Source organism: Paenibacillus sp. P4_A7 (assembly GCF_056402455.1).
On the sequence record NZ_JBFUHJ010000020.1, the window covers coordinates 1 to 41,553 of the forward strand.

Consider the following 41,553-nt stretch of genomic DNA (forward strand, 5'->3'; position numbering starts at 1 on the left):
CAGCCGTACTATCTCCGAAGAAAGCAATCGGGAACTTGCTTCCTTGCAGCCACTCCGTCCATGCATCGTTAAAAGTGAATATTTTTCGCGGTATCCGTGTAACATTTGATTCATTGAGTGGATTTGCGCGCAAAGCTGCACCTCCTTGGACGATTAATGGCAAGTTTGGTTGGGCTCATTAGGTTCTATTTAAACTTTATATCCTCATAATACCCCTTGAATTCTATATACTGTTGCATGTTATTAGAAGACAATAAAGTATCATTAATTTTAAAATTGTTAAACAAAATTCCCCGTACATTATGGCTATCGTCAACACCAGATATTAGAGATTTTCGCGGAAGCTTACCGCGGTAGAAAATGTTATGAAAAGAGATGTTGCTTACAGAGCCCTGTGAAATTCCAGGAGCCATCTCATCTGTCTTGATCTGAAAAAGCATAGAGTCCTCTGGAGCTTCAAACTCATCGATATGAATATTTTTAAAAGCAATATTGCTTATTTTGTTTTCTCCTGTTGCCCAGATTTGAATCGCACCGTTATATTTATTCAGATCCCATACACCTCGCTGATTCAAGATATAAATATTCTCAAAGTTAACCTTATCGATAGTGGCGTTTGGCGTGTCACCCAAGCCTAGTAATATAGGACGAGCATTATCTGCCCAGAAAATGGAGTCCTTCACCGTTATATTTGAGCTCTCTCCATAATGATAAATTACAAAGTTATCGTCCGTTGTTCTTATAAATACGCCTGATACAAGGGCGTTTTTGCTGCCTGAGAGGTGTATGCCATCGGCATTAACCATTGAACCGAAGAAATTAATGTTTTTGATCGACGTTTGGTCAGTAAAGTTCATAACAACCGACCACATAGGATAATCGATCAGTGTTATACCTTCCACCGTTGAATTTGAGCCTTTGGTAATCCATATCGCTCCGCTTCGCCCCTCAGCGTAATTTCTAGGCCGCAATAGATCACCCCCATACATAATACCGCGGCCCCTAATTGTGATATTGCTCTGGTCATCTGCAGAAATTGACCCTTTAACAACCGAACCTGGCGCCAAATAAACAGTTGTACCGCTCTGACTTATATAAAAAGCTTCTCCCGCATGCCAATTGCCATAGCCGGTAGATGACATATATGGAGTGGATTCATTGCCATCAACCATATTTAAGTAGCCGGGGAAAGCCCCTCTTACCGCTTTGCCCTTTGCAATATTCGTTGAATCGCCCCCTTTTTCATAGAGCCTGAATTCGCTTGCTATAGATGTCATTACATAATGACTTGATCCTGTATTTCCCAATAGGACAAGCTTTACAAACCTTGCCTTAACGTTATTTAAAATATCGGTGACTGTTCCTTCCGTTTTGTTCTCGTAGCCATCGTATATTTGTACATACGGGTCGTCTTCTTTTTCCTTGGCCTCGATAATAAAACGTTGCGGTCCTTTTGCAAACCATTGGGAGTTTGTTGGCAGCTGCATTAAATCAAACTTTTCCAGTTGAACTGTATCCTTAAGGTCAAGCTCAACCCACATACCCTTAGGCAGCTCGTGCTCGCCTGGCGTAAAATAATACGTATTTTTCCCGTCTGGTAAATAAAGAGGGACAGGATCACCGGGATTTACTACATAAACGTTCGCGTCATCCTGTGAAGGAGCATTGCTTTCAGGCGTGTTTGAAATAATGTGCAAATTGCCCTCACTCCAGCTGCCATTCACCATAATAGTTGGCTTTAATGGAGCCTTGCTATTTTGTTTAAGCGAGAAGAATAACGTGTTTCCCCCTCTTTTACTAGCATCTATTCCATAAGCTGAAGGACGTATTTCATAATCGTTTATTTCACCTACATTATAGGTTACCTTAAACTCAACTGTACCCGTAAAGTCAACGTTTACCATAGCTGCATTCGTAGGTACGTCCTGCTCCTTCTGCTCGCCGTTTTTTACGTTATATACGTAAAGCCCCTTCCAATCTTTCTTCCCTTTCTCGCGTATCCATACTGAGAAGCTATTATTTTTTTCTTTCCATTCGGGAGTTTCCCAAGTAACGATTTTTGAGGAGATCTTCTTGTCTCCCAGGTTCACAGCATGTGCCTCCACATTACCTAATAAGGCTGCCATCAAAAATAACACAAGCAGTAACTTCATCTTCATCACTCACCATTCCTCTCAATTTCATGTATAGTTCAGTTGAATTGTATAAATCGTTCGTCAGTTTATCCTTTCACGCTGCCCAGCACGATACCCTTCATGAAATATTTTTGCAAAAAAGGATAGAGAACGAGAACAGGCAGTGCAGCCAGAAAAATTTGCGAAGCTTTAGTTGTACGGTCGGATACTTCCGCTAGTGCTTTCATATCGTCCGCGGTCAGGTTTCCCCCAGCAGTAAATAGCTCCGTACTTACAACAAGTGTCTGCAGATAGGTCTGCAGCGGATAATTCGTCGGCGAGTTCATATAGATCAAGCCATCGAACCAGGAATTCCATTGACCTACGCATGTAAACAGTAGAATTGTCGCCAGTGCAGGCATCGATATCGGAACCATCATTTTCCACAACAGCTGCCAGTGTGTACAGCCGTCAACAAGTGCAGCCTCCTGAATTTCCTTTGGTGTACCACGAAAGAAATTGAGCAGCAGCACAATGTTAAACACCGCTACAGCACCTGGAAGTACAAGTGCCCAGACAGTATCGAGCATATGGTAATTTCGAATGACCATGTAAGTAGGAATTAATCCCCCGCTAAACAGGATTGTCACAAAGAAAAACCACACATAGAAGGTTCGCATGGGAAAGTCCGTTCGTTCCTTTGACAGCGGATAAGCGGAAATAATGACTACCAATAAGCTGATGATCGTTCCGAGGACAACCCGCTGAATTGAGACTAGAAGCGATTGTAAAAATTCCGGTTTGGACAGCGCGTACTTGTAGGAGCTCAGCGTAAAATCAATCGGCCACAGCTTAACCGCCCCCGCCGTTGCCGCCGAGCTTGAGCTAAAGGACAGAGCCAGTATGTTTATGAGAGGAAGCAAGCAAACAACGGCTAAGGCAATCAGAAATACATTATTGCAAATAAGAAAAGCTCTTCGTCCAAGTGATTCATTGAAGTCCATAACTGCCTCTCCTTTCCTTAAAAAATACGGTAACCGGCTAATCGATATGCCAGCCAGTACGATGCTCCTACAAAAATCAAAGAGATCACCGACTTGAACAGGCCGACAGCTGTCGCAACCGCATATTGGGCATCAATAAGGCCAAGCCGGTAGACGAAGGTGTCCAGAATATCCCCTGTCCGATAGACAAGAGGGTTATACAGATTGAACACTTGGTCGAAGCCTGCATTCAACACTCCGCCGAGGCCCAGTGTCGCCAGCAGTACAATGATCGGAAGCATGCCCGGCAGTGTCACATGGATTGTCTGCTTCCATCTGCCCGCCCCATCCATTATGGCTGCTTCGTATATGGTCGGATTAATGCTGGTAAGTGCAGCCAGATAAACAATTGTGCCAAACCCGAATTCCTTCCACACGTCCGTAACGACCAGTACATAAGGAAATAGCTTATCATTGCCGAGAAAAAATAACGGTTTCATTCCAATCCAGCTCATCACCTCATTCAGCAGTCCATGTGAAGGTGAGAGAATATCGATCAGAATCCCGCCCAGAATGACCCACGAAAGGAAATGTGGCAAATAAACAAGCGTCTGTACCGTTCTCTTAATAGATGATTTCCGCACTTCATTAAGCAGCAAAGCCGTCACAATCGGTGCAATTTGACCAAAGATTATTTTCAGAAATGCAATAAAAATCGTGTTCCATAACACCTGCCCAATTCCAGGCATCTGGAGCATAAATTCGAAATTATCCCATCCCACCCATTTGGATTCGAAGAAGCCTTTTGCGGGAATGAAATTCTGAAAGGCAATGACGATTCCTGCCATCGGGATATAATGAAACATAATCAACAATACGATTCCGGGCACCAACATCAGATGCAGGGGGAGATGCTTCTTCCAAGTTCTTCTTTTGACGGTCGCCGCTTGCATCGTCACCATTCCTTTCCATGCTCGCGGAATAAGGAAGCAAGCAAATCGAGCCTGCTTCCTCTCCATTCTCAAGCTATTGTTTAGCCTTATACCATTCATTGACCTCAGCCGTAATCGCATCCCCGCCAAACTTCTTCCAATCGGCAACAAACTTATCGAATTCACCTATATCCGCTTGGCCCATGATAATCTTCGTGAACACTTCCAGCTTCATCTTATCCAGTGTGCTTTTCTTGGCCGTCATCGTAGGCGTACTCGGTCCCGAATATTCGTCTACCAGATACTTGTTATCCTTCACATAGTCGCTGACTACATTCATGCCGCCTCCAGGTCCAGCCCATTTATAGGAAGACCAGGCCTGCCCTTCCTCGTTGCTGTCTGTAAATTTCCCCGACAACCACAGCTGGTAGAGATCGTAATGATGCTTTACATCGGCAATCGGATTATCCACATAATTCCCGGTATCAACCGATGCCTGAACGCCCCGGTGAATATTAATCAACTCCAGCGGATCACTTATGATGACAGCTGCAAATGACGCTACATTAATTTCTTTATTTTCTCCGCCGTACCAATAAGCGTCCAGTCGTCCTTCCGGACCATACTGCTTCTCTACCGCAAAATTAAGCAGCTTCACGAGCGCCTCCGGATGCTTGAAACCTTTGCGAACGACATAATAGTTCCCGACCGGAATGCCGCCTGAAGTGCTGGCTGGCTGGTCGTCAAAGGAAATCAGCGGATACGGCTTCCAATCCGACTTTTCCTTTTTGTAGTGATCGGTCAACGGCCACCACACGGCGCCCTCGCCTGAGTAGAACATGCCCGTTTTGTTGGCGGCAATCAGCTCGTAAGCCTTAGCCTGATCCTTAACCGCAAACTCCGGATCGATTAGACCTGCTTTGAACATATCCTGCAGTTTCTGCAGCGCCGGCTTGAGTCCCGGCTGTATATCCCCGTAGACTAGCTGGCCGGAGTCATCCTTGACCCAGCGGCCCGGATAAGCATGGAAGCTTTCGAAGAAGCCCATCAAGGAATTCAAATCCTTATTGATTCCACCCAGTCCTATTGTGTCCTTCTGGTTGTTGCCATCAGGATCTTGATTGGCGAAGACCTCGGCGATTTTATATACGTCCTCCATCGTCTTAGGCTCTGACAAGTTAAGCTTCTTTAGCCAATCCTGTCTGATCCACAGCATCTGCGCCCCGGTACCCGTGAAGGTAACACCAGGCAGTGCAAGCAATTTGCCTTCGAAGGTTGAGGCCTTCATTCCGTTGCCGCCATCATTGGAAATGACCTGCTTCGTTTTATCTGAGGCATATTTCTCGAATACTTCCGTCATGTCCTCGACCATATCGGCATCGACCAGGCGCTTCAGCTCATTAGCCGATACCGTTAAAATATCCGGAATATCACCGGATGCAATGGTGACATTCATTTTTTGCTGCCACTGGGTCTGCGGAACACTCCAATTATTAATTAGCTTAATGCCAAGCTCCTCTTCATAGGAGCGGTACCAGATATTGTTGTCTATGCTGTCTCCCTTCTCGAACTTGATGGATGGCGGCAACGACCTTACGGTCGTCACTTCAATCGCAGGCTCATATTTGCCGAGCGGATCAGAATCCGCCGGGTTTTGGTTTTCTCCCGTATTCTCTGTTCCCTTGCTGTCTCCTATGTTTGCAGTGTTTTCTTTCTTGCCATTGCTCCCATTAGCTCCGTTATTCGTATTGCTGCCGCATGCTGTCATAAAGAGAAGCATTACCGCTGCGGCGAAAATCAAAATTCGCTTCAGACTCGTGTGTTGCATGTTCAATCCTCCTTTATTTTGTAAACGCTATCACTTGCTTGAATCAAGTATAAGCCCGTTACATGGACTTACGTAACAGGCCAATTCTTTACCTCTGCTTATCTATTTTTTACCTTTTTGCAGAAACTTGCCAAGTATGACCAAGTATTATTTTTCTTCGAGCGCTCGGTAATCCTGAGGTGTATGACCACTTGCTTTCTTGAAGAACCGTGTAAAATGGGGTGGTGAAATAAAGCCCAGCGCAGCACTGATTTCATGAATTTTCAGCTCCGGTTGAAGCAGCATCCGCATGGCTTCCTTCAGCTTCGTCTCATGGATATAAGCAAGCAAATTCGTGCCCGTCACCTTTTTGAAAGCTCTAGATAAATAAGATGGGTTCCATTGTACAACTTCTGATAAACGCACCAAAGAGAGATCTTCACCCAAATGGTCGTGAATATAAGCCTTCACAAGATCAATTGTCTGATCGCGGCGTTCCGTCTGATCCTTCTGCTGCAGCTCAAAGATTGTGATCGCCAGCCGATAATAATAGTCCATCCATGACTCCGGATCAAGTTGAACACCTGAAGGTTGCATTATAACTGACAAATCGGTGCGAGCCGATAGACGCTCCTGCAGATTGAACCGATGGATATGGCGCAAGAAAACGAGAGAAAGCGCAGAGTAAACCGATTCGAGTCCCATAGATTCGACTGTGAAACGCTTCCAGGCGGCATCGAAGGCTTCCGTTTGGCCGTTGGCCAAATACTCGCCCAACAGATCCGTTTTGCGCAGCATCTTCGTCCGATAGAGCTCCGTCTCATCGAATTCGACCTGAACAACCCCATTCCGTTCGCCGGATTGACGATGATATTCATGCTCCAGCATAGCCCAGCGGTCGGCGATATCTTCCCACTCGCAAGGCGACCTGTCCAGCAGACAAAATAGCGAAATATCAAAGGATTGCAGACAGGCAGCCTCAGCGTTCTCCGCATATTCCCGGACAGCTAATAAAATGCCATTCCATGAAGCAGACTCTTCAAGCTGCTCATCAAGATGGCTGGCTACCGGTTGTACGAACCAGACCATTGTATCCTTGTCGACAAATATATATTTCATATGCAAGTGAGAATAACCGTACTGCTCCTCGATCACCTTCATCCCTGCATGCAGCTGCGCCTTTCCGGCCTGCCGCACACCGAAATCCACACTCAGCAGCTTGCCCATCATAAGGAAGACTGGACGTTTCGGATCCAGTGGAATGCGCAGCTCCTCAAATTGGTTGGACCTATTCAGCATGTCAGACGTTTCGCAATACAGCAATTCACTTAACAGCTCATTTTGCAGCAACGGCAGCGTTTGTTCCATTTGCTGCATCACTTTGGCCATAAGTCCTTCAATCTGCTGTTCTCCGGCTATATCCTCCGCAAGCTTGCCGATCGTCTCCAAAATCGTCTCATGACCTTCCGTCTTAAGCAGATAGCTGGTATTGTCATAATGAATAGCCTCATACACATAATCAAATTCGCTATGCCCCGTCAGAAAGACAACCTTGCTCCTGGGCCACAGACGGCGAATATGCTTATGGAGCTCCAATCCTCCTAGAACGGGCATCCGAATATCGGTCATTACAATGTCGAACTTTCCCCTCCTTAACCATTCGAGTGCCGTCTTCCCTGAATAGGCCTTGTATAATTCGAACTCGGACGGAAAACGTTCCTGCAGAAGTGTGTAAAGTCCATCCGCAATATCGGGCTCATCATCAACAATTAACAACCGAAGCATACTCCTTGTCCCCTTTCCATATGGCCAACCGCACTTCCAATCCTCCTAGATGGCTTCGCCCCACGCCTATTCCGCCTCTATCCCCGTATTTCAAGCGCAACCGTCGATGAATATTCAGAAGGCCGGTCGTTTCAATCGTGCTTTCATCCGTTCTCAACAGCTGCTCTAGCGTCTCCAGTCGTTCCTGATCCAAGAATGGGCCATTGTCTTCCACTCGAATAAGCAGACAATCTTCCTCCTCCTCGAAAACGATAGATAGAAGTCCGCCTTCCTCCATATGGTCAAACACATGTTCGAAAGCGTTTTCAATTAATGGCTGAAGTATAAGTCGCGGTACCATCACCTCTCGGTAAGAGGCCGGCACCTCACCGCACTGGGCCTTCATTCGCAGTCGAAAGCGCCTTCCCTGAATTTCCGCATAGATCGTCGCGTGTTTGGCCTCTTCGTAAAGCGGAGCCTCATCTGAGGAATTGCGGGTAATATACCGTAAATAACTGCCCATCTGCGAAGCGAACTGCTTGGCACTGTCATGATCCTCTACCGCAATCATGTTATATAGGGTGAAATAGCTGTTATATAGAAAATGCGGATTAATTTGCGACTGAAGCTGCTTGAGCTCAGCTCGTTGAACTAATATTTTGTGCGTATATACCTGTTCAATCAGTTCCCTCATATAGCGAGACATTTTATTAAAGCCCTGGTGTAAATAACCAAACTCACTTCGGCTATTCTCGGTGACCGTTACGTCCAGCTCGCCCTTTTCCATCTTCCTGAACGCCCGCAGAAGTGCCAGCAGCGGCCGATGGATCATTCGGTACAGGGAAAGACAGAGCACAATCATAAAGACGAGAAACACCGCTATTAATACCCAGAACAGCTGCTGGTAACGATGTATATTGTTAAACAGATGTTTCTCAGGCACGTAATGAATAAGCGAGAAACCGAGCAGCTGCGAGAAACGGGAGGATACAAGCACCCGGTCATCTCCCTGCCCCACGCTGCTTATATTCTCGTATGCATTAGGCACACCCGATTTATATTGATCAATGTACCGGTCTAAATATGGATTCTCGAAATGATGAGTGCGTATCATAAACTCGCCGTTAGGATCGCTTAGAACGGAGCCGCTGTTCTCACTGCTTTCTAGGGCGGAAAGTGACTTGCTCAGCTCATCCGGAGAAAGCTCTACTATAATGGAATACAGCGCATTTTCACCTTCATACAGCCCCCGTACCTCATGAACGAGTACGATATACGGAATATGGTCAAGGAAATATATCGCTTTTCCCGGACTCTTACTGGCAAGCTCGCTGGTAGCATTGAATTGTTCCTGCAGCATCGCGCCCGTTCCCTGCATAGCAGATATCGTGCGGTTGATGGAGGGAATATGAACGGACACATCCGAAATATATAAGCTGCTGTTTTTCAGTGCAAACAGCCTATCCTGCACTATAAGAATGGCCTGGCTTTTGTCGTATTTGTTCATATAGTCGGGAATAACCGCCAGCTTGTTCAGAGACTCGTCGTTAATCAATTCAAACTGCAGCAGTTGAATCCGTTCGACTTCCTTCTCCATCGTACGTATATTCGCTTCAACCCGAGAMTCCATTGAATTAGATATCTCCCGACGAAGCGACTCCCTCCCTCCAGAATAGAAGTTATTCCCGATCAAGATAATCGGTATCAGCATCAAAGCTAGCAATAAGGCGAAGCGAAACAACAGCGAGCTCTTCATCCTTCCAAGACCTGTACGGATAAATACCACCTCCATTTTCACCAAGATTCCCATGAATAGGAATCTTAGGATCGTTTTTACACCTTCCTATTATTTATAAAATTACTCTCAAAAGCAACAAAAACAATAGTTTCATCGTAAGTCATTGTCTATTTGTCTTAAAGTTTGACATCACCCACCAACTCCCCCCAAATCCCTCTCTCCCCTACTCCCACAAGGCATCTCAGCCTCACTTCCCCCTCTCAACCCAAATCTCTCTGAACGCCATGTTTGACTGAAAACCGAGCTAAATCATCGAGAAAAGCCCCCATCAAAAACACAAATCGAACCGTAAAAGTTTGACTGTAGGCAGGCGGAAGAGCAGGAATAAACATGGGGATTAGGTTTGAAAGTGAAAAGCAAGACATGGAATGAGTCAGAGATTAAATCGAGAAAATGCCTGGGCCGGCAAGGGATTAGCGGGATATTGATCGAGAAAAAGATCGAGGAAGAGATCGGATTGAAAAAGAAAAAGCCGAGTGAAATCAGGAGGAAATACCTGAAATCAGTTCGGCTTGTAGTCGTACCTTAATGCAATTAAAGTTTGACGTAAGAACAGGGAAAAAAGTTTGGGGAAAGGCAGGGGTTAGGAAAGTGCCGAGGAAAGAAGATTGGAATAGCTTTTGAACCGGATAAAAGCGAGAGTGAAAGCCTGAGAAGTGCTTGTGTGATGCGGATTGCAGTGGCTCTATATGCCGGAGGAAATGCCTGAGAAAAGGATTGAAATGGCATGTGAGGCTTCTTGGAATGGATTCCTGGGTAAAAGAAAAGCCGAGCAATCTCAGGGGTAAATGCCTGAAAATCGGTCGGCTTGCGTCAAACTTTAAGTGGTGAGTGGTGAACTTTGAGTGATATTGGTAGACTTTTATTTTGGTCTACAAACAACTGTCAACAGAAAATAAAGTATTAGACTCAGTGTCTTTATTCCATGCGGCTTTTCGAATTGTCATAATAGTAATTCCCCTCACTATTCTCGACCACGAATGATTGTTACGATTTCTTTCGGATCGCCCCATGGTGTTGAATAGGTCGGCTGGTTGATGTAACGTTTCATCGTCATTTGCAAGCAAATTCCTGCACCAGGAGGAAGCTTAACTTTGAACCATTTGCCGTCTGCTGGCACGGTTTCCTGTATAAGTCCATCCTGACTCACAACTGTGGCTGTCTCGAACTGATGCTCACCGAATGTTCCTGCTTGAATAATAACTTGCTTGTCTGCAAACAAATCGATGTTAACTAAACGCAAAGTTACAGAATTGCCATCCAACGCTTCGACTAGCGCGGCTACACCATCTGGTAATCCTGGCCGCTCGGCATGCGCGTCGAAGTAGCGTACGCGACCGTGTTGCAAACCACCATGTGAAGTGTGCATTGGCGTGCCGAGCGTCAATTGTAGCAACCCTTCAAAGTATACCGGACACATTTCCTGCCATTTGTGAATGCTGGATAAGGCACCTAGACTGAATCCGTCAGATTTCCAATTTTCTGGATCCCCTTCTTCTGAACGCATTTTCTGCAATTGGCGGGATATCAATTTGAAATTCGCTTCCAAAATCTGTTCCGGATATTGAGGACTTTTCCCTCGCATATAATGGAACCATTGCACGGTGTTGCCGTTATAATGTTTGGTACCTTTGCCCGTTTTTGGATTTCCTCCAGAATATTCTGGCACATCAATGTCTAGATCATACTGATGCTTATCAATCCGATCTACACGAGTTGCGTCTTCCTCTGCCATCGACACCGTCCATAGATGAATCGGATATAGAGGGTTCGGCAGGTGATAAGCGGTCCAACCACTGTCGAAATGTTTGTTCGGTGTTACCCATTTTCCATTTTCCTCACGACCCAGTGCCCAATTCTGATCAAGCTGCTCGCGCGCTAACTGCAATTGGTTCAAATCTCCACTTAGAAGTACTGCGTTCATTGAAGCATTGACAATCGGTTCAATGATCGTTAGGAATCCATGCGGCCAGCGCCATCCATAATAGCCCCCCCACCATTTCCCATCGTTATACTCTCCGATTTCTCCAGAAAGACCAATGTTATCAGGAATAATTCCACCGTTCTGTGTCGCCCGTTCCTTCCATGCTTGCACGTAATCGATAACCCAATCTTTCAACTTTTCGTCGCCAGAGTACATATATGCATGGGTGATCAGCCCCGTTGCGTTCAAATTAAGCGGCACATCGCCCTTTGACATCCGTTCGTTCATTAGACGAATAATATGTTGATATACCTCATCGTCCGACCAAGCGCATTTACCGCTAGCAAAATCTACACCAGGAATATCTTCATAAGGTGCCAAATAGTCATCAAGAATCCCACGATGCGTAGACCAGTCTTCTTCAGACATTTCGTGGCGAGGCCCTTTGCTACCCGTAATCGGGGAACGAATTAACTTTTTCTCCGAGTCGTAGTTTTGCGCCTCTAGATCTTCACCGGTATACAGGTTTGCAAATCGCTGCGCACGCTGGACACTTTTCGTATCAAAAGGGTCTGCTAGTCCAAGGAAATAAAAGAATAAATAACCTTCCCCATGATGCATCCAATCATAGTAGGCGTCGAAATCACGATAAATTTGCCCGTATTCCGTCCACTGCCATGTTATGCCTTCCCAGATGTGAAGTGCCATCTCGCGTAGCTCTTCATCTCCACCTAGTGCATATAACAAAGCAAGATACATAAACCCCTCATATGGATCATCCGAACCATCCATCCCCGGCCAATCGCTGCGCCAGATCAGCGTTCCATCTGGACGAACATACTTCTGGACAAACTCCTTCGCTGCTTGGTTCAGCGTGTCGAACAGCTGACGCTGCATCAGCGCCCACTGTGGTGGGGTCCATGTTTCCTGCGCCGTAACAGAAGCCATTACCGATATATTGCTTTCCAATCCCATCTCGTCATGCCTCCCCTAAGTCACTTATCCCTTTATCCAATAAATTTACCACCGTCAACAGGAATCTCCGCGCCGTTTATCCATGCTGACCGTTTGCTCGCAAGAAAAGAGATAACGTCMGCAATCTGTTCTGGAGTCCCCAAAAATTTCTCATTACGTTTAATTTCCTCCATTTGTTCCGGCGTGTGATTTGTAATTTTAAACCACTCATTCAGCAAAGGTGTATCTGTCCCACCCGGCATAATCGCATTCACCCTAATATTCGCCTCACGCAAATCAAGCGATAACCCTCTTGTCATATGGTTAAGAGCCGCTTTCATCGCATCATAGACAATGTTTTGCGGAGAATTAACAAGCCGATTAATCGAGCTTACATTAATAACAACGCCCTCGCCGCTACGTTTCAACCAAGGAATCGCTTCCTGTATGAGGAAGAAAGGAGCTTTGACATTTACCGTAAACAGAGAATCCCAATCTTCATGTTCGATGTTCTCAATCGGTTTGTTACAGACAAGCGCCGCATTATTGACAAGGATATCGAGCGAACCCCAATGGCTAATTGTTTGTTCAATAATCTGCTTAGGTGCATCCGGAAGAGACAGATTTTGACGCACGAACATGGCTTCTCCGCCGCTCGCACAGATTTCTTCTACCGTAAGACGTCCTCGCTCTTCATTCATGCCATGAATGGTTACCTTTACACCGTGTCGCGCCAGCTCAAGAGCTGCCGCTTTGCCGATACCACTGTTTGATCCCGTCAAAAGAGCAACTTTGCCTCGTAAATCTTCCATATCTATCACCACTTTATATATATTTTCATTGAAATAGAGTTACTCCGCAGTGCAATGAACTCTATCGTAGTATAAAAAACTTCAAGTCCACCTATCCCATTGGGATAAGCAGACCTGAATGGTTTGATTGTAAAAAATATTATTTCGAAGCTTTCCAAGCATCAATTTGTTTTTGCTCTTCTTGAATGATTTTGTCACTACCAGCTTTTTTCAACTTGTCGATAAATTCTGGAAGAACTTTTTCAGGGTCAACAGAGCCTGTTTCTAGCAATGGAACATATTGAGCCGTTACCGTTGCGATTTGAGCGATTTCTGTTTTCACTGGTGTTGGGTCGAAGCTGAAGCCTAGTAATACAGATTGAACTGCGCTATTGTTAAGTTCAATTGTCTCTTCCCAAATTCCAGGTTTTTGTCCAGCACGGTAGTATCCGTTAAACTGATTTCCGAACTCCCAATCTGAATTCGGATCATAGCCAGCATCCTTAATAGCTTCAACCGTTTGCTCATCGACTTTCTTATAATGTTTGCCTTCAATACCATGAGCAACTAAATTATAAAGCGTTTTGTCTTTATAGAGCATGTTCAAGAACATCATCGCTCTTTCTGGGTTTTTAGATGTTTTGCTGATTCCAGTCATCGTAGCAATAATTCCTGATGTTGAAAGAACGGGTTGAGACACGCCTATCATCAGCACCTCTTTACCTGTTAAAGCCGAAATTTCAGAGTCACCGCCTGGTTTCACTGTACCACCGTTAATAACAACAACTTTTGCCGCTTTACGGTCAGGAGCGCCATCGATCAATGTTGCCGCATCTTTTCTGAAAAATCCTTTTCCGTTCCAATCTCTCATCATTGTGACAAATTCTTTATATTCCGGTGATTCGAATTGGTTAAGAACTTTTAGATTGGTATCGTCAAACTTCACTGCCCCTGGAACATTACGTCCCGCAAATTCATCAAATCCATAATGAAGGATATTATTCCCAAATACGCCGACTTTGCCATTCTCCATAGGAATAAGATTAGGCTCGCCAGCTTTTACTTTTTCCAAGAAAGGTGTTAGATCTTTCCAGCCTGTTATAGCGGCAGCGTCTAAACCGTATTTATCAGCAATCTCTTTCATTGGGAAAATAGCATCCGTTCTTGCCCATATTTGATAGTTTGGAACGGCAAATATTTCTCCGTTTACTTTAGCAGCTTCCCATCCACCTTGTGGTAAAGCTTCCATAATATCTAGTGCATATTTAGCTAAAAGACCATCTAAAGGAAGAAACGCTCCCTTATTCACGTTTTGATAGTAATCGTTTGCCCAGTTTGAAGTAAACGCAAGATCGTACTCTTCGCTAGCAGCATTGACTAATTGCATTTTCTGACCAATGCTGCCAAAATCGACCGCTTTCAAATGAATATTAACATTTAGCGTATCTTTCAAATATTCATTGATCGCCTGTTCAACTGAAGCTACATCTGCTTGCGGATTACCACCAAAGTACCAAGTTAAATCAACATTGTCTAACTTAGCAGCTTCACCTGGTGCACCTTCGTTTGTTGCCTTTGATGCTGGTGTAGCCGTAGGCGAACCAGCTCCCTTATTGCCATTGTTACCACAGCCTGACAAAAGAAGCGACACTGAAAGAATACCGGTAAGAGCAATGGAAAATACTTTTGATGATCTCTTTTTCATGAATAATAACCTCCCTATAATATTTTTTTCTATATTGCATCGGCAATGCCGATAACAACCATCCGAATGTAAGCGCATTACCCTTTTATTGCACCTACCGTCAATCCTTTAACAAAATATTTTTGGAAAAATGGAAATACGAACAATATAGGTCCTGCTGCAAGCATAGCGATGGCCATACGCGCGGTTTCATTCGGCATCTGACTAATATCGATGGAGATATTCCCCGTCTGCAATGATGTTGATAAAAACTGAATATTATTCATAATTCGATAGAGCATATACTGCAATGGAACTAGATTCTGGTTATCAATATACAATAGTGCCAAATACCAATCGTTCCAGTAAATGAATGCAATGAATAAGGCAAGTGTCGCAATGGCTGGTTTGGAAATAGGTAACACGATCGTATAGAAGGTTTTCCATTCTCCTGCCCCGTCAATTTTTGCCGATTCGATTAACGCTAACGGAATATCAGACAAGAAGCCTTTCATAAGTAACACATGCCATGGCATGATCACATAAGGTAATATCAAAGCAAGTAACGAGTCATCGATATTCAAATAACTTTTAATAAGAATGTACCAAGGCACTAATCCACCACTAAAAAGYAGTGTGAAAAATACGAAAAATGACAGCTGCTTCGAACCACGAAAATCTTTGCGCGACAATGTGTAAGCAAGCTTTGCAGTAATAAGAAGGCTGAGCGCTGTTCCTAATACCGTTGTTGCAATCGAGACCAGATATCCATTAATTAACGCCTTCGGACTTTTAAGTAAATACTCGTAGGCGTGCGTAGAGAACGTTCTCGGGATAAGTTCATAGCCATATTTAGCCAAGTCCGATTCGGTTGAGAACGATATGGAAATGACATAAACAAGTGGGATAATACAAAACAAAGATAGCACGATAAACCAAAAATGAATGAACCCTTTTATTAAATTAGATTTTTTCTGTATCGTCATCATAATTCTCCTATCTCTTTAGAAGATTGCATTTTCCTTATTGAACCTGCGAACGATAAGATTAACACTCACAACAAGTACAAACCCTACAATCGATTGATACAAGCCAACTGCTGTTGCCATTCCGGTATCACCTGACACACGCAAGGCACGGAATACATAAGTATCAATTACGTCCGTCGTACTATACAATGCCCCTGAATCTGCAGGCAGGAAATAGAATAATCCAAAGTCTGAATAAAAAATACGCCCGATCTGTAAGAGCACAATTAGAGTAATTAGCGGCGTAAGTAACGGTAGCGATATACTGCGAATTTGCTGCATTTTGGTAGCGCCATCAATTGATGCTGCTTCAAAAAATGTTTTATCAATAGCCAATAATCCTGTATAAAATATTAGCGTCGAATACCCTACACTTTTCCATAAAAAAGCTAAGCTTAATATAGTAGGCCAATACTTCGATTCAAAGTACCAACTAATACCCTCAAAACCAAACTTCTCGAGTAAATTATTGATCACGCCCAGCTCGGAATTAAGCAAAGCATACGTCACATAGCTAACCGTTACCCATGATAAAAAGTATGGGAAAAATAAAGTGGTCTGATATACCTTTACCGCTTTACGACTTAGTTCAAATAATAAAAGAGCAAGGATCACCGATGCCGCATTCGTGAGTGCAATAAAGGTAAAGTTTAATACTATGGTGTTACGAGTTACTTCCAAAGCTGCATCCGAATTAAAGAAAAATTTGAAATTGTCAAAACCAACCCATTCGCTTCCCCATATACCTTTAGTAAAATTCAAATCTTTAAATGCAAGCACCAATCCAAACATTGGTAAGTAGTAGAAGACGAAGACAAATAATAGCCCGGGTATTGCTAGCGAAATTAAACCTTTGTTACGAAGAGTTTCTCGCCAAAAACTGTTCGATTTCTTTGTATTCGTTTGTATCGGCTTTCCAACTTTCTTCAGGACAGCGTCATCAGACGTATGTTGCATAAAGCATGCCTCCCTAATTTCATTCTGTTAACTCTCTCCTGCTCATAACGAAACCTTACTATATCTGGCGACATAAATATTGTGTAAATGCAGTCATTTGCTACAATTCTGACTGTAAAAAAAGGAATACACTGTACTTTTCGGAAAAGTACAGTGTATTCCAAGCCATATTCCTACTATGCTGATGTAACTTATTCGACATCGAGTCAATCTTGGTTTTGTAGTTGCTTCACACTTTTACTTAAAATATACTCTTTCGGGGTAGCTCCGAATTTTTTCTTAAATAACTTATAAAAATAGCTTTCATTTTCAACGCCGATTTTGGCTAATATTTCTTTCATATTTAGCCCGGAGTTTTCCAACCATTCTACTGCTTTATTGAGCCTGACTTCATTAATATAATCAGCAACAGACATATTCATCCTAGAGTTGAACTGTTTGCTAGCTAATTTAGGTGAAATAGTTAGCTTATCAGCGACATATTGCAGACATAATTCAGAATCAGAATAATTCGCCTCGATCAGCTCCTTCATCGTTTCCACTACAATGGACTGTTTCTCATCCTCTACGTTTTCCGTTTTAGAAATAATATCCACAAATAATTGCACGATAGAATCGTGAAGTTCAGTTAACGTTTCTAATTCGAATAAGCGCTTCGTAATCAAGTTGAAATTCACACGGACTGGCTCCACCTTTACTCGGCTAATTTCCTCAACAGCAGATTTCATCATGTTAACCAAACTCATAACCGATAAAAGCGCATTGTTGTAGTTTAGGGCAGAAATTTCCTGAAAAATTGAAGAAAGCACATCTTTTGCAATAGGAAGACTTCCGCTTTTCAATGCATCAGCGAGCTTCTTCTCAAGTGTTACGGAATATCCAAGCTTCGGATTATCCGCATTTTGCCTAATCCTATCACTAGTCAAAATACAGGCGTTTCCATATATTAATCGATATAAGGAATTATTCAATGTCTCGTAATGCTGCACGGATAGATCAGTGTAGCTTTCTACAGGATCACTAATACATACGGAAATGGAAAGGTGGTAAAATTTCATAATATTGGTTTGAGCTTGTTTCCAGCGATTCATTATTTCAACAGTTGAATTTGTATTCACAATAAATGCGATATAATCATTTTTCATTTCCACTACTTCACATGGAAAATTGACACCGATACATTCCAATGAAATATTTTCGATTCCAAATAAATATAGCGCTTGATCTCTTGAATTGTACTTCTCCTTAAATTGGCTGTAACCGTCGATCTTTACAATACATAATAGACATGCTTCTGTCGGATCTAACTTAATATTCAAATCCGCTCGGGCTTGTTCGAAATTTTCTAACGACACGGAATGGCTATCTACAAGCAATTTCCTTAAGAAATAAGCTTTCATTACTTCCATAGAAGTATTATTTCTTTGTTTATAATGATGTACTGTTTCCATTGCATCTTGGAAAACTTCATTGAGGTAAGAAAATTCATCCTTTCCCTGTGCAAGTTGACGCTCGTCATCGACAGTACCGAATTGTCTGACCATTCGATCAATCGGTTTATAGAACCTACGCGACAACAATACGGAGATAATGAATGCAATCAACAAAAATCCAGCAGTGATTAAGAGGTAAGTAAATTTCAATGCGTTGATTTCCTTGAACACCTCATCGTAAGGCTGCGCTTTTACTAATGTCCAATTCATATTATCGATATAGGCATAAGTAATGAGATACTTCTTACCTGTAATATCACTTGTGAAAAAACCAGTCGTTTCTTTATCGCCTGCTTTTCCTGCTGTTTGTTCACTTACATATTTCGCTTTTAGATCAGATAGAAATGGATCTCCATCCAAGCTGTCACCTACTAACTCACCGTTTCCATCCAATATTATTATTTTTTCTTTTTTTGTGAAGTTTGAATTATTAATGGTCTCGATATTTTTTAATATCCAATTTGTACTAGCGTTAACGATTAATGCACCGCTAGGAAGATTATTATCATCTTTAAAGTCGTACATAAAATAGGTGACTACGCTTTCATATCTTTTTTTGTCTCCGACCATAGGATATTCAATTTTCCTAGTGAGTGGCTTTAATATTGGAAGTACTTGCCCAGAATGGAGCATTACATCTAAACTTTTGTCTTCGAAAATCAATTCATCCCCGGTCGAATAATATATTTTCGAAGCGTTATTATAGAAGTAAATCGAATCAATAAATGGATTTGTATTGACAATTGTCGTTCTAACTGTATTAATTTCTTTCAATATTTCTGCAAAATCTGATTCATTATTGTACAAAATCGTTTGCACATCGGGATTATAATATAATGACATCAATGAATAGCGAATCATTTCATCAATATAATCGATATTAAATTGGACCTGAGACAAAATTTTCTTGTTTGATTGATATTCATTATTTAATATAGCGCCCCCAGCACTAAAATAAGTAATCGTGGAAAATAAACCTAGCACCAGCAGCATTGCGAGCGTTATCCATAGATACATACTGCGCAAAAACTTTCTCTTTTTCTTTCTGTTGACGATCCCCATGGAAACTCCCCTTTCATTGAATCTGTCTGTGCTCCTTACTGCCAATAAAAACTTAGTGTAGATAAAAAGGCTGTATTGGCATGATACTCATAAAAAAACGATTCTGCAACCGGTCCTACTAACGTACCCGATGGTTCACGTAACATGCCTCCACTACATAATATAATCTAATTTAATCTATCGGACTAGAATAATTATTATATTGAATACCCATGTCTTTTCTCCTTTAAATAAAAAACATCCGTTCGCTTATTTTAATTATAAGTGAACGGATGTTATACTTCCATATTTATACAACTTTATTATCTTTTTAACGAATTTATTACTATTTAAATAATTTTATTATTTGCGAATGCAACTGTACAAAGAAAATAAAGTATTAGACTAATTTTCGAAATAATAATATACTAATCATTCTTCTATACCTATAATTGATGTTTTCAAAATTTCTTCATGAATATCCCCATATGCTTTATTCGATGAAGTAGGCGTAGCCTGAATGACCGTAACCATGTTAGCATATGGCAGTACATTAATTTCTTGTCCTCCAAATCCTCTGCAGCCGTATCCATCTTTAAATATCCACCATAAGTAACCGTAGGATTCACTGGTAATGCCTAGTGTAACCATTTCTTTTAAGTACGCTTCGAAACAATAAGCTCATCTCCCGCCACAACATTATTCAGTACAAGCAGTCCCAGCTTTGCTAAATCGCGCGCTGTTAAATCGGACTGCTCCTCTCCTTTCATTACGGTATAAGATACGCCGCAGGGGCTTTCAGGCCATCTACCGCTCGAAATGCTCAATGGGGCAAATAAATACTTTTCGCATAAATCATACGACGGCTTACCATAGGCCTTTCCAATTACAGCTGACAACAACAGAACATCCCATTCTTTGTACAAATGTCGGGTGCCTGGATAGTCTGAAACTGCTGTGTCGGCCAAGTGTGCGATCCAATCACGCGTTCTCATCATTTGTGAAACCATCGGGCAATGATAATGAACTCCGCCATTCCAGTAAATGCCTGAGGACATCGTAAGAAGGTGACGAATCGATATTAAATGGTGGTAGGGATGAATGCCCTGCCGAAATTCAGTTAAATAATTGGCGATCGGTTCATCCAGACTTTGTATCCATCCTTTATCCAGACAGATTCCCGTAAGGATCGCGAGAATGCTTTTCCAGATTGACTTCATTGGATTTTTACTTTCACCAGTGAACTTATTAAAATATCTTTCATATACGATGCGGTCGTTTTTCACAACAAGGACGCTGTTCACGAGCCGATATCTCTTTACTCTAAGGTAGTCATCAAGACTAGCTAACCGACTAGAATTGTGCATTTGTCCTAAAGTTTGACGCCACCCACCACCCCCTCCAATCCCTCTCACCCCTACTCCCACAAGCCCTCCCACCCTTTTCCCTCCCTTCCCCCCAAAATCCTTAATGCAGTTAAAGTTTGACGTGAATGCCTGCAAAAGTCAGGGATATGACAGAGAAAATCATTGAAAAAATGCAGTTAAAGTTTGACGTGAGAGCAGGGAAAGCGTTGGGGAAAGGCTGGGATTAGGGGTTAGGAAAGAGTCGAGGAAAGGAGATGGGAAGGGCTTTTTGGCCGGATAAAAGAGCAGAGGAATGCCTGAGAAGTGCTTGTGTGATGCGGGATTCCGGATCTGAATAAGCAGGAGAAATAGCAGGGTAAAAGATTGGGGATGGCAGGAGACGAGCGGTAGGGCTTCCGATTGGGTAAAAGAAAAGCCGAGCGAAATCAGGAGTGGATACCTAATTTCGGTCGGCTTGCGTCAAACTTTAAGTGGTCAGTGGTGGACTTTGAGTGATAGTTGGAAACTTTAAAGGGAATGCACACAACAATATCCCCACCCTAACTCCCCTACTCCACCGTAACACTCTTAGCCAAGTTCCGCGGCTTATCAACATCATGCTGCAAAGCAAGTGATGCATAGTAGGAAATCAGTTGCAGTGGCACTACCGACAATGCCGGCGATAATAGCGGTAGGGTCTTAGGAATGGCAAATAGCTCATCGACAGAATCCGATACTTCGGCTTCTGTTCCGGCATTTGCAATGCCGAGAACGTGTGCGCCGCGCGCTTTTACTTCTTTAATATTGCTTAAAGACTTCTCATACAGCACCTCTTGTGTGAGGAGCGCGATGACTGGAATGCCATCTTCGATTAGAGCTAATGTTCCGTGCTTAAGCTCTCCAGATGCATAGGCTTCGGAATGAATATATGAAATTTCCTTCAGCTTAAGCGAGCCTTCTTGTGCAACCGCATAGTCTACGCCGCGTCCGATGAAGAAGAGATGCTTGTGGTGCGAGATCGATTCTGCTAACTGCTTCAGCTCATTGGATTGCTCTAAAATATTCTCAACCTGCTCAGGAAGCTGCTTCATCGCATCGATTACTTCAGCAATTTGTGCCGGTGTTTGCGTCTCAATCGTTCCTGCCAAATACAATCCGAACAGGTAGAAGGCAATCAGCTGCGATGTATATGCTTTTGTCGAAGCAACCGCAATCTCAAGACCTGCCCAAGTGATAAGCACATCATCCGCTTCACGAGCAACTGAGCTGCCCACAACGTTAGTGATTGCCAGTACTCGTGCACCGTTACGACGCGCTTCGCGTAATGCCGCAAGTGTATCAGCTGTTTCACCGGATTGACTTACAACAATTACCAGCGTATCTGGTGTAATAATTGGCGAACGATAGCGGTATTCCGATGCTACATCCGTCTCTACCGGGATGCGCGCAAGCGATTCAATAACCGTCTTGCCGACAAGCCCAGCATGGTAGGCTGTACCGCATGCAACGATATGCACCTTACGAATCGACTTCATATATTCCGGTGTCATGCTTAATTCTTGTAGTTGTACAGACTTACCGTCTTCTGCGATGYGGCTCATCATCGTATCTCTGTAAGCCTTAGGCTGTTCGTGGATTTCCTTCAACATGAAGTGATCAAATCCAGCTTTCTCCGCCGTTACAATATCCCAATCGACATGAAATATTTCCTTGGAAATACTTTCGCCTTCTGTCGTCATTAGTTCGACACCATCACGTGTCAATACAGCCATTTCGCCGTCGTTCAAAATATACACATTGCGCGTATACTCCAAAATTGCCGGAATATCCGATCCGATAAAGCTTTCGCCTTCGCCTAAACCGATAACAAGCGGGCTTGCATACCGAACTGCTACTAACCGTTCTGGCTCATATTCCGTTAAAACGCCAAGTGCAAACGCGCCACGCATCCGTTTAACCGCACGTTGTACAGCTTCGACAATATTACCGTCATACTCATCAGCAACTAGATGCGAGATAACCTCTGTATCTGTTTCCGACACGAAAATATGCCCTTTTACAATCAGCTCTTCCTTTAGCTTCAAATAATTTTCGATAATGCCGTTATGAACAACGGAAAACTTTGCCGTATTATCGATATGCGGATGCGAATTTACATCCGATGGCTTACCATGTGTTGCCCAGCGTGTATGACCGATTCCGACAGAACCTTCAAGCGGTTCTTCGCGCAAGATGCCTTCAAGTACAGCTAAACGACCTTTAGATTTCGTAATTTCCAATCCATTTTTCGTAAAAACGGCAATACCAGCTGAATCATATCCTCTATATTCGAGCTTCTTCAGACCTTCCAGCAAAACAGCCTGAGAGTCGCGTTTACCTATATATCCTACAATTCCACACATAATTTAATAAGCCTCCGATAAGGTGTATTTCCCGTCCTAACCGGATGCATGCCAATGCGGTACACAGGCAATATGAAGTTGTCACAAATTGATCCCATTCTTTGCGGTACAATGTAACCCTTCTATCCGTGCCAACCCGACCGGCGGCATCCTGGACATTTGGGATTCAAACAAGTTAACAACAAGCGTAAACGGCTGTCGCCATCCTCTGGCAGCATAAGCACGTTCCGCGGTGAATGATAGGCTGAGTATTAGCGTAAAGCTATACTTTCCTACAATTAATTAGAAACGACATAATCATCCTCTTCTTAGGATGTCATCGATTCTTGTCTCATACATATAGAGCAGCCTGCCGCACATTTGTAAGATCGGTCGCCCGATCCTTTTGTGTAACGACTCTCGGTTGGCTTGCAAATACCGGAAGGTCCCCGCCGAATGTTTCGAACACCTTCACCTCGTCAGCTTCCCGTATGAATACCTATTTCCAGCTCGTCATGCTCAGCTTCGATAACAGATCATTCATCACGCAAGCTCTGGCGCTTGTCTTACTAATTTTACCTCTATCCACGCTTTCCTTCTAGAATACTATTCCCTATCATATTCATTTTCCACCTATTTCGCAACCTCTTGTAATAAAACATCGAAAAATGAGAACAGCTTATTACTAAAAAAAGGGTAATCAAACACGAATTTGACTACCCTATTCTTATCACATTTATTATAAATGACGCCAAATATTAAGGATATAATTGATTAAGGTGACACATACTAAATAACCTATAAATTTAACCTAGTTCACTTTTAACAACATCAGCTATTTGATCTACATATGCTTCGACTTGTTCCTTGTCGGGACCTTCCGCCATAACACGGATAAGTGATTCTGTACCCGAAGGGCGAACCAATACACGTCCATTATCGCCAAGCTCACGCTCTACAAGCCTCACAGCCTCTTCAATCGCTGTATTACCTTCGTACAAGCTCTTATCCGCTACACGGATGTTCACGAGCTTCTGCGGGTATTTCCGCATAAGCTGCTTAAGCTCACTTAGCTTCTTACCAGATGCCGCGATTGTATCAACAAGCTGCAATGCAGTTAGAATGCCATCACCCGTCGTAATATAATCGAGGAAAATAACATGGCCAGACTGCTCTCCACCGAGGTTGAAGCCTCCGCGACGCATTTCTTCCATAACATAACGGTCACCAACTGCTGTCTGTGCCGTCTTCATGCCGATACGCTCTAAACCTTTGAAGAAGCCGATGTTAGCCATTACTGTCGTTACAACAGTATCTTCATTCAGCTTTCCAGCACGTTTCATTGCATCGCCAATAATGCAGAGGATAAAGTCGCCATCTACCTCTTCGCCATTCTCATCAATCGCGATCAAACGATCGGCATCACCATCGAAAGATAGACCAAGATCAGCGCCGTGCTTCAGGACCTGTTCACGCAAATATTCCGGATGTGTTGAACCCACACCTGCATTAATGTTTAAGCCGTCCGGCTCTGCTCCAACCGTAATAATATTCGCACCAAGATCACGGAATACAGTAGGCGCAAGCTCATATGCAGAGCCGTTAGCGCAGTCTAGCACTATTTTCAAACCGCCGAAATCACCTTTAATCGTTGTCTTCAAAAAGTCTAAGTACCGCTGCTTCGCTGTTTTATCACTCGATACCGCACCAATGTCGCCGCCCTCTGGACGCGGCAATTCATCGATCTCAGCATCTATTAATTGCTCAATTTCAAGTTCCGTTTCGTCGGACAGCTTAAATCCGTCGCCCGCAAAAAACTTAATGCCGTTATCCTCAACCGGATTATGCGAAGCGGAAATCATAACACCTGCATCTGCTCCCAGCTCACGTGTAATATAAGCAACCGCTGGTGTAGATACGACTCCCAGACGTACCACACTAGCACCGATCGACAATAGACCAGCAATAAGCGCCGATTCTAGCATCGGTCCAGAAATACGTGTATCCAGTCCGATTACAACTCTAGGCTTATTGGCTTGCCTTGTTAATACGTACCCGCCGCAGCGGCCGATCTTGTAAGCAAGCTCTGGTGTAAGCTCCCGATTTGCTACACCGCGCACACCATCTGTACCAAAATATTTCCCCATATTTATTGAACCCCTTTAGCTTTATATTGAGATTATACTATTCATTAGTTCGTTGATTGCCCCGGGTCAGTCGTTTCAGCCGGGGGTTCCTCAGTCGCAGGCGGATCTGTTGGCGTGCCCCCGACTTCCTCTGATTCTTCTTCTTCCACCTTGCCAGCCGTGCTATCCTTTATTTCTATCGTTACTGTCAAGGACGTTCCACTTGGAATAACGGTCTGTATATACGGAGGAACATCCACTTCTAGTGAAATGGTATGAGTGCCGGCAGCTAGTCCTTCTAAATTTGCAATAACCTGAATGTCACTGGCTTTAACTTTAGATAGCACCGATTCGGCGCCGCTTAATGTTAGATCGATTTTACCCGTCTCAGGAGACCGTATAAGCGCAGTTAGACCATCGCCTACACCTTTAATCACAACATCGGTTCCAGTGAACGTACGCGTAACAATAGGGGCTACTACAACATTCAGTGCTACCTCCGCTGGCTCGATTAACTTAATGCCATCGATTAGCTGCGTCTTCACCTGGATCGTTCCCGTCTCCTTAACCTTTGCCAAGTCCAGCACAACGCCATCATAGACCTGCAGCCCATCCAGAACCTTCTGTTCACCGTATACTGTTATTTTATCTATCGCAGGTTTAATGGATACGAGACTTAAACCTGCTGGGAGATTTCCTGTATACCGTACTTGAAGCGGTAAAGTCTTAAATGGAGGAGTAATCTTCACCTCAACTTGCACCGTCTCTGGATAGACAATTGCGTTTGACATCTCTATTCCTTCTTTATCGTACACGACCACCCTAGATTTCTTACTGACAACCGTTTTGTCTGCCCCTTCAATCTTAACCTCGGTTGATACTACGCCGATACGGTCCATATCGTCCTTCGGCAGCGTAACCGCTACTACATTGGTTGGTAACTCCACGGTTGGCGTTCCTGCAATATAACCTGCTGCAGGACTACCATTAGTTACAACCCCAAGATCGAACCCCTTTGTTACGATTTCCTCCAATTGCACTTTGACCTTCTGAGGTGACTTCTCTACAAGCTGAATGCCCTTAGGTAGTTCTACAATTAAGGGCAGTTCTTGCAAGCCTGGTTTAGCACGGCTGAGATCAACCTTTACGACATAATCATTCTCCGAGTTGGTCGCAAGAAGAGAAATTCTCCCTTCTACGACTAGTCGTACAACAGTTGGCTCCATTGCCGTTAAGGCGAGCTTATCCGTATCTAGTCCTTCTGTTTGTATAACCGCTGCTTCGATAATTTTCGTGTCAGTGCTCGAAGTAACCTGCTGCGGGGCCGAATCTGGTTCAATATGAACAACCGCCCATAACAGTAGAGCGACAAATATCGATATAATTTTGAGAGCGGTAGGGTGACTTAGCCATTTATCCATCTTGGCCTCCTTTCCGCTTCCAGAACGAAGAAACCGTAGCACGCTCTTTACTGCGCCCAGTAGTCTTCGGTGTAAGCTCCTCGAACAGTTTTGAGATAAGTGATTCTTCATTAATGTCGCGAACGATCATCCCATTGAGCGACAATGACACTTGTCCCGTTTCCTCTGATACGACGACAGATATAGCATCACTTACTTCACTTACGCCAATCGCCGCGCGGTGACGTGTACCAAGCTCTTTGCTTATAAAAGGATTTTCTGATAGCGGTAAGTAACAGGCTGCCGCCATAATTTGATTGCCGCGAATAATAACCGCGCCATCATGCAGCGGCGTATTCGGCGAGAAAATGTTAATAAGCAGCTCTGATGTAATTTTCGACTCCATCTGGATGCCAGACTCAATTAATTCATTTACACCAGTAGTCCGCTCAAATACAATCAGCGCACCAATCTTGCGTTTAGCCATAAATTGAACAGCCTTAATGACACCATCAATTTGATCATTGACTACGTCCCGCTCCATCGAATATGACCTGGCAAACAGCTTGCCTCGGCCAAGCTGCTCCAGAGCCCGTCTTAGCTCTGGCTGGAAAATAATAAGTACGGATACAACTCCGAATGTAAACATTTGATTCATAAGCCATTTCAGCGTATACAAATTAAACCAGGTGCTGATTGCCCATGCCACAATAAGTACAAAGATCCCCTTCAACAGCTGCACAGCGCGAGTTCCGCGCACTAATAAAATCATTTTATAGATAATATAACTGACTATGCCTACATCAACGATGTCCTTAAACCAGTCATGCCACGTTAAATCTGAGAAATAACTCATATGCCAACCCCCAACAGCCGATCACCTTTGTTTATGTTGTATCGGATTTCAACCTTATTATTTTCTAGATATGGGATTGGAAATCCTTCATTTTGAAAATAAATTAAAAATATTATTGTGGTATTCTACTCTTTTATTAATATCTCTCAAAAAAAACGCCCCCCTTAATGGGAGGCCGCTTGTCTTAATTAGCTTTTCCGCCAAAAGTTTGAGTCACCTTATACCAGAACCAATCAAGCGCTTGATCAATTGTTCGGCTCTGTCCTGCAATATATCCAGTGGAAGCTAGATTTATGGATCCGTCGATAACTGTTACATTACCGTCTACTTCACCCATAACATTAGCAATACCATTCTCCACTGTCAAATTTCCAGTATAATGTGCACCTTCCGGCACGATAACGGTGTTACCTTCTATAATGATGTGCTGCAGGTCATCCCCCGCTACAATTAGCTTGGAATCCTCTTCCCACATCGTAAGGAAACTACCCAACATAACTAGCACAAATATTGCTGCCGCGGTAACTCCTGGGTAACGGTAAATAAACCGAACGAAATTGTTCCGCTGCTTTCTCTGAGGCTTCGGCAATTGCTGCATAATTCGCTCTGTTAACTGCTCAGATGCTTTCTTGTCATAATCCGCGGCAGGGTCAATCGCTGTTAAAGTGTGAAACGCTGCTGCGTCTGTCTTCTGTAGCTGATCTAACCGATTACGGCATGCAGGACAAGAAAGTAAATGAGATTTTAACGTAACGATATCTTCACGAGGCAGCTCGCCGTCTAAATAGTCATGCATCCATACGATGGCGACGTTGCAATTCATAGCAGCCATTCCTTTCCTTCAAATGCTGAGGCATAAGTTCTATGCTCGTTATAGGATACGTTATGAACGAAGGGATGTTTCACTTTTTTTAATTAATCAAAATATACTTTTTGGCCCATTCATATTTCCAGCTATAATTTGTGTTCAAGCTTCTTCCGCAAAAACTCTCGGCCTCGATGCACACGCGTCTTAATCGTCGTAACCGGCATGTCCAGCACATCACCAATTTCCTGTAATGACAGGTCTTGCATATAGCGAAGCGTCATCACCGACTTGTACTTAGGAGGAAGCGAGTTGATAGCTGTATGAATAATTTGCTGCGTATCCGACAATAACAGCTCCGTTTCTGGTGTGCGATTATCACTTGGAACCATTGAATAGCCATCAAGACCCTCATGCTCAGTAGACTCCGCATCTAGTGAATAACTAGGTTTCCGTTTACGCAATCGATCGATGCACAGGTTAGTAGCGATTCGATAAATCCATGTCGAAAATTTTAATGTATCATCATACCTATCTAAGTTTTTGTATACGCGAAGAAAGGTATCTTGAACGACATCCTCCGCCTCTTGGCGATTACTCAACATTCGATACGCCATATGAAAGAGCTTATCCTGATATAGGTCCACGAGCTCAGCAAATGCTTGCTGATCCCCCTTGAGCGCTAAACGCGCAAGGCGTGCCTCTAATACATTCACCTTGACTCCTCCAAACCTTCCATTCGTTCAGTTGAACGTCGTGCCAAGCAATGTACCTGTCATCACAATGACGATAGCGACTGCTTGCTGCCGCGTCGGCCATCTTTTCAGCCATAAACACTCTAATAAAATCGTAATCCACATGAACTGAAAAAGCAAGACTATCGAGAAAGAAGCATCCAACTTTTGTAATGATAAATTGTAGAATATAGTTGTCATACACAGGCTGAATATGCCGATTATCGCGAGCATCATCCATTTTCCATGTTGAATAAGCCAGCTTAATAATGGGTGACAGTATGCCATAGCTGGCCGCACCGATTAATACGATTAACACCGACATTAAATAAGTCGATGGCTGTTTCATTGCAGCAACCTCCAGAATGGTAAACCATTCTGACTATTATAAACTTTTGACGACAGCACGGCAATCGACTTAGGGCTAGGTAACGAGGCGACTTGCGACTAGTAGACGATAAAATCTTGTAGTTTCTGAAATGCAAAAAAAGGTCAGGAGGCGTTTTAGCTTCCAGACCTTTTTTCTGCTATACCTTTTCGCCTTGCTTTACAAACTATTTGTCTTCAAATCGTTCAATACTTCGTTAATAGTCGTAGTTGGGATGGCAAAGCCTATGCCCTGCGCTTCAGCATTTACAGCTGTGTTGATCCCTATTACTTCACCTTTTTCGTTTAACAACGGTCCGCCTGAGTTGCCCGGGTTAATCGATGCATCTGTTTGCAGTAAATGCTCATATTCATGCTTTCCATGCTCATCCTCTATAGTAATCGGACGTTCTTTGGCACTCAACACGCCCATTGTTAACGTTTGGTCAAAGCCATAAGGGTTTCCGATTGCGATGACCCAGTCTCCAATTTGTGTCTCTTCCGAGCTTCCGAGCTTAAGCGAATGAAAGGCTTTTCCGTCCGGACTCTCTACCTTCAATACAGCTAGGTCTAACTTATAGCTTGTTCCAAGCACTTTTGCTGTAAGCGGCTCATCATACCCCTGAACGGTTACCTTAACCTCTTTCGCATCAGCAACAACATGCTCATTGGTCAGAATATAGCCGTCCTCCTCGAAGAAGAAACCAGTTCCTGAGCCCTTCAGTTCAAGTGCTCCAGTGCCTTGCTCATCCGTTTGCTGTTGCTCTTGCTGCTGTTGCTGCTCATCTAAGTTTGAACCTCCGCCGCCAAAAAATTGACGGAATGCCGGATCATCGAACATGGATTGCGACCTATTCGGTTGTGTATAAGTTTCTATTTTCACTACGGCAGGGCTTGCCGCTTCATAGATGGACGCAATATCACTGCTTGTGTTTAATGATGCTGTTTTGAGTGCCGCATCTTGCTGCGGGGTAGAGCCAACTGCTGATCCACCCGAGCTCTGCGGCGTTTGATTCCCACCACTGAACATGTTGTTTTTATCTGCCATATAAGAGAATCCGCCAATGACGACAGCGCCTATTAAAAAGGAAGCGATCATCGTCTTTGCTGAGTTCCTGCTGCTGCGTTTCGATCTCACTCCTCCACTCATTGAAGGCTGCATCATATTCATATGCATGCCAAGCTCCTTTTCGTAGGATGATCTAAGCTCATATGTTGGTTTTTGTGACCCATACGTATAAGTAGAAAAAGTTGTTTCGTTATTTGAATGAGTAGTAGAAGTAAAAGGGTTCTTAGATTGTTCCGGACGGTTGTTCTCTTCGTTCATTATAATCATCCTTCCAAATGATAGTGTCTGTTTCCTATGTACCTATCATGACGGATGTACCTTAATCTAAACTTAAGAGGGTTTAAAAAGAGCATAAGAAAAATGAGCATTCGAGTATATACGGCTTACTCGCTTCTTACCCCCTTCTATCAACCGCTGTTCGCAAAAAAAACGCAAAAAACCAGCCTCGGTGAAATCACCAAGACTGGTCAAAATTCATTTCTATAAAGCTGTCGCAACAGCGATTAATAGTATTAATAATTAGCCTGTATTCCGAAGTCCTGCAGCAATTCCGTTGATGGTTAGAAGCACTTCACGTAGAAGTTCTTGATCATCTTCGTCGTTTGCACGCAAAGCGCGAAGCTCTGTTAGCAATTGCACTTGCAAGTAGCTAAGTGGGTCGACGTACGGATTACGTAAGCGAATCGATTCCTGAATAACAGGAACATTGTCCAAAATTTCAGTTTGGCCTGTAATGCTAAGAATCATCTCAGAAGTCAGCTTATACTCCTGCTCAATTTGCTCGAAAATACGGTCACGGATCGTTTTGTCCGTAATCATATCGGCATATTCTTTAGCAATGACCAAATCTGCTTTGGCTAGAGCCATTTGCAGGTTGTCGATTAGCGAACGGAAGAATGGGAATTGCTCATACATCGTCTTGAGCGTATCCAGCTTCACCTCGTCATCGCCAACATACTGCCGGAACGCAGTTCCTGCAGCATACCATGCTGGCAGCAGGTAACGGCTTTGGGTCCAAGCGAATACCCAAGGAATTGCACGTAAATCTTCAAAACGATCGCTGTTTTTACGTTTCGAAGGTCGTGAGCCAATGTTAAGCTCACCAACCTCAGGCAGCGGCGTAGATTCCTTGAAGTAAGTCAAGAAATCAGGATCACGGAAAATAAGGTCCTGATACTTCGTAAGTGCTGTTTCGGAAATCGAACGGGAAATTGCATCCCATTCCGCTTCAGCGGCATGCTCTTGCTCCGGATATTTTGCCAGACGGGCCGCAGTAATAAGCGCCCATGTCGCTTGATCCAAACTGCGATATGCAATACCTTGCATCGAGTAACGAGAGGAAAGAACCTCACCTTGCTCTGTAATCTTGATTCCTCCGCCAACTGTATGCGGCGGTTGTGCAAGAATACTGCGGTTAAGTGGCATTCCACCGCGGCCGAGAGCACCGCCACGACCGTGGAAGAATTTCAATTTCACATCATAATCGTTTCCAGTAGCTGTAATCTCATTAAGTGCTACACGTAGCTCCCAGTTCGCTGTAACCGCTCCGCCGTCCTTGTTGCTGTCTGAGTAGCCAAGCATAATTTCGTGCAGATTGCCTCTTGCTTCAACGGCTTGACGATAGATAGGCATATCAAACAGCTCTTTCATAATTTCAGGCGCAGCATGAAGATCATCAATCGTCTCAAATAAAGGGACAGATTGAAGAGTACATGTTACCGTACCGTCAGATTCCTTACGGAACAAGCCAACTTCTTTTGCGAATACCATAACTTCCAGCATGTCGCTTGCAGCCTCAGCCATACTGATTAGGTAGCTAGAGATACAGTTCACACCAAACTCTTGTTGGGCACGATAAATCGTATGGTACACATCCAAGCATTCACGAGTTGATTCGGAATAATCCAAATGACTCGAAGTAAGCGGACGTGGATCGTTTAATAAACGGTGAAGAAGATCTGATTTCTCATCTTCTGGAAGCGAGCTGTAGTCAGCAACTACATTCATCTTCGCCAAAATTTCAGTCATCGCGTTTTCATGCTCTTGGCTGTGCTGACGCACATCTAATGTCATGAGGTGGAAGCCGAATAGCTCAACCTGGCGTACAAGCTTTGCTACAATTGTATCAGCTACATAGTCCGCATAGTGATGACGCAAGCTCCGATCAATAATAAGCAAATCTTCGCGCAGCTCATCCGGATGGTTATAACGCATCGCTGCTGAGCCCTTCATCGAATCCTCACGTGTATTTGCCAGCTTCTCTAGCATGAAGCCAAGCTTTATACGGTAAGGCTCCTTCGTATTTCTCCAAAGCTCAACACATTTCAGCTCGACATGCTCACGGTCTTGAAGAATGGATTGTACCAATTCATCCGTTACCGTAACAAGATTCGTGCTGAAGCTTAGCAAATCAACCAGCTCATTAAGCTTTTCTTCGTATTTCTGAATAGCCAGCTGACGATGCATCGTTAGCGTCTCCCAGGTTACCTTAGAGGTCACGGACGGATTACCGTCACGATCGCCGCCAATCCAAGAGCCGAAGCGCAGGTAGTCAGGCACATGCCAATTTTCATCTTGATAATATTTGCCTAGGCAACGCTCAAGCTCTTCATAGACGCTTGGAAGCACCTCAAACAACGTTTCATCAAAATAGTATAAGCCGTTACGAACTTCATCGATTACGGTTGGTTTGCGATCACGAAGCTCATCGGTTTGCCACAAAATGAGAACCTCATTCATAAGCTTCTCACGCAGCTTCTCGCGCTCGCGATAAGTCAATGTCGGGTTGTCTAGCTCCATAACATCAACAGCAATACGTTTATGAATATCAAGCACCGCACGGCGCGTTGCTTCTGTAGGATGAGCAGTCATAACAAGTTCCAGAGAAATGTTACTCATAATGTCTTGAACGTCTTCAATAGAGATGTTGCGTTCCTTCAAATCCTGAATCGCACTCTCGATTGATCCCCGTTGAACAGCTTCGCCGGTCGAAACCTCATAGTCCCGCTTACGTCTAATCCGGTGATTCTGCTCAGCAATATTTACGAGTTGGAAATAAATTGCGAATGCCCGTATTACTTGATGACGTTTTTCTGGATCTAAGGAAGCGATGTTCGATTTAAAATGTTCAAAAAGCTCCGGCACGAATTCAGCGCGTAGTGCTTTACTTTGTTCGCGAATTTGCTCAACGATATCGAGCAGTTCACGCCCTCCTTGATGAACAAGCACTTCGCCGAGTATATTGCCTAGAAAGCGGACATCCCGGCGCAACAAATTATTTGCTTGCGGCCGATTTGCTGTCAAAGTCGTTGCAGATTGATCCGACATACTGTTCCTCCTAAAAATATTGCACATGCAAAACTTGATACCATAAGCATACACGTACGTTAAATTCGTATTTTTTCACTTCAACCATCATACTACAAAATGCTACAGGGTTGAAGCCCTGATACTGATCCTTGCAAAAACAAAAAATGATAATCCGAATTGGGTATCATTAGTTTCTTAGATGGTTTCTTAGATGATACTTAAAGATGAATTATCGATTGAGACTTACAAATAATTCGTTGATTGATACTGATAAATGAACTCTTGATGGATATTAATAAATAAACCTTTGTATTAGTAAACAAACCTTTGTAGATTTTAATAAACAAAAAAACTTATATATAAACAACAAAAAAGCTCTTGATTTCTCAAGAGCTTACGATTCATTAGTTGGAGCGGGTGATGGGAATCGAACCCACGCTATTAGCTTGGAAGGCTAAAGTTCTACCATTGAACTACACCCGCAGAAGAAATTATGGTCGGGACGACACGATTTGAACATGCGACCCCCTGGTCCCAAACCAGGTGCTCTACCAAGCTGAGCTACGTCCCGAGGTGCTAAATGAATCTTGATAAAGAGTGGATATGGCGCGCCCTAAGAGATTCGAACTCCTGGCCTTTTGATTCGTAGTCAAACGCTCTATCCAGCTGAGCTAAGGGCGCAACTTATGGAGCGGAAGACGGGAATCGAACCCGCGACCCTCGCCTTGGCAAGGCGATGCTCTACCGCTGAGCCACTTCCGCACGAATACTTCAGTTGCTTACTTCGTTTGTTTCGTTTGCGTCGCTTGTTGTTGCGGCGACAAGTAATAATATATCACCCTCAGAAACAAAATGCAACTACTTTTTTAAAAAAAGTTTAAATTATTTTATAGATGCTTCTTTTTCGTATATATTCTTATCGGAAACGGAGTATGTAGAAGAGCATAAACCCTGTAATCATAAGGGTTTTCAGCGATGTAGCGCCTGAACCGCCTCTTGTTGGTTATTTTACTAACTGAAAGGAATTACACGCAAATGTATGAGTCGACTAACTAACTTCGTTCTAATCACTAATGCATGAGTATCACATTTAATTGAATACTTTACTCACTATTGTCTGTGTAATGCTACTATTTTATAAGCTAAACAGATTTAATTGGTGTAATCCACCGATAATCCACTTAACCGTACAGCTTCACTTATTATTTCATGAGTTACTTCACTCACTTTGAAGCTTGGCATACTATGTTGTGGGTAACTTTACTGACTCTGGAGCTTTATTCGCTATTTACCCGATAACTGTACTCCTATAATCGCTATTTTGTGAATAACTTTATTGGCTCGTAGGGTTCATTCGCTACTGTGCAATAAATTTACGTAAGATGTAGGTTGATCACTTTATTGATTGTGAGTAATTGCAAGCCTTACCCACAACTGTGTAGGAAATGTTATTAACTTTCATGATACAAGCCCTTTTGTGAGAGTAATTTGAAAGTAATTTCGGAAACTGTAAGGATTCACTCACTATATATGTTAGTAACTTTAATCAAGATGAAGCATTACTCGCTAATTTGTGGGTAACCCCGATGACTGTACACCTTTATTCGCTATTTTGTGAGTAACTTTATTTACTCGTTGGCTGCACTCGCTATTATGCAAAAAAATTTCGTGCGATGTGGGTTAATAATTTTGTTAATTGCGAGTAATTCCAAGCCTTACCCACAATTGTGTAGGAAATGTTATTAACTTTTTTTGATTCACACCCTTTTGTGAGGGTAAATTCACTAACTGTGAAGCTTTACTCACTATCAAGACTGAACCTTTGAATCAAGTTAATAATTAGTGATGTAAATCTCATACCCCGTGAATAAAACTTCATGGCGAGTGAGATTTACTTCACTCTTTATCAGAAGCGCATGCTGTCCAGCTTTTTTTATGAGGTTTACTTCATACTTTAGTGAGTTTGCCTCATTGTTTCGCAACTATTCAGTTGCAACAACTCTAGAGTATATAAAGTACAGAGCTTTGTACTTTATATGTATACCCGCAGCATCTATCAGGACCGATTCATATGCGGATATGCAGGACAGGCTTAGTGATCACGATGCGTTCGTGGATATATGGGACAAGCTTTAGTGATCATGATACTTTCGTGGATATATGAGACAAGCTTAGTGATCACGATGCGTTCGTGGATATATGGGACAAGCTTTAGTGATCATGATACTTTCGTGGATATATGAGACAAGCTTAGTGATCATGATACTTTCGTGGATATATGAGACAAGCTCAGTGATCATGATACTTTCGTGGATATATGAGACAAGCTTAGTGATCACGATGCGTTCGTGGATATATTGGGCAGGCTTAATGAGCACGTTACGATCGCGTAGTAAATATGGGGCAGACATAGGGATCACGATACGTTCGCGTAGTAAAATATCAATGTGTGTGCGACTTTGGGTAGCGAGAAAAAAAACAAGAGTCCGTGCTCCTCTCAGGGAACACGGACTCTTGTTTTTCAAATGCAAATTTTACGCGCCCGCTGCAGCTGCGAAAGACTCTTCTCGATGTGAAGAGCTATTCTCAATCTCTACTTTTTCAGAAGCCTGCTCACCAGCAAGTGCATACGGCAAGCAAAGAGGAACGCCTGTACGAGGATCTGGTACGATGTCCGCTTCAATATTAAATACTTCGCGCATTATATCTGGCGTGATTACTTCAACTGGAGTGCCTTCTCCGGCCACTACGCCCGACTTTATTGCGATCATATGGTGAGCATAACGCGATGCATGGTTCAAATCGTGTACAACCATCACAATGGTTCGATTATTGGACGTGTTAAGCTTCTGCAGTAATTGAAGAACCTCCAGCTGATGTGCCATATCCAAGAAGGTCGTTGGTTCGTCAAGGAACAATATACTTGTTTCTTGGGCCAGTGCCATAGCTATCCATGCACGCTGACGTTGTCCTCCTGACAAGTTGTCAACTGGACGATCAGCAAACTCAATCATCCCTGTCGCTTCAATCGCCCACTGCACAATACTGCGGTCTTCTTTATTCATCGAACCAAATCCCTTCTGATAAGGGAAACGTCCATATGAAACAAGCTCAGCAACGGTAAGTCCGTCTGGTGCAGTCGGATTTTGCGGCAAAATAGCCAGCTGCTTCGCTACTTCCTTTGTAGATTGCTTATGTATAGACCTCCCGTCCAGGAGAACACTGCCTCGGGACGGATTCATCAGACGAGCCATCGTCTTCAAAATCGTTGACTTTCCTGAGCCATTTGCTCCTACAAGCGCTGTAATCTTACCTTCAGGAATTGCGATGTTCAGGTCTTGCACGATTAAGTGGTCATCATACCCGATATCGAGATGCGAGGTTGTTAGTCGAATCATTTGACATGCACGCTCCTTCCACTTCAATTAAACAAACTTTTATTTATAGTTTAAAAATGATAGCAGTAGATCATTCATAATATGAGAACAATTATCAATACAAAATAATGATAATTGTTCTCATATTAATTGTCAATCAGTTATATACGGTGCCCATAAAATATAGTGCGCCTAAATACAAGAGCGAGCGACGGTCGCCTTCCTTTACGGTAGAAACACTCTTTTCACGGAGTCAGATACACGCTTTTCAAAGTGTGTACTTTCGTATGTGCTTATGTATCAAAAAAGACCACCTGTCAGGTGATCTTTTCTAATTTACTTTGATGTGATGCCTAAGCTATAACTATTACCATTTTAGTTTTGTACCGAATACTAAAGCATTGCTTATATTTCTTCCAGGAACGGTTGCATATTTGCCCAGTGCATACATACCTGATGAAGCGCCACCGTCCATATTCATCGCTTGCTGTGCCCCAAGACTAAGCAATATTTGTCCCCATTGCTTCGCTGTAGCGCCTGTTACAGTAGCTAGCATGACGGTCCCATCCTTTTTGACGAGTATACCGCTTCGAGCTGCCGCATTTGATAAAATTTTGACACTGGTGAAGCCTTCGCTCACTGGATCAACGGCCAGCTTGCCATCCTTTACAAGTCTTGGCCCTGCTCCAATTGCAGTATGGACACGGCTCCAGTTAATAGGTTTGCCCGCTTGGTTTGTCATTGATATTTTATAATCAACCTTAGTACCTACCTTAAAACGATTAGCGAGCTGCTTCTCCTCGGCGCCTGTGTATACTAGGACATAGCCGTCTGCCGGAATGTCGGCATTCGTGTTTTTGCTAACTTTAGTGACAACGCCATTACGAACAGTGATAGATGAGCCATAGGCAAAGCCTATCTTTTTGCCGCGCTTTGGTGTAAACATAATGGCAGAGGATGCACCAACCGCAGGGGTCCGGTTTACAAAATAGGCATACCAGTTGTTCGGATACTTGTCTATACCGTCTGTGCCTCCAACTATTTTCAAACGTAAATGATCCATTAGCACGGTGCCATCCCAAGTAAAGCCTATAGTTGTCCCGGTATTTCCGATATGCTCGAGGTTGCCATCTACGATAACGTGGCCGTAAGGCTCTGGTATTCCGCCATAGGCTTCGAAATATGAACCATTAATCGCGGCATCGGCGTTGTATGCCTTGGCCATATCCTGGAGCGGCTGTACAACTCCAACCTTGCGGCTTGCAAGAGCTGTGGTCATAGGCATGCCTTTTGGAATCGTAACGGTTTGAACAGAATACGATTTGCCCGAGACAGTAACCTTCTTCGTTTCTCTTTTTACTTTCAGGTTGGATACATGTTCCGAAACCTGTACAGGCAGCTTCAGCTCGCCCTTATAACCCGGAGAATTAACGGTAATAATTAAGTTCGCCTTACCTGTAGCGATCGGGGTTATAATATTTTTGTCGCTGATGCGAACGATTGCTGCGTTGTCTGAGCGGACGCTGAAAGCGACTGGAACGGAAAGCTTCAGCTTGTCCGTGAGCAGGAGCCGTGTATGCATCGGCAGCTTTATTCCAGCCGATGCATATGTTATCGCTACGGGGCGGAATGGCCCCGCAGCGATCAGCTTGTCGGCGGACGCGTAAGCAATCCGTCCACCGCTCAGCGGCAGAACGCCGCTCGCGGGAACCGCGGCGTTGCCGCGATAGGTGTACACAATCGACCCGGCAGAGCCGTCGATTGCGTACACCGCGCCTGACCGCGCGCCGGCCAGCACTAGGCCGGCGGCGCGGTCAGGCGCCAGCGCTGCGGGGCCGAAGCCGGCCGCCCCGCTTGCGCTGATGCGCCATAGTTCCGCCCCGTCAGACGGGCGGAACGCAGCAATGCCGTTGCCGCCAAGCTCTGCGGCAACGACAGCGCCAGCGCCAGCGTCCCTGGGCATAAGCACCGGGGACGTCCAACCCCCTGCGGGCGCTGCACCAAGCTCGCGTATGAAGCGGACTTTACCGTCCGCCTCATACGCCGCTATCGCTTTGCCCGCAAGCAGCACCACGCCGCCGCTCACATCGGCGACCAGCTTCGCCATATGCAGCGGCTGTTCAAGCGCCGCCTGCCAAACAATCGCGCTGCCTTGCACCGCATACAGCGTACCGTTGCTCCCAAGCGCGTATACTCCGCTCTTCCCCGCTGCCAGTTCCTTTACCGTCACGCCCACCGGCAGGAGCGCCATCTGCTTCTGCCCATCCTTATCCAGCGATAATATACCATGCTGATAAGTGAAATAAGGCAAACCCTCTCCATCGGTAACCATAGCCGATGGCTGCAAGTCTTCCTTCTTGCCTTGAAAGTAGAAAATTCCTACTTGTTTCCCGCTACCATCACCATCGTATTGATAAAGCCTGGCCCCTTTACCAGCAAACCAAACCTTATCGTTCTCATTAGCAGCCGGAGCAGATAAGGGACTATATGTATTTACACTCTTCAATTCTTTACCGTTACTATCCAAAACCGTAACCCAGCCATTTGCCGTTACCGTGAATAGTTTATTGCCTTTCATGGCTAATGCAGGATATACAGTTCCTTTTCCATTAAAGCGCCAGTACTCAACTTCGGTCTTACTGATCTGTTTAGTATTAGTATTTGTATTGGCATTTGTTTCAGAAGTTGCTTTTGTATCCGTTGTTGGATTCGATGTTGGGATGGTTGTTGTACTTGTATTAGTATTTGCTGTTGGATTCTTATTCTCTGAGGTTTCATTCTTTGATGTTTCATTCTTTGATGTAGCATACTTTAATGTTTCATTCTTTAATGTTTCATTCTTTAATTTTTCATTCTTTAATGTTTCTTTCTTCAATATTTCATTCTTTAAAAATCCATCCTTAGATGCTGCATCCTTTGAGCTTTCAGTCATCGGACCTTGCCCCTTAAGACTTTCATCAGTTACATTTATAGTACCATTTGCAGCACCCGCTGCTTCAACATAAGGTTTTAAGGATTCATATTGTCCGCTCCCCGAATACCCAAAGCTAATTGCTGCTGCTAGCATAATACCTACTGATCTTTTGACCCACTTTTTCTGTATCAGGTTCATTGTACCTATTCTCCTTCTTCTCCAGCTAATCCATATAGTCCCAAATAACTATATCGACATTAGCATTATAAAAGTGAAGGAGCTCGCTAACATCTTTTACATATAACATAATAAAGCTTTAACTATTTATATCTTCAATGTTCCTTCAAATATTTAAGTCTATAAACAGCAAAAAACCCTTGTTCGCCAAGGGTTTCTTCATAATATGGTGCGCGTGGAGGGACTTGAACCCCCACGTCGTGAAACGCCAGATCCTAAGTCTGGTGCGTCTGCCAATTCCGCCACACGCGCGTAGTTAATGCTTCTTGCCTATTTGATTCATATGTAGGAATCTCACCTACGACATTTGTTCGACCAAATGTCTATTAATACTTTAACTCATAACGTCTCAAATTGCAAGAGGTTTTTTTGAAAAAGTATGGTGCGCGTGGAGGGACTTGAACCCCCACGTCGTGAAACGCCAGATCCTAAGTCTGGTGCGTCTGCCAATTCCGCCACACGCGCATAGTTAATGCTAGATAAAAAATGGTGAGTCATGTAGGATTCGAACCTACGACACCCTGATTAAAAGTCAGGTGCTCTACCAACTGAGCTAATGACTCAAATTATAAATGGCTGGGGATTCAGGGATCGAACCTGAGAATGACGGAGTCAAAGTCCGTTGCCTTACCGCTTGGCTAATCCCCAGCAGCGATATGGTGGAGGCTGACGGGATCGAACCGCCGACCCTCTGCTTGTAAGGCAGATGCTCTCCCAGCTGAGCTAAGCCTCCGAGAAAAATGACATCCCTTTAAATAAGGGAAATGGTGACCCGTAGGGGACTCGAACCCCTGTTACCTCCGTGAAAGGGAGGTGTCTTAACCACTTGACCAACGGGCCATGCAATAACTAAAGCTTGTACTATCCAAGAAAATGATCTGGAGCTCTCAACCGGATTCGAACCGGTGACCTCATCCTTACCATGGATGCACTCTACCTACTGAGCTATGAGAGCATAATGGCTCCCCGAACAGGACTCGAACCTGTGACAACTCGATTAACAGTCGAGTGCTCTACCAACTGAGCTATCAGGGAACATTGCATATTTGCGTTGAATGTCTCCAAGAGCTTCAACTGCAAAAGAGGCACGGTTGAAAACCAAGGCATTGCGCCTTGAAAACTGGATACGAAAGTTGTCTTACTGAACCTTAGCTGTTTGTTTGCCGGATGTATGGGTCCATGCAAACCTTATTTTAGGATAAGCCCTCGACCGATTAGTATTCGTCAGCTCCACGCATTGCTGCGCTTCCACCCCGAACCTATCAACCTCGTCGTCTTCAAGGGGTCTTACATACTGGGAAATCTCATCTTGAGGGGGGCTTCACGCTTAGATGCTTTCAGCGCTTATCCCGTCCGTACTTGG

27 protein-coding genes, 12 tRNA genes and 1 rRNA gene are annotated in these 41,553 nt (G+C 43.8%); 1 reads left to right on the forward strand and 39 read right to left on the reverse strand.

The window, feature by feature from the left end; all coding sequences use genetic code 11:
- Positions 1–185 precede the first annotated feature (185 nt).
- From AC1DWN_RS05275 to AC1DWN_RS05300, 6 genes are all read right to left on the reverse strand, one after another.
- Positions 186–2,159 (reverse strand): glycosyl hydrolase family 28 protein, encoded by a 1,974-nt coding sequence (locus AC1DWN_RS05275; RefSeq protein ID WP_477557886.1) that lies wholly within the window; start codon positions 2,157–2,159, stop codon positions 186–188.
- A gap of 62 nt (positions 2,160–2,221) precedes the next feature.
- Entirely contained in the window at positions 2,222–3,118 is an 897-nt protein-coding gene (locus AC1DWN_RS05280) for a carbohydrate ABC transporter permease (RefSeq protein WP_477557887.1), read from the reverse strand.
- A gap of 17 nt (positions 3,119–3,135) precedes the next feature.
- The gene (locus AC1DWN_RS05285; RefSeq protein WP_477557912.1) at positions 3,136–4,050 is read right to left on the reverse strand and encodes an ABC transporter permease; all 915 of its coding nucleotides are present in this window, start codon (positions 4,048–4,050) and stop codon (positions 3,136–3,138) included.
- A 73-nt stretch (positions 4,051–4,123) separates the two neighbouring features.
- Positions 4,124–5,857 carry an extracellular solute-binding protein gene (locus AC1DWN_RS05290; RefSeq protein ID WP_477557888.1) on the reverse strand — a complete coding sequence of 578 codons (1,734 nt, stop codon included), beginning with the start codon at positions 5,855–5,857 and terminating at the stop codon, positions 4,124–4,126.
- Positions 5,858–6,004: 147 nt separating this feature from the next.
- Complete coding sequence (locus tag AC1DWN_RS05295; protein WP_477557889.1) at positions 6,005–7,621, reverse strand: response regulator; 1,617 nt, start codon at positions 7,619–7,621, stop codon at positions 6,005–6,007.
- Positions 7,599–9,392: a sensor histidine kinase gene (locus AC1DWN_RS05300; RefSeq protein ID WP_477557890.1), complete on the reverse strand. Its 1,794-nt coding sequence runs from the start codon at positions 9,390–9,392 to the stop codon at positions 7,599–7,601. The genes AC1DWN_RS05295 and AC1DWN_RS05300 overlap by 23 nt, the downstream gene beginning before the upstream one ends.
- A gap of 349 nt (positions 9,393–9,741) precedes the next feature.
- On the opposite strand from AC1DWN_RS05300, the gene AC1DWN_RS05305 reads away from it, so the two are divergent.
- Positions 9,742–9,927, forward strand: coding sequence for a hypothetical protein (locus tag AC1DWN_RS05305; RefSeq protein ID WP_477557891.1), 186 nt, complete (start codon positions 9,742–9,744; stop codon positions 9,925–9,927).
- A 435-nt stretch (positions 9,928–10,362) separates the two neighbouring features.
- On the opposite strand, the gene AC1DWN_RS05310 is transcribed toward AC1DWN_RS05305, so the two are convergent.
- The 33 genes from AC1DWN_RS05310 to AC1DWN_RS05470 all read right to left on the reverse strand — a co-directional run.
- Positions 10,363–12,297 carry a DUF8034 domain-containing protein gene (locus AC1DWN_RS05310; RefSeq protein WP_477557892.1) on the reverse strand — a complete coding sequence of 645 codons (1,935 nt, stop codon included), beginning with the start codon at positions 12,295–12,297 and terminating at the stop codon, positions 10,363–10,365.
- Positions 12,298–12,329: 32 nt separating this feature from the next.
- Positions 12,330–13,088 (reverse strand): SDR family NAD(P)-dependent oxidoreductase, encoded by a 759-nt coding sequence (locus tag AC1DWN_RS05315; RefSeq protein ID WP_477557893.1) that lies wholly within the window; start codon positions 13,086–13,088, stop codon positions 12,330–12,332.
- Between the two features lie 139 nt (positions 13,089–13,227).
- Positions 13,228–14,772: an ABC transporter substrate-binding protein gene (locus AC1DWN_RS05320; RefSeq protein ID WP_477557894.1), complete on the reverse strand. Its 1,545-nt coding sequence runs from the start codon at positions 14,770–14,772 to the stop codon at positions 13,228–13,230.
- 77 nt (positions 14,773–14,849) lie between these two features.
- Positions 14,850–15,740 carry a carbohydrate ABC transporter permease gene (locus AC1DWN_RS05325; RefSeq protein WP_477557895.1) on the reverse strand — a complete coding sequence of 297 codons (891 nt, stop codon included), beginning with the start codon at positions 15,738–15,740 and terminating at the stop codon, positions 14,850–14,852.
- Positions 15,741–15,755: 15 nt separating this feature from the next.
- Positions 15,756–16,736, reverse strand: coding sequence for an ABC transporter permease (locus tag AC1DWN_RS05330; protein ID WP_477557896.1), 981 nt, complete (start codon positions 16,734–16,736; stop codon positions 15,756–15,758).
- Between the two features lie 206 nt (positions 16,737–16,942).
- The gene (locus AC1DWN_RS05335; RefSeq protein ID WP_477557897.1) at positions 16,943–19,291 is read right to left on the reverse strand and encodes an AraC family transcriptional regulator; all 2,349 of its coding nucleotides are present in this window, start codon (positions 19,289–19,291) and stop codon (positions 16,943–16,945) included.
- Positions 19,292–19,702: 411 nt separating this feature from the next.
- A complete protein-coding gene (locus AC1DWN_RS05340; RefSeq protein WP_477557898.1) occupies positions 19,703–19,921 on the reverse strand; it encodes a hypothetical protein in 219 nt (72 codons plus the stop codon).
- A 5-nt stretch (positions 19,922–19,926) separates the two neighbouring features.
- Positions 19,927–20,709, reverse strand: a complete 783-nt coding sequence (locus AC1DWN_RS05345) for a serine hydrolase domain-containing protein (RefSeq protein WP_477557899.1) — start codon at positions 20,707–20,709, stop codon at positions 19,927–19,929.
- A gap of 476 nt (positions 20,710–21,185) precedes the next feature.
- Positions 21,186–23,018, reverse strand: coding sequence for a glutamine--fructose-6-phosphate transaminase (isomerizing) (gene glmS, locus AC1DWN_RS05350; RefSeq protein ID WP_477557900.1), 1,833 nt, complete (start codon positions 23,016–23,018; stop codon positions 21,186–21,188).
- Positions 23,019–23,349: 331 nt separating this feature from the next.
- The gene (locus AC1DWN_RS05355) at positions 23,350–23,472 is read right to left on the reverse strand and encodes a hypothetical protein (RefSeq protein ID WP_477557901.1); all 123 of its coding nucleotides are present in this window, start codon (positions 23,470–23,472) and stop codon (positions 23,350–23,352) included.
- Positions 23,473–23,803: 331 nt separating this feature from the next.
- The gene (gene glmM, locus AC1DWN_RS05360) at positions 23,804–25,144 is read right to left on the reverse strand and encodes a phosphoglucosamine mutase (RefSeq protein ID WP_477557902.1); all 1,341 of its coding nucleotides are present in this window, start codon (positions 25,142–25,144) and stop codon (positions 23,804–23,806) included.
- Positions 25,145–25,188: 44 nt separating this feature from the next.
- Positions 25,189–26,544, reverse strand: coding sequence for a CdaR family protein (locus tag AC1DWN_RS05365; RefSeq protein WP_477557903.1), 1,356 nt, complete (start codon positions 26,542–26,544; stop codon positions 25,189–25,191).
- Entirely contained in the window at positions 26,537–27,379 is an 843-nt protein-coding gene (cdaA, locus tag AC1DWN_RS05370) for a diadenylate cyclase CdaA (RefSeq protein WP_477557904.1), read from the reverse strand. Before cdaA ends, AC1DWN_RS05365 begins: the two co-directional genes overlap by 8 nt.
- Positions 27,380–27,563: 184 nt before the next feature.
- On the reverse strand, positions 27,564–28,211 hold the full coding sequence (locus tag AC1DWN_RS05375; RefSeq protein ID WP_477557905.1) for a zf-HC2 domain-containing protein: 648 nt from the start codon (positions 28,209–28,211) through the stop codon (positions 27,564–27,566).
- Between the two features lie 122 nt (positions 28,212–28,333).
- Positions 28,334–28,900 carry an RNA polymerase sigma factor SigW gene (gene sigW / locus AC1DWN_RS05380; RefSeq protein WP_477557906.1) on the reverse strand — a complete coding sequence of 189 codons (567 nt, stop codon included), beginning with the start codon at positions 28,898–28,900 and terminating at the stop codon, positions 28,334–28,336.
- A complete protein-coding gene (locus AC1DWN_RS05385; RefSeq protein WP_477557907.1) occupies positions 28,836–29,267 on the reverse strand; it encodes a hypothetical protein in 432 nt (143 codons plus the stop codon). Before AC1DWN_RS05385 ends, sigW begins: the two co-directional genes overlap by 65 nt.
- Positions 29,268–29,465: 198 nt before the next feature.
- On the reverse strand, positions 29,466–30,611 hold the full coding sequence (locus AC1DWN_RS05390) for a S1C family serine protease (RefSeq protein WP_477557908.1): 1,146 nt from the start codon (positions 30,609–30,611) through the stop codon (positions 29,466–29,468).
- Between the two features lie 261 nt (positions 30,612–30,872).
- Complete coding sequence (ppc, locus tag AC1DWN_RS05395; protein WP_477557909.1) at positions 30,873–33,680, reverse strand: phosphoenolpyruvate carboxylase; 2,808 nt, start codon at positions 33,678–33,680, stop codon at positions 30,873–30,875.
- 391 nt (positions 33,681–34,071) lie between these two features.
- Positions 34,072–34,145: transfer RNA gene (locus AC1DWN_RS05400), tRNA-Gly, on the reverse strand.
- A gap of 11 nt (positions 34,146–34,156) precedes the next feature.
- A tRNA-Pro gene (locus tag AC1DWN_RS05405) sits at positions 34,157–34,233 on the reverse strand.
- A gap of 33 nt (positions 34,234–34,266) precedes the next feature.
- Positions 34,267–34,343, reverse strand: a tRNA-Arg gene (locus tag AC1DWN_RS05410).
- 6 nt (positions 34,344–34,349) lie between these two features.
- Positions 34,350–34,424, reverse strand: a tRNA-Gly gene (locus AC1DWN_RS05415).
- Between the two features lie 1,772 nt (positions 34,425–36,196).
- On the reverse strand, positions 36,197–37,060 hold the full coding sequence (locus AC1DWN_RS05420) for an ABC transporter ATP-binding protein (RefSeq protein WP_477557910.1): 864 nt from the start codon (positions 37,058–37,060) through the stop codon (positions 36,197–36,199).
- A 346-nt stretch (positions 37,061–37,406) separates the two neighbouring features.
- On the reverse strand, positions 37,407–40,151 hold the full coding sequence (locus AC1DWN_RS05425; RefSeq protein WP_477557911.1) for a phosphodiester glycosidase family protein: 2,745 nt from the start codon (positions 40,149–40,151) through the stop codon (positions 37,407–37,409).
- 206 nt (positions 40,152–40,357) lie between these two features.
- A tRNA-Leu gene (locus AC1DWN_RS05430) sits at positions 40,358–40,442 on the reverse strand.
- A 128-nt stretch (positions 40,443–40,570) separates the two neighbouring features.
- Positions 40,571–40,655, reverse strand: a tRNA-Leu gene (locus AC1DWN_RS05435).
- 22 nt (positions 40,656–40,677) lie between these two features.
- Positions 40,678–40,753 (reverse strand) — tRNA-Lys (locus tag AC1DWN_RS05440).
- Positions 40,754–40,763: 10 nt separating this feature from the next.
- Positions 40,764–40,838, reverse strand: a tRNA-Gln gene (locus tag AC1DWN_RS05445).
- Between the two features lie 9 nt (positions 40,839–40,847).
- Positions 40,848–40,923: transfer RNA gene (locus AC1DWN_RS05450), tRNA-Val, on the reverse strand.
- 32 nt (positions 40,924–40,955) lie between these two features.
- Positions 40,956–41,030: transfer RNA gene (locus AC1DWN_RS05455), tRNA-Glu, on the reverse strand.
- Positions 41,031–41,069: 39 nt separating this feature from the next.
- Positions 41,070–41,145: transfer RNA gene (locus tag AC1DWN_RS05460), tRNA-Thr, on the reverse strand.
- A 4-nt stretch (positions 41,146–41,149) separates the two neighbouring features.
- Positions 41,150–41,225: transfer RNA gene (locus AC1DWN_RS05465), tRNA-Asn, on the reverse strand.
- Between the two features lie 159 nt (positions 41,226–41,384).
- Positions 41,385–41,553 (reverse strand): 23S ribosomal RNA (locus tag AC1DWN_RS05470); the annotation flags it as partial.

Coding starts and splice junctions, on each gene's coding strand:
- AC1DWN_RS05275 (WP_477557886.1), bottom strand. CDS start 2,159: ATGAAGATGAAGTTACTGCTTGTGTTATTTTTGATGGCAGCCTTATTA.
- AC1DWN_RS05280 (WP_477557887.1), bottom strand. CDS start 3,118: ATGGACTTCAATGAATCACTTGGACGAAGAGCTTTTCTTATTTGCAAT.
- AC1DWN_RS05285 (WP_477557912.1), bottom strand. CDS start 4,050: ATGCAAGCGGCGACCGTCAAAAGAAGAACTTGGAAGAAGCATCTCCCC.
- AC1DWN_RS05290 (WP_477557888.1), bottom strand. CDS start 5,857: ATGCAACACACGAGTCTGAAGCGAATTTTGATTTTCGCCGCAGCGGTA.
- AC1DWN_RS05295 (WP_477557889.1), bottom strand. CDS start 7,621: ATGCTTCGGTTGTTAATTGTTGATGATGAGCCCGATATTGCGGATGGA.
- AC1DWN_RS05310 (WP_477557892.1), bottom strand. CDS start 12,297: ATGGGATTGGAAAGCAATATATCGGTAATGGCTTCTGTTACGGCGCAG.
- AC1DWN_RS05320 (WP_477557894.1), bottom strand. CDS start 14,772: ATGAAAAAGAGATCATCAAAAGTATTTTCCATTGCTCTTACCGGTATT.
- AC1DWN_RS05330 (WP_477557896.1), bottom strand. CDS start 16,736: ATGCAACATACGTCTGATGACGCTGTCCTGAAGAAAGTTGGAAAGCCG.
- AC1DWN_RS05335 (WP_477557897.1), bottom strand. CDS start 19,291: ATGGGGATCGTCAACAGAAAGAAAAAGAGAAAGTTTTTGCGCAGTATG.
- AC1DWN_RS05340 (WP_477557898.1), bottom strand. CDS start 19,921: ATGGTTACACTAGGCATTACCAGTGAATCCTACGGTTACTTATGGTGG.
- glmM (WP_477557902.1), bottom strand. CDS start 25,144: ATGGGGAAATATTTTGGTACAGATGGTGTGCGCGGTGTAGCAAATCGG.
- AC1DWN_RS05365 (WP_477557903.1), bottom strand. CDS start 26,544: ATGGATAAATGGCTAAGTCACCCTACCGCTCTCAAAATTATATCGATA.
- cdaA (WP_477557904.1), bottom strand. CDS start 27,379: ATGAGTTATTTCTCAGATTTAACGTGGCATGACTGGTTTAAGGACATC.
- AC1DWN_RS05375 (WP_477557905.1), bottom strand. CDS start 28,211: ATGGCTGCTATGAATTGCAACGTCGCCATCGTATGGATGCATGACTAT.
- AC1DWN_RS05385 (WP_477557907.1), bottom strand. CDS start 29,267: ATGAAACAGCCATCGACTTATTTAATGTCGGTGTTAATCGTATTAATC.
- AC1DWN_RS05390 (WP_477557908.1), bottom strand. CDS start 30,611: ATGAACGAAGAGAACAACCGTCCGGAACAATCTAAGAACCCTTTTACT.
- ppc (WP_477557909.1), bottom strand. CDS start 33,680: ATGTCGGATCAATCTGCAACGACTTTGACAGCAAATCGGCCGCAAGCA.
- AC1DWN_RS05420 (WP_477557910.1), bottom strand. CDS start 37,060: ATGATTCGACTAACAACCTCGCATCTCGATATCGGGTATGATGACCAC.
- AC1DWN_RS05425 (WP_477557911.1), bottom strand. CDS start 40,151: ATGAACCTGATACAGAAAAAGTGGGTCAAAAGATCAGTAGGTATTATG.